This is a genomic window from Phyllobacterium sp. MT110 (genome assembly GCF_058792715.1).
The window spans coordinates 637588-692672 of record NZ_JBXAFE010000002.1; the positions used below are offsets into that span (position 1 = coordinate 637588).

The following is a 55085-nucleotide window of genomic DNA, read 5'->3' on the forward strand; positions in this document are numbered from 1 at the left end:
GCGCACCATCAGAAAGCGGTGATCGGACCGGGCAACCGTCACCGGCAGCCCGACCAGCTCGGAAACGCGCAAGCCCGTCGCATAGAGAATTTCCAGCAGCGCATGCAGGCGCAGGGCGCGCAGATGATCGCCCGCCAGGGCCGCCTCGTCCAGGGTTTCCAGTTCGGCCCGCGCCAGCAGCTTCTCGACATCCGCCTCGCTGAGGATTTTTGGCAGCGAACGGTCCTTTCTTGGGGCGTCCAGTGTGCCCGTCGGGTCATCGGTGCGGATATTTTCCGTATAGAGAAAGCGGAAGAACTGGCGCAGAGCCGAGAGCCGCCGTGCCTGCGATGTCGCGGCATAGCCGCGTCCGGCGATATCGTCGAGATAAGCGCGGATTGTTGCGGGCTCAGCCATGGTCAGCTGCACGCCGGCGACGCTGGCAAAACCCGCCGCATCCTCCAGGTCGCGGCGATAGGACTCGAGCGTGTTCTGCGCCGCGCCCCGTTCGGCGCTCATCATCTCAAGAAATGTCTCTATCGCTGCTGCTGCACGCATGGCTCTACTTTGGATTGCCGGGTTTGACATTGAGCTTTTCGGCGGGAATGCGGATGGTCAGTTCCGTCTGCGTCGGATGCACGAAGGTCACGAGCGCCAGCATTCCCGCATAGACGAGCCCGGCGAGAACCGCGAGGGTGATGATCAATCGGGTCAGTGTGGGCATCAAATCGACTTTGCAAGCTGGCTTTGCGTGTTCCATAATCCTGCAACGGAAACTCTTATGAATTGATGAAGGCCAGACATAAGGACAACCCCACACTTTGCTTGACGAAAGCCCGGTTTTCCTGTCGAAACGCATTTATGAACAGCATTGACGATATTCTTGGCACAGCCCAGGTTCCGGAGTTGGCCCGATCCATCCGGGAGCGCCTGGGGCACCGGTCTATTGTGCTCGTCGGTTTGATGGGCGCAGGCAAATCCACCGTGGGTAAAAAACTGGCTTCGCTGGTCGAACTGCCGTTTTTTGACGCCGACAACGAGATTGAAAAAGTCTCGACCATGACCATTCCCGAACTGTTCGAGGCCTATGGCGAAGCGGAATTCCGCGATCTGGAGCGCCGGGTTATCGCGCGCATGCTCGAAGACGGCCCCATCGTTCTGGCAACCGGCGGCGGCGCCTATATGAACGAGCAGACGCGCGGTGCCATCGCATCCGAAGGCATATCGATCTGGCTGAATGCGGAACTTGACGTGCTGATGAACCGCGTGGTGCGCAAGCAGAACCGGCCGCTCCTGAAAAGCGACAATCCGCGCGCCGTCATGGAACGGCTGATGAGCGAGCGCTATCCGGTCTACGCGCAGGCGGATCTGACCATTCTCTCACGCGAGGAAAAGAAAGAGATCATCGCGCTTGAAGCGATGCAGGCCGTATCGCAGCATCTGGACAACAAGGAATCCCCGCGATGAGCGCCCTGACGACAGTTCCGGTCAAACTTGGAGACCGTTCCTACGACATTCTCATCGGCGCTGGCCTGATCGAGCGCGCCGGGCAGGAGATTGCCGGGCGCACCGGCGCGGGGCGAGTGGCCATCGTCACGGACGAGAACGTTGCCGCGCTGCATCTGCAGCGCCTGGTGGACAGCCTGAAGGCTAGCGGCATCGAATCGACGCCGGTTCTTGTCGCGCCCGGTGAAAAGTCGAAAGGTTTTGCCACGCTCGAAACCGTCACCAATGCCATCCTGGCCGCTCGGCTGGAGCGGGGCGATATCGTCATCGCCTTCGGCGGCGGCGTGATCGGCGATCTCGCGGGCTTTGCTGCAAGCATCGCCCGGCGCGGCATGGGCTTCGTGCAGATACCGACCTCGCTGCTGGCCCAGGTGGATTCATCCGTTGGCGGCAAGACCGGTATCAACACGGCGCATGGCAAGAACCTCGTCGGCGCATTCTACCAGCCGCAACTGGTGCTGGCCGACACGGATGTGCTCGACACGTTGAGCCCGCGCGAATTTCGCGCCGGCTATGCGGAAGTCGCCAAATACGGGCTGATCGACCGGCCGGATTTCTTCGCATGGCTGGAGACGAACTGGCAGGGCATTTTTGCCGGCGGGCCGGAGCGGACCCATGCCATCGCTGTATCCTGCCAGTCAAAGGCCGATGTCGTGGCGCGCGACGAGCGCGAAACCGGCGACCGGGCGCTGCTCAATCTCGGCCACACATTCGGCCACGCGCTGGAGACAGCCACGCAATACGATTCCGCCCGTCTCGTGCATGGCGAAGGCGTTGCCATCGGCATGGTCCTCGCCCACCAGTTTTCGGTTAAGATGAATCTGGCGAGCGCCGACGATGCCCGGCGGGTCGAAGTGCATTTGCGGCAGGTCGGGCTGCCGGTTTCCATCGGCGACATTCCCGGTGCCTTGCCGCCGGCGGAGAGGCTGATGGAGTATATTGCCCAGGATAAGAAGGTGACGCGGGGCACACTGACCTTCATTCTCACCCGCGGTATCGGCCAGTCCTTTATCGCCCGGGATGTACCGCCATCGGCCGTTCTCAGCTTTTTGCAGGAGAAACACCCAAAATGAACCTGGAACTCTGGATCTTTTGCGGAATCATTTTCCTTCTGATCCTGATGTCTGGTCTTTTTTCAGGATCCGAAACCGCGCTGACCGCCGTGTCGCGCGCCCGGATGCACCGGCTCTCGAAGCGCGGCGATGACCGTGCAACGGTTGTCGAAGGTCTCATCGAAAAGCGCGACCGGCTGATCGGTGTCATGCTGATCGGCAACAATCTCATCAATATTCTTGCGTCATCCCTGACCACGAGCATGCTGCTCAACCTGTTCGGACAGGCGGGCGTTGCCTATGCCACCGCGATCATGACCGTGCTTCTGGTGATCTTCGCCGAGGTGCTGCCGAAATCCTGGGCGATTTCCAGCCCCGACCGCAATGCGCTGGCGCTGGTGCGGTTCGCACAGGTTGCCGTGTTCATCTTCGGCCCGCTGTCGGACCTCATCAACTGGATCGTGCGCCGTATCCTCGGCCTGTTCGGCATCGATCTCGGTTCGGTGAAATCGATGCTGTCGGCGCAGGAGGAACTGCGCGGCGCCGTCGATCTCCTGCACCGGGAGGGTTCGGTGGTGAAGCGCGACCGCGACCAGATCGGCGGTCTGCTCGATCTGCGCGAGCTCGAAGTCTATGACGTCATGATCCACCGGACGGATATGGATTCGATCAACGCCGATGATCCGATCGAGGAGATCATCGGCCAGATTCTGGCGAGCCACCATACCCGCATTCCGGTCTGGCGCGGCGACAACGACAATATTGTCGGTGTCGTGCATGCCAAGGACCTGGTGCGGGCCATCCGCGATTCCAACCGGGATTTCTCCAAGATCAACATCATGAAGGTGGCGACCAAGCCCTGGTTCGTGCCCGATACGACAACCCTGCAGGACCAGCTCAATGCCTTCCTGCGCCGCAAGGCTCATATCGCCATCGTCGTGGATGAATATGGCGACGTGCAGGGGCTGATCACGCTCGAAGACATCCTTGAGGAGATTGTCGGCGATATCGCCGACGAGCACGACATCGACGTTCAGGGCTGCCGCCCCCAGCCGGATGGGTCGGTGTTGGTTGATGGCTCGGTTCCGATCCGCGACCTCAACCGGGCGCTCGACTGGAACCTGCCGGACGCGGAGGCCACGACCATTGCCGGTCTCGTCATCCACGAAACCCAGAGCATCCCCACGGAAAAACAGGCATTCACCTTCCACGGCAAGCGCTTCACCGTGCTGAAGCGGGAAAAAAACCGCATTACCCGGCTTCGTATTCGACCTTTGGAGGATGACGAAAAGGGCAAAACCAGTTAAGCTGCCGCCACTGGTTCGATTATTTTAAGATATTGTTTTTTCAAACGCTTTCCTGCGCATAAGCTAGGGGCTGCATGCATATTGTTATTGCCATTTTAAGTGGAATTGCCGCGATTTTTTACTGGATGTTCCGGCTGCAATGGGCCGCTCGTTCCATTCGGGATCTGGACAGAAATACGCCTCGTCTGAGAAACAGGAGCAAGCGGGCATTCGACCGTCTCGTTGGTTCGCGCCATAGCCGGATCCGTGATCCACGGCTGGCGGCAACCGTGCTGATGATCCAGCTCGTGCGCACCGGTGCGCCGCTGACCCATGCTGAAAGACGGCAGATCATCGCGCTGGTGGCCGGTCCGCTGGGGATCGGCGATCCGGATGCGATGTTTCGCAAAGCCTGGCGCTATACCAGACGCCGGGGTTCGTTCCCCTCGATGGCTGACGATATGGTGCCGATGCTGCGGGCACGCCTGAGCGTGGACGAGCGTTTTCAGCTGATCGGCATGCTGCGGCAGACTGCCTCCGCCTATGGCGGGGAGAGCGAGTTGCAGGCGCAGATGATCGCCCGCCTGCAACGGCAACTGATGCAAAGCGAGGATGTTTAGGCAGGAAAGCCTCTAGCGGCGTGTCGCTTCGCCGGGAGCCGCGGGTTCCAGTGCGAGCGCGTGGACACTGCCGGCCAGTTCGTCCTTCAGCACCTCGTTGATCGCCCTGTGCCGCGCGACGCGTGACAGGCCGGCAAAAGCTTCTGCGACAATGCGCACGCGAAAATGCGTTTCACCCGAACCGTCGAATGTGGCATGATGCCCGCTGTCTTCATGATGGTGGCCGACATGAAGGTGGCTCTCGTTGATAACGGTCAATGAAACAGGATGAAAAGCCTGCGTCAGTTTGTTTTCGATCGCTGACTGAGTGGACATTTCGTTCTCCTGCGCCCATATGGTAGTTTCATTTGGCAAACCCGTACATGATCACAAATTTACCGCCATTTCAGGCGTTAGGTTGATCCATGGGCAATTGTCAATTCTTGTCTTGTAAACCAATCCGTTGATAATCGTACGCAATGACCTCAAATTCGAAATATTTTGACAGCATCCGCATCCGCCCGAAAAAGGTGGAAGAGGAGAAATCGCGCATTCCCGTGTGCCAGTGGGATGGCTGCGACAAGCCGGGTCCGCACCGTGCACCGGTTGGGCGCATGAAGGAAGGCGAGTTCTTTCATTTCTGCATCGATCATGTCCGTGAATACAACAAAGGCTACAACTATTTTTCCGGTCTCTCCGACGCGGAAGTCGCGCGTTATCAAAAGGAAGCCCTGACCGGCGACCGGCCGACCTGGACCGTCGCGGGCCTGCCGGGTAGCGGCGCTGGCGCCAGCGCGGCGGCTGCAGCGTCCGGCGGTGCCAAGACGTCGCCGGACTTTTCCAAGCTGCGTTCGGGCCGGGCCGCCTATCAGAACCGTTTCCGTGATCCGAACAGCGTGTTCGGTGATGCGCGGCCGAGTGCGCGCCTGCGCAAGGCCAAGCCTTTGGAGGCAAAAGCGCTGGATACTCTCGGTCTTGATGTAAAAGCCACTGGCGAAGACATCAAGTCGCGCTATAAAGAACTGGTGAAGCGCCATCATCCCGATGCAAACGGCGGTGATCGGGCTTCCGAGGATCGTTTCCGCGACGTTATCCAGGCTTATCAATTGCTCAAACAGGCTGGTTTTTGCTAAGGACCATGTTTGGCTGAATTCGAAGCCTCCCGTCGAGGCTTCATGGGTGTGACTATCTTATTGCGTCTGCGCGTGCAGTCGCGCTGGAGGCATGATGAATAAGGTTGATCGCGATATTGCGAATTTGCCGGATACTACGGTTTCTGCCGCAAAGCTTTTCGGATTTGATACCGACATGATGGTCCCTGCCTACAAGGCAGGCGATGCTTACGTGCCGGAGACCGATCCGGATTATCTGTTCGACAAGCAGACCACGCTGGCCATTCTGGCCGGGTTTGCCTTCAACCGGCGCGTCATGGTGTCCGGCTACCACGGAACAGGCAAGTCGACCCACATCGAACAGGTCGCTGCCCGCCTCAACTGGCCGTGCGTGCGCGTCAATCTCGACAGCCATGTCAGCCGTATCGATCTCGTCGGCAAGGATGCCATCGTCGTCAAGGACGGCATGCAGATCACCGAATTCCGCGACGGTATCCTGCCATGGGCCTATCAGCACAATGTGGCGCTGGTGTTCGACGAGTATGATGCCGGCCGACCGGACGTGATGTTCGTGATCCAGCGCGTGCTGGAATCGTCCGGCCGCCTGACTCTGCTCGACCAGAGCCGCGTGATCCGTCCGCATCCGGCGTTCCGCCTGTTCGCGACAGCCAATACCGTCGGTCTCGGCGATACAACCGGCCTCTACCACGGCACACAGCAGATCAACCAGGCGCAGATGGACCGCTGGTCCATCGTGACGACGCTCAACTACCTGCCGCATGACAACGAAGCCGCCATCGTTCTGGCCAAGGCCAAGCACTACCAGAACAAGGAAGGCAAGGAGATCGTCTCGAAGATGGTCCGCGTTGCCGACATGACCCGTGCCGCCTTCATCAATGGCGATCTCTCCACGGTGATGAGCCCGCGTACGGTCATCACCTGGGCTGAAAATGCCGATATCTTCAAGGATGTCGGCTTCGCCTTCCGCCTGACCTTCCTCAACAAGTGCGATGAACTGGAACGTCCGATCGTTGCCGAGTTCTATCAGCGTGCGTTCGGCAAGGAACTGCCGGAGTCGACGGCCAATGTGGTCATAGGCTGAGCGTCATCAGAGCATGGCGGGCCCGGGAGACAATTCACGCACAAATCCGAAAGGCCCGGTTGATTCCGAGCCTTTCAAGCGCGCGGTTACGGCCTGCATGCGGGCCATTGCCGGTGATCATGAAATGGAAGTCGGGTTTGGCAATGATCGCCCGGCCCTGACGGGGCATCGGGCGCGTCTGCCCGACCTGCCCAAGCGTCCGACAGCGAATGATATCGCGGTTACCCGCGGCATCGGCGATTCCATGGCGTTGCGCAAGGCGTGCCACAACGACCGCATTCATGCGACGCTGGCGCCGGAAGGCAAGCAGGCGCGTGCCATTTTCGATGCGGTCGAACAGGCTCGCGTCGAGGCAATCGGTGCCCTGCGCATGGACGGCATGGCCGAGAATCTCAGTTCGATGCTGTCGGACAAATATTCCCGCGCCAATTTTCCGGCCATCACCGACAAGGCCGAAGCGCCGCTGGAAGAAGCGATTGCGCTTGTGGTGCGCGAGAAGCTGACGGGCCGCAAGGCGCCTGAATCCGCTGGCAATGTCGTCGACCTCTGGCGCGACTGGATCGAGGAAAAGGCAGCGGCCGACCTCGAGCATCTCGGCGACAAGATCAACGACCAGAATGCTTTCGCCCGCGTCGTCCGCGAAATGCTGGCCTCCATGGAGATGGCCGAAGAGCTGTCGCAGGAAAGCGAGCAGGACGAGGACCAGGAAAACAACGAGGACACACCGGAGCCCGAAGAGAACAACGAGGGCGGTTCCGACGAAGACCAGGGCAGTGACGCATCCGAGGACGATGATTCGGAAAGCTCCAGCGACGACAGCCAGTCGGGCGAGACCGAGGCCGCGGATGCTTCCTCCGACGAGATTGACGACGATGCGGATACGGATGCGGAAATGCCCGGCGAGGCACGCCGTCCGAACCAGCCGTTTTCCAATCTCGGCAGCGAAAGCGGCTACAAGGTCTTTACCCAGGAATTCGACGAAACCACCGATGCGGAAGAACTGTGCGACGATGCGGAGCTGGAGCGCCTCCGGGCTTTCCTCGACAAGCAGCTCGCCAATCTTTCCGGTGTCGTGGGTCGTCTCGCCAACCGCCTGCAGCGGCGCCTGATGGCGCAGCAGAACCGTTCCTGGGATTTCGATCTGGAAGAGGGTTATCTCGATTCGGCGCGTCTCGTGCGCGTGGTCATCGATCCGACGCAGCCCCTGTCCTACAAGCAGGAACGCGATACGGATTTCCGCGATACGATCGTCACCCTGCTGATCGACAATTCCGGTTCCATGCGCGGCCGCCCCATTACCGTTGCGGCGACCTGTGCCGACATCCTGGCGCGCACGCTCGAGCGCTGCGGTGTGAAGGTCGAGATTCTCGGCTTCACCACCAAGGCGTGGAAGGGCGGGCAGGCGCGCGAGGCCTGGCTGGAACGCGGCAAGCCTGCCAATCCCGGCCGCCTCAACGATCTGCGCCACATCGTCTACAAGCGTGCCGATGCCCCGTGGCGCCGTTCCAGGCGCAATCTCGGGCTGATGATGCGCGAAGGGCTGCTGAAGGAAAACATCGACGGCGAAGCCCTGATCTGGGCGCATCAGCGTCTGTTGGGCCGGCCGGAGCAGCGCAAGATCCTGATGATGATTTCCGACGGCGCGCCGGTCGACGATTCCACCCTGTCGGTCAACCCCGGCAATTATCTCGAACGGCACCTGCGCGCCGTGATCGAAGAGATCGAGACGCGCTCGCCAGTGGAACTGATCGCCATCGGCATCGGCCATGACGTGACGCGCTATTACCGGCGCGCGGTGACCATCGTCGATGCGGAAGAGCTGGCGGGCGCGATGACCGAGCAGTTGGCATCGCTGTTTGAAGAACAGGAACAGCGCCGCGCCGCGGGCAAATCTGCCGCCCGCAAACATTGAGATGAACCGTATGGCGCTGCTTGCTCGGCGCATACGGTTCATCCTTCTTCTGATCCTGCCGCCTGCGGTCGTCGCGGCGGCCGATTCGATCCCGCAGAGAAATCTTTATCTGGAGTCCCGGTTGGCCGAATAGATCGCAGGCGCGAAGACGGCAAGAATGGCGCCATAGGGCACCAGCATCACCACGGCCATGACAATCTTCACCATCAGGTCGCCGAAGCCGAGCGACATCCACAGCGGGATATCCTTGCCGAGGAAAGGCACCAGCACGGCGAGCGATGAGTCGGCGCGTCCCGTCGCCAGATCGATCCAGGCGAACTGGGCGGCAAAGGCGATGGAGAAAAACAGCAGCGTATCGAGCAGCGAACCGAACACGGCAGACGCGAACGGCGCTTTCCACCAGGTCAGCTGGCGCAGCTTGCTGAAGACGGTGACATCCAGCAGCTGGGCGCAGAGAAACGCCGAGCCGGAGGCGATGGCGATGCGCGGCGTTGCCAGCCAGACCGACAGAATCACCGCGATGACGAAACCGGCATAGACGACCTTGCGGGCGAATTGCGGTCCGAAACGACGATTCGACAAGTCATTGACGAGGAAGGCAACGGGATAGGTGAAGGCGCCGTAGGTCAGGATTTCGCTCAATCCAAGATGATTGAACGGGTACTGCACCAGAATATTGGAAGCAGCCACGACCAGGCACATGGCGAGGACGGGGAAAATGAAATCCGACAGGGAATAGGCGCGCGAAAGCGGCATTTTTTTATCCTGGGTAATGGAACCAGCAACAATAAGGCCAGCATGCGCTGGCCTCAAGCGATTAGGATGTCAGAGCCGTGTTGGCCGATCAGGCAGCAACAGGCGCTTCAGCCGACTTCTTGGCAATCTGGCGCTTCAGGAGGCGGGCACGCTGTGACAGCTCCTTCTCGTCAGCCTTGTTCAAGAATGCATCCAGACCACCGCGATGTTCAACGGTGCGCAGGGCATGGGCCGAAACACGCAGACGGAAGCTCTGACCGAGAGCTTCGGAGATCAGCGTAACGTGGCAAAGGTTCGGCAGGAAGCGGCGGCGCGTTCTGTTGTTCGCGTGGCTCACATTGTTGCCGTACTGTACCGATTTAGCGGTCAATTCACATGTGCGGGACATTGGGTCTCACCTTCAAAATTCATTACCTATAGCCCGAATGTTCTTGTTACCATCACACGTCGCCGTGCAGCGGCGCGCATATCGGACAGGCGGCCTATTGGGAAGTCGCGTTTCTATAGTGATATGAGCCGCGCGCGTCAAGTGTGCTTCTGCTCCGGTTTTGTGTATTTAACGGACTTGTCGCAATGTTTAACACAACTTTGCCTGCTTTGTACGGTCTCACCACAGGCAATTCACACGTGCGTGATGCAATTTGAAGGAGCGGGACATGACTGGTCTCATTCGGCGGCCCGGCTGCGGATATACTGCGATTGCCGCAGGGATACTGCTCGTTGCGGGGGTGCTCCCGGCGCGCGCCGAGGAGGTCTACAAATCCGATTACCGGGTTTCGCTGCTCGGCCTGACGATTGCCAAGGCAAATTTTTCAACCAGCGTCTCGGGCGGCGCCTATACGGTATCGGGCGGACTGAGAAGCTCGGGCCTCGTGACCGTCTTCGACGACACCAAAGGCAATATCGATGTCAAAGGCCAGTTTGGCAAAACCGGCCCGTTGCCGAACTCCTATCTGGTCAAGTACCGGCACGGCAAGAAGGACAAGAGCACTTCGATTGCCTTCGCCAATGGCAATGTGACGGAAACAACCAATGTCCCGCCGGTCAGGAAGAAGGACAAATGGGTGGAGCTTGAGCCGGCGGCATTGCAGGGCGTGACCGATCCGATCTCCGGCGTCATGGTTGCCGCGGACAGCATCGGCCAGGTCTGCACCCAGACCCTGCATCTCTACGACGGACAAACGCGGGTGGACCTTCAGCTCGCGCCATCCGGGAGCCCGCAGCCGTTCTCCACCAAGGGTTTCAAAGGCGATACGATCACGTGCTCGGTCAAGTTCATTCCGGTCGGCGGCTACCAGGCTGGGCGCGACGCGATCGAATATCTGAAAAACAAAAGCAAGATCAGTCTCACCTTTGCATCCCTCGGCAAGTCCGGTATCTATTCGCCGGTGCAGGCGAAGATCGGCACGCAGATCGGAACGGTGACGGTTTACGCGACCCGTTTTGAAAAGATGCAATAGAAGCGGCAGGGGCGCCGCTCTTTCGAATGGGGGCGGCGCGTGGCTACATCTGTCGGGTTTCTTGCGGTTATCATGTGGGCCATGCTCGCGCTGTTTACCGATGTCTCCGGCAAGGTGCCCCCGTTTCAACTGACGGCCATGACCTTCGCCATCGGCGCCTGCCTTGGCCTGTTGTCCTGGCTCTGGCGGCCGGGTGCGGCGCAGCACCTGCGCCAGCCGGCAAAGGTCTGGCTTCTCGGCGTTGTCGGCCTGTTCGGCTATCACTTCCTGTATTTCACCGCCCTGCGCAATGCGCCGGCCGTTGATGCCAGCCTCATCGCCTATCTCTGGCCGCTATTCATCGTGGTCGGCTCGGCGCTGATGCCGGGCGAACGCCTGCGCTGGTTCCACGTACTGGGAACCCTTTTGGGACTGGCTGGCACGGTGCTGATCGTCACCAAGGGCGGCAGTGTCGGCTTCGAGGCGCAATATGCCTTCGGTTACGCCATGGCCGGGCTTTGCGCCCTGACCTGGTCCGCCTATTCGCTGCTGTCGCGGCGTTTTGCCAGCGTGCCGACCGATGCGGTGACCGGCTTTTGTGTCGCGACATCGGTTCTGTCGCTGATTTCGCATCTGGCGCTGGAGCAGACCGTCTGGCCCGAATCGCTGACACAATGGCTGGCCGTGCTGGGGCTCGGGCTTTTCCCTGTGGGCGCGGCCTTCTATGCCTGGGATTTCGGCGTCAAGCGCGGCAATATCCAGGTGCTGGGTGCATCGAGCTATGCGGCGCCGCTGCTGTCGACGCTTGTCCTGATCGCGGCGGGGGCCGCCGAACCGACGGTGCGCGTCCTGCTCGCCTGCCTGCTGATCACCCTTGGCGCCGTGCTGGCCGCCAAGGAAATGATTTTCCGGAAGAGGCCTGTTTAGGGCTTCCAGCCCGGTTCGGCCAGCTCGAACTGGGCGAAGTCGAAGCCCGGTGCAACCGTGCAGCCGACCAGCGTCCAGTCACCAAGCGATTTGGCTGTCTGCCAGTGTCCGGCGGGAACAATGCCCTGCGGCCGCTCGCCTGCCATGATATCCATGCCGAGCCGGTGGACCTCATGCGGCGCGCCTTCGGTTGCAATGGTCAGTTGCAGCGGTGCGCCGCCATACCAGTGCCAGACCTCGGCCGCGTCTTTCACCCGGTGCCAGGCGGAAACCTCGCCTTTTTCCAGGAGGAAGTAGATGGCGGTGGAATGGCCGCGCCCGCCCACCGGCCAACCGTTCTGGTTGTCGCGAAACATCTGGACATAGGCGCCGCCCTCGGGGTGCGGCTGCAGCCCCAGCTCCCTGCGGATATCATCTGCGGTCAATGTCATCAGAAATTGTCCTTGCGCTTGCGGATTTCGGTAAACACGGCCTCGTCGCTGGCGTTCTCCAGCTTCAGGTTGCGGCGGATCGCCGGGTCATGCCAGCGCAGGAACGGGTTGGTTGCCATTTCGCGCAACAAAGTGGTGGGCAATGTCGGCAGGCCAGCCTCGCGCAGGGCAAAGATTTCCCTGGCCCGTTCCTTCAGCGCCGAATTGTCCGGATCGATCGACAGGGCAAACCGCGCATTGCTTTCGGTATATTCGTGCCCGCAATAGATCTGCGTGTCGACCGGCAGCTTGATGAGGTGGTTGAGCGACCGGAACATGGTTGCCGGGGTTCCCTCGAACAGGCGCCCGCATCCGAGCGAGAACAGCGTGTCGCCGGTGAAAACAACCTTGGCTTCGGGGATATGATAGGAAATCTCGCCGGCGGTATGGCCGGGCGTGGAAATGACGAACACGTCGAAATTGCCGAAGCGGAAGCGGTCGCCGTGTTTCAGCGTGCGGTCGATGCCGGGTATATTGGCCTTTTCCGCGTCCGGACCGAGGATTTCAAGCTTGAACCGCTTTTTCAGCGCAAGGTTGGCGCCGACATGATCATTGTGGTGATGGGTCGAGAAGATATGGGTCAGCGTCCAGCCGCGGCGCTTGAGCGCGTCGAGCACGGGCTTTTCCTCCGGGGCATCGATGGAAGCGGTGAGATTGGCATCGGGGTCGTGGATCAGCACGCCGAAATTGTCGCTGAGCGCGGTGAACTGTTCTATCTGCAGATTTGACATGGGGCCTGTCCGGTTTGTGCGTTGCGATCAGGATAGCCAGCTGTCCGGCAGGCGCAACCCGTCTCCAAGCCATTTTCTTGATGTTATGATTTGCCGTGTTAGGTTGAATGCATGCATCTCGATATCATCGACCTCCGCGCCTTCTATGCTTCCACCCTCGGCCACCTGACCGAGCGGGCGATTACCATGGCCCTTGCGCCGATCTGGCCGAAACTGCCGGGCGAACGGCTTGTCGGTCTTGGCTATGTCGTGCCCTACCTCGACCGGTTTCGCGGCGATACGGAGCGGACATTCGCCTTCATGCCTGCCGGGCAGGGCGCGGCGAGCTGGCCGCCGGCGGAAGCGTCGTCGACGGCGCTGGTGTTCGAGGAAGACCTGCCGCTGCCCGACTCTGCCGTCGACCGTATTTTGATGGTGCATGCGCTGGAACATGCGGAAGACCCGCGCGAGACACTCAAGGAAATGTGGCGGGCGCTGGCCCCGAACGGGCGGCTCGTCATCGTCGTTCCCAACCGGCGCGGCCTGTGGGCCCGCTTCGAGCACACACCCTTCGGCAGCGGCCGGCCCTACAGCCGGGGGCAGTTGATCCGCCTTCTGCGGGAAACCAATTTCACGCCGGGTCCGTGGGCCGAGGCACTGTTCTTCCCGCCATCGTCGCGGCGCTGGATCATGCGCCCATCCAGCCTGTTCGAGCGCGTGGGACGGCGATTCTGGCCGGTGTTCTCCGGCGTTCTCATCGTGGAGGCGCAAAAGCGCATCTATCAGGGATTGCCGGTTGCCCAGCGATCATCGCGGCGTGTCTTCGTGCCGGTGCTCTCGCCGCAGGGCACGGCCATGCGGCGGGATGGCCCGGACGGGAATTGAGCCGCCGGCGGATTGGTGCGTGGTTCGACAAGCTCACCATGAGGGACGTTGTTGATGACGAAGCCAATCGGATATGTCGCAGAATATGACTCCCTGCAATCCAACCCCTCCCTCATGGTGAGCTTGTCGAACCACGCACTGTCTAACCATCTGCAATGAGAGGGTTCAGCGCCGCAGCAGGAACACCGCCTGCTGGCCGAAGAGATTCCAGAAACCCCAGGGCATGTTGAAGCCGATTCTCTGGCCGAAGGCATTGAGCGCGACTGCCGTTTCCACCTGCGCTCCGATCTCCCTCGTCATGTCGACAAAGTCGTTGATGGTGCAGAAATGGATGTTGGGCGTGTCGTACCAGCTGTAGGGCAGCTCTTCCGTCACCGGCATGCGGCCGTTGACGAGCAGCGAAGCGCGCATGCGCCAATGGCCGAAATTCGGGAAGGAGACGATGGCCTTCTCGCCGATGCGCAGCAGTTCGGTCAGGACATTCTTCGGGTTGCGCGTCGCCTGCAGCGTCTGCGACAGGATCACGTAATCGAAGCCCGCATCGGGATAATATTTCAGGTCGCTGTCCGCATCACCCTGGATGACCGAGAGACCGCGCGCCACGGATTCGTTGACGCCCTTCTGCGACAGCTCGACGCCGCGTCCGTCGACATTCTTGGTGTTCTGCAGGAGTTCCAGCAGTTCGCCGTCGCCGCAGCCGACGTCGAGCACCCGCGCGCCGGGGTTGACCAGCGAGGCGATGACGTCGAAGTCGACGCGCGAAGTGGTGTTCACGCTCATGGCTGCAGGAGCCCCCTGGCACGCGCGGCGGAGCGGATGAAACCGTTGATGGCCGAGAACATTTCCGGCTCGTCGAGCAGGAAGGCGTCATGGCCGCGGTCCGTTTCGATCTCGACGAAGGAGACGGAGGCGCCGGCGGCATTCAGCGCATGGGCAACGGTGCGGCTTTCGCTGGTCGGGAACAGCCAGTCGCTGGTGAAGGAGACAATGCAGAACCGTGTCTTCGATCCGGCGAAGGCGTCGGCCAGCCGTCCCTCATGCTCCGCCGCCAGGTCGAAATAATCCATGGCGCGGGTCATGTAGAGGTAGGAGTTTGGGTCGAAGCGCTCGACGAACGACATGCCCTGATGGCGCAGGTAGCTTTCGATCTGGAAATCCGCGTCGAAGCCGAAGGTCACGTTCTGCCGGTCCTGCAGGTTGCGTCCGAATTTGCGGTGCAGGGCGGTTTCCGAGAGATAGGTGATATGCGCCGCCATGCGGGCCACCGACAGGCCTTTGCGCGGAATGGTACCTTCTTCCAGATAACGGCCTTCCCGCCACTCCGGGTCCGCCATGACGGCCTGGCGGCCCACTTCATGGAAGGCGATGTTCTGCGAGGAGTGGCGCGCGCCCGTGGCAATGGCGACGGCGGCAAAAACCCGGTCGGAATGGCTCGATGCCCATTCCAGAACCTGCATGCCACCCATGGAGCCGCCGACCACGGCAAAAAGCTGTTTGATGCCGAAATGATCGACCAGCATGGCCTGCGCCCGCACCATGTCGGCGATGGTGATGATCGACAGGTCGAGCGCGTAGGGTTTGCCGGTTTCGGGATTGATCGATGCCGGGCCGGTCGAACCGAGGCAGCCGCCGAGCACATTGGAGCACAGAACGAAGAAGCGGTCCGTATCGATGGGCTTGCCCGGGCCAACGAGGGTTTCCCACCAGCCGTTCTTGCCGGTCACGGGATGCACGTTGGCAACGTGCTGGTCGCCGGTCAGCGCATGGCAGATCAGGATGGCGTTGGACTTGTCGGCATTGAGCGTGCCGTAGCTCTGATAGGCGATGCGGAACGGGGAAAGCACGACGCCGCTGTCGAGATGCAACGGCTTGTCGGCGCCAAACTCCACCACGGGGCTGTGGGGATTTGTCGCTTCCTGGCTTCTCTGATCGGGACTGGCGGACGGGCTGCTGAATTTCGTCATTTTCGCGCGATTTTAGCTTTGTGGGCGGTAGCTATGGTCGCGCAACCGGCAAAGTCAATGGTTTCTTTGATTTTCCGGACTTGGCGCCGCAAGTTTGGCTCGACATCGCGCCTGTTGGCGGCTATGCCCCGTGGCTTGAGCCATTGCCTGCGATGACCATCGATTTCAACGATGTTACGGATCTTGTGAATCATGACAACGACATTGAAAGACACGCGCCCCACACCAAAACCCGGTGTTCTCGACATTGCCGCCTACGTCCCCGGCAAGGAATCGGCCCCCGGCGTTGCCAAGGTCTACAAGCTCTCTTCGAATGAAACCCCTCTGGGCGCGAGCAAGCACGCGACCGAGGCCTATCACGCTGCTTCTGCGCGCCTTGAAATCTATCCCGACGGCCAGGCCACCCAGCTCAAGCAGGCGATTGCCGACGTGCATGGACTGAATGCCGACAACCTGCTGTGCGGCAACGGCTCGGACGAACTGCTCGGCCTGTTGTGCCAGACTTACCTCTCGCCCGGTGACGAGGCTGTTTACACCGAGCACGGTTTCATGGTGTACAAGATCTACATCATGGCGGCCGGTGCGACGCCCGTCGTGGCCAGGGAAAAGAATGAGCAGGCGGACGTCGATGCCATTCTCGCCGCTGTCACGCCGCAGACCAAGATCGTGTTTCTGGCTAACCCGAACAATCCGACCGGCACCTACATTCCCTTCGAGGAAGTACGCCGACTGCATGCGGGCCTGCCGAAGAACGTCCTGCTTGTTCTCGATGCGGCCTATGCGGAATATGTGCGCCGCAACGATTACGAAGCGGGTATCGAGCTCGTCTCGTCGTTCGAGAACGTCGTGATGACCCGCACCTTCTCGAAAATCCACGGCCTTGCCGCCCTGCGGATCGGCTGGATGTTCGCGCCGGCGCATGTCATTGACGCGGTCAACCGCATCCGCGGGCCGTTCAACCTGAATTCCGCGGCCATTGCGGCCGGTGCTGCCGCTGTCCGCGACCGTGCGCATGTCGACAAGGCTGTTGCTTTCAACGATACATGGCTGCCATGGCTGACCGAACAGCTGTCGGGGCTGGGCCTGCGCGTCACGCCGTCGGTCGGCAATTTCCTGCTCGTGCATTTCCCGGACGATGCGGCGAAATCGGCCGACAAGGCAGACGCCTATCTGACCAGCAGGGGCTATATTTTGCGCCGTGTTGCGGGCTACGGATTCCCCAACGCGTTGCGCCTTACCATTGGATCCGAGGAAGCCAATCGCGGCGTAGTCGCTGCACTCTCCGAATTCTTGAAGTAAACAATGTCCAAAATCCATTTCGATACCATTGCGCTGATCGGCATTGGCCTGATCGGTTCGTCGCTGGCGCGCGTCATCAAACGCGAGGGCCTGGCAGATCACATCGTCATCTCGACCCGCAGCGAAAGCACGCTGCAGCGCGCCGAAGCGCTGGGGCTGGGCGACAGCTATGTCCTCGACAGTGCGGAAGCGGTCAAAAACGCCGATCTGGTCATCATCTCCGTGCCCGTCGGCTCGTCCGGTGACGTTGCCAGGCACATTGCCGGATCGCTGAAAACCGGCGCCATCGTCACCGATGTCGGTTCGACCAAGGGATCGGTCATCGCGCAGATGCAGCCGGAACTGCCGGCCCATGTGCATTTCATCCCCGGCCATCCGCTCGCCGGTACGGAATATTCCGGGCCCGATGCGGGGTTCGCCGAGCTCTTTGCCAACCGCTGGTGCATCCTGACGCCGCTGGAAGGCACCGATCCGGTTGCCCTCGACCGGCTGACGAAATTCTGGGAAGCCTGCGGCTCGCGGCTCGATACGATGGACCCGGTGCATCATGACCGGGTGCTGGCCATCGTCTCGCACCTGCCGCACATCATCGCCTACAACATCGTCGGCACGGCGAGCGACCTGGAAGAAGTGACCAATTCGGAAGTGATCAAATACTCCGCCTCCGGTTTTCGCGATTTCACCCGCCTTGCAGCGTCTGATCCGACCATGTGGCGTGACGTCTGCCTGCACAACAAGGATGCGATCCTTGAAATGCTGGCGCGGTTTTCCGAGGATCTCGCCTCGCTGCAGCGGTCAATCCGTTGGGGCGATGGTGATGCACTGTTCGATCTCTTTACCCGCACCCGTGCCGTCCGGCGCGGGATCATCGATGCGGGTCAGGAAGTGGACGCCCCCGATTTCGGACGCCAGAAGGCGGGTGCCAAGAGTTCCTGATGAGAGCCTAAACCGCGGCGCCGCCGGGGTGCGTGGTTCGACAAGCTCACCATGAGGGGGATTGTCGATTGCAGGGAGCTATATTCTGCAGCGTTTCCTCGTAGCATTGCGGCCAAACCAACTCCCTCTTGGTGAGCTTGTCGAACCACGCACCATATCGTTTGCAATCCGATCTGCCCTCACAGCGAGGGCAGGCGGCCGATGCTGATGAAGCCGACCGACATCTTGCCGTTCTTGACCGAGACGGGAAGTGTCGGCGCGCCGCTTGCATCCTTCGGCACGAAGGCCATGGCCTGCAGCACGGATGAAATGATCTTGTCTTGACCGGGGAAGATGCTCTTTGCCGTATTGGCAACGCTTTCCGGGTTGCGCAGGGTGATCTTGAAATCGCCGCTGATACGTCCATCGTCCGCCACGGAGAAGGGCCCGGATATGGCGATGCCGCTGCCGTCGGGCAGGGCGAGATCCACATTGCGCAGCAGGCCGGACTGCCCGCGCAGGATGCTCAGATCACGTTCCGTCTTGCCGATCAGGGCAAAGCCGTTTGCCATCTGGATATCGGCGGCGCCGGTCAGTTCGGGCAGCGGCTTGTCGTAGACTGTGTTGTCGGCAACCTTCAGGCTGCTGAACGACAGGGCAATATCCATGACCGGCTCCATGGCGCGGAAATGCAGCTGGCCGTCCTTCAGGGTGGCAAACGGCGTGCCGGTACCGGACGGGTTGTGCTGGGTGACGACGATATTGCGGCCCTGCACTGACAGGCGTTGCGGAATGGGCTTGTCCAGCCGCACGCTGGATTTCAAATTGTCCCAGTTCAGATCCAGCGGTGGCATGCCGGGAGCGCTGACGGCAGCCGGGCCGTCGATCTCGCTGACGATGTGGAAGGGTGCATAGACCTGCGCGGCGGAGCGGAAGGCACCGGCACTGACGGAAACATTTTTCGCCTGGTCGACCCATGACACCTTGGAGCAGTTGAGGCCGAGGCGGAACGGATAGCCGCTGGCCGCCGCATTGTCGCAGGCGGCGTTGATGCCCTTGGCCTGCAGGCCGGCGATATTGGCGGCAACCCGCGTTTCCAGCATGTTGGCCACGTAGTACCACCCGCCCGTATAGAGCAGGCCGACGAGGACGATACCGGCGGCCAGGAAGCGGATACGCCGTCCGGCATTGTAGGGTTTGTCGGCAGTGCTTGACGTCATGGTCCGGGTCTCGCTATCGGTCAGGGAAGAAGCTTCGCAATGAAGTACAGCTATCAGGACGGATATGGGCGATTTTTGGGTCTTTGGCTACGGTTCTCTGATGTGGAAGCCAGGCTTTGCACATGTTGAAACCATGCATGCGCGCCTGCACGGCTACCGGCGGGCGCTGTGCGTGCATTCCTACGTGCACCGCGGCACGCCGGAACGGCCGGGGCTTGTGCTCGGTCTCGATCATGGCGGTTCCTGCCTCGGCCTGGCCTTCCGGGTTCCCGGCGAGCTTGAAGACGAGGTCGTCGCCTATCTGCGCGAGCGGGAACTGGTCACCAATGTCTATCTGGAAAAGCGGCTGGCCGTCCGTCTGAGGGATGGCCGCAGGGTCGAGGCGCTGACCTATGTAGTCGACCGCAGGCATGTGCAGTATGCGGGGGCGCTGACGGTTGAACAGGCTGCCGCCACCGTGCGCGGCTCGGTCGGCCAGTCTGGCCGCAATGAGGATTACGTGCACAATACGCTGGAGCACATGCGCAAGATGAATATCCGCGACCATTGGTTTGAAACCCTGGTCGCCGCCATCGACCGCAACCCCGGCTAGGGATCAGGTTGTAATTTTACCAGTTGCAGCAGCTGCCGTGCGTGGTTCGACAAGCTCACCATGAGGGAGGTGGTTTAGCTGCATTGCTAATCACAAACGTTGCAGAATGCAGCTCTCTGCAACCCCCACCCTCCCTCATGGTGAGCTTGTCGAACCACGCACCATGGGTGTTGCGGACCCCGGAAATCTCAGACCGTTACCCCGAGCTCCTTCAGCCGCTGCACTGCCGTCGGCGGCAGGGGCGGCGGGTTTTCGGAGCGGGCCGCCTCGATCAGCAGCTCATCGCATGCGGCTTCCGTCACTTCCTGCAATTTTTTCAGGAAGCTCTCGGCGTCGAGGCCCGGCTGGATCGGCGGCAGGATGCGGCAGCGGATCGTGCCGGGAAAGCGGCGGAACTTGCGGCGCGGCCAGTACAGACCGGCGACATGGGCGATCGGCAGGACCGGCACGCCAAGCTCGGTATAGATATGCGCCACGCCGTATTTGTAGGCGGGCGGTGCACCCGGTGCGGTGCGGGTGCCTTCCGGATAGATCATCAGCTGGCGGCCCTGGGAAACGGCATCCCGCGCCCCCCGAATCGCCGTCTTCATGGCGACCGAGCGTTTGCCCCGGTCGATCGGCACCATCTTCATCTTGAGGATGTACCAGCCGAACAGGGGAATCCACATCAGCTCGCGTTTGAGAATATAGACGGGATCGGCGATCTGCGGCAGGAAGGCATAGGCATCCCAGAACGATTGATGTTTGGGCGCGCAGATGTAGGGGCCATCGGGTATGTTCTCGATACCCTCGATCACGTGATCCGTGCCGGCCAGAACCTTCTGCAACCAATGGTTGGACCTTGCCCAGTTCTTCGGCACGCTCCAGGCATTCCTGCGGGAGCTGAGGAAGTAATAGGGCGTGAAGATGATCATCTGGATGATCAGGTTGAGATAGAAGGCGATATTGAAGACAATTGATCGGATGATCGTCATCGGGGTCCCGGTCATGGCGGTTGGTCAGGCCTTCGTTATACCAACTTGCCCGCGCCGTGAACTCCCAATCAGCCGCCCCTGATCCATCGAACAAAGGTTTGTGTCCCCGCCGACAGGCTGTCGGGCAGCGCCGAGCGTATGACAGCGCCGAGATATTTCACATATTCGACGACAAGCACGCGCACCACCTGACCGCGGGCCAGCCAGTCGCCGTTGCGCAGATCGCTGTTGACGATAGGGTAGGGGATGAACTCGATCTCCTGCGAGGCGCGCCGCAGCTCCACCAGTGTCCGGGGCATGTGGTAGTTGTTGGTGACGACAATGATGCGCGTGTAATGGTTGGCCTTGGCCCACTTGATGCTCTCGGATGCATTGCCGATGGTGTCGAGCGCTGAGCGGTCGATGTCGACACAGCATTCAAACAGCGTGGCATCGCCGCGTGTTACCCGCTGCAGCTCGCCGCGCTTGGTCGAGGGATGGACCCCGCTGATGAAAAGCCGCTTGCCACGCTTGTTCTTGAGCAGGTCGAGAGCGCCTTCAATGCGCGAATAGCCGCCCGTCAGGACGACGATGCCATCAGCCGGTTCAACCAGCTCAGGCGTCTGCATGGTGCTGACATGATCGCTGAAGACAATGAACCCGCCGAGGAACAGGCCGAGCGCCAGAACGCCGAGCAGGAAGAACGGGCGGGCAACACGCTTGCGCAATGCAGACGCAAGTCCGCGCGGGCGGGCTTCGGCGCCTGCCGGCGGTTGGTTGCTGCTGTCGTCCGTGCCGTCCATTTTCTGATCACGCGTTGCCTTGTTCGAGAGTCGTGCCGCCGGGAGTGTATAAGCCTTGCCGGCAAACCTCCCATGAATTTTATGTCGTCGAATTGAATCGAAATTGCTCAGGTATCGTGACTGTCGCCTGCGCGCCCGTCGACCTGGCGTAAATGCGCTATGACTGTCATTCGTGTTGTAATCATGGTCAAAACACTGACTGCGAGAATGATCAGCACGACGCCGGTATAGCCGCCTGACCCTATGGAAAAATTGCCGAACAGGGCTGTGGCCTGATCGGCTTCCGGCGTTGCCAGATTGCGGGACGACCACCAGCCGATGAGCAGAAAGATCAGGATGGCCAGCGCGCCGCCGCATAATGCGCCTTTCAGGGCGGTCCAGAAAAAGTGCCGCTCGAACTGCCGGGCGACAAATTTCTGTTCCGCGCCGATAAAATGCAGCACTTCGATGATGTGACCATTACCGGCCATGGCGCCGCGCGTGGCAAAAATCACCGTGAGAACCGTCGCGGCGATGACCAGCCCGAGCACCGTCATGCCGATCAGCACGGTGGACCGGGCCATGGACACGAGCCGGTCGACCCAGGTGCGGTGATCGTCGAAACTGGCACCCGGGATGTTCTTTACGAGTTCGCTGCGCAGCAAGGCGAAATCCGGCGGGGAGGCCTCGTCGAGCGTAACCACGACCAGCCGCGGAACGGGCAAATCATCGATGTTGAGCCCGGTGCCGAGCCATGGCTCCAGCAGACGGGCCGTGGCCGCCCGGTCGATGACGCGGGTGGATTTGACCCCGGAAAAGCCCTGTGCAAGCTTGCCGGCCTGAACGAGCAGGGCTTCCATGTCCTGGCCCTCGACCGGACGGATCTGGATGGTGGCTTCGGTCGAAATCTGGCTCTGCCATGTCGCCGCGGTCGACTGGACGAGACTGACCGCCCCGATGGTCAGGCAGGCGAGGAACGTCATGATGGCGATCACGATCATCAGGGCATGGCCGACGACATTGCCGGCGGGCACGATGGGCGCCTGGCCGTTCTTGCCGCGCACAAGCTGGATGGCGCGACTAGTCAGATCTGCGGCCAGCTCCCTGAGGCGGGCGGCGTCAATCATAGATATCGAGCCTCCCCTGATCGAGAATCATGCGGCGCGCATTGACCTGATCCATCAGGGTAAGATCGTGGGTGGCGATGACCACGGCGGTACCGGAACGGTTCAGCTCGCCGAACAGGCGCAGCAAGCGCCGGGCAAGGGGCGGATCGACATTGCCGGTCGGCTCGTCGGCCAGCAGGATCTCCGGCTGGTCAATCAGGGCGCGGGCAATCGCTGCACGCTGCTTCTCGCCGCCTGACAGCACCGGCGGCAGCACGTGCATGCGTTCGCCCAGGCCAACCCAGTGCAGCAATTCCTCAACTTCCGCGCGATAGGTGGCTTCCTCCTTGCCGCGCACCCGCAGCGGCAGGGCGACATTCTGGTAGGTCGTCATGTGATCAAGCAGGCGGAAATCCTGGAACACCACGCCGATACGACGGCGCAACAAAGGCATTTCCTTGGAGGAGATGGTCGCGATGTCCTTGCCAAAGACGGTGATGAGACCGCGCGTCGGCTTCAGCGTCATGAACAGCAGGCGCAGCAGCGATGTCTTGCCCGCGCCCGACGGGCCGGTCAAAAACTGAAACGAGCGGGGTGAAATATGGAGGCTGACGTCACGCAGAACCTCCGGGCCCATCCCGTATCGCAAACCGACATTCTCAAAACGAATCAAGCTGACTTTCCAAGTTTCTTGTCCACGCGTGTTTTATTCAGCGCGGACGGATTTGACCACCCATCAATCGCTGCATCCGTTCGGCGAAACATTAATTATTGGGCGATAGGCTGCCACAATGATTCGGAGGATCATGACTGCAACATGGCAGAACGACCGGAAAACACGTGATTGCACGGTTTAAAACGATGAGCGGCGAAACTGTTTCGCATATTGTCCCCGCGCTCCACTTCGACAAGGGCGGGGCGGAAGACGCAATCTATGAATCCATGTCACCTCCTTCCTCCCGGCAAAGCCTGGACGCACACTTCCCCGTAAACGCGCGCATGACAATTCTCCAAAAGTCGCAGGAGGCACAGGCGCGCATGCCCGGCTTCGCCTATTGGCTGCTGGTGCTTCTGGTTGCGGCGTCGACGTTCTGGATCTGCGGCGGGCATGTGCTTTTCAGCCAGCGGCATGCCGCCGGTCCCCACATGCCGGGCACGAGCGTGTCCGCGCCTGCAGGCAACACGATCCGTTGACCGCGCCGATTGACCAGCCGGGAAAACGCTGAGGTTTTGCTTTTCCGGCCGATATCGGGCTATAGAGCCTTTCAAACAGGAAAGGCTCAAGGAGCCTTGCTTATCGGAAAATCAGGAAGAGTTGCATGCCGAAAGTTGGCGAGAAGAATATCGATGTTCTGTTCAGTGCGCAGGAGATCGCCACGCGCAATCTGGAACTGGCGCAAGACATTGTGGCAAAACGGTTCGACAACCTGCTGGTGATCTCGATCCTCAAGGGATCGTTCATCTTCGCGGCGGACCTGATCCGCGCCATGCACGATGCGGGCGCCGAGCCGGATGTCGAGTTCATCACCGTGTCCAGCTATGGCAAGGGCACCGAGAGCAAGGAAGTGCGGCTGCTGCGCGATATCGACAGCGATGTGCACGGCCGCGACGTGCTGTTGATCGACGATATCCTGGAATCGGGCAGGACGCTGAAATTCACCCGCGAACTGATGCTGGAGCGCGGTGCGCGCAGCGTCTCCATCGCCGTATTGCTGGACAAGAGCGTGAAGCGGAAAACCGATATCGAAGCGGATTTCAAGGGCTTCGAATGTCCCGACTATTTCGTCGTCGGCTATGGCATGGATGTCGGGCATTCCTTCCGGCAGCTGCCCTATGTCGGTGTCGTCCGGGACTGAGGCTCTAGTGGAACGAATTTCACATCACGCGCAGCATGCGAATGTCAGAATCGGGCCACTAGCCTCAGTTGAATTTCAGCAGGCGTTCCAGATAATCCTTTTCCATCTGCGGGCTCAGCGCATTGCCGAGCCGTTCGCGGATGGCATCGAGGATTTGCCGGGCGCGCTGGATATCGGCCTGTCCGGGCAGCATGTTCCGGTCCAGCCCGAAATCGGTGCCGCTGTCGGATTTGGACGGCCGTCCCAAGGGGTCGCGGTCACTCTGCTGCGGACCGCCCGGCTTGCCCGCCCGGCCCATGGCCTGCATCTGCTTCATCATGTCCTGTCCGCCCTTGCGCAGGGAATCCAGCGCATTGCTCTGCTGGTCGAGCGCCTGTCCGCCATCAGCCTCCCCGAGGGATTTCTGGGCATCTCCCATGGATTTTCCGGCGTCGCCGAAATCCTTGTTGGGCGTGACGCCCTGGCCGTTCAGATCGTCCATCAGCTGCTGCAGGTCGGATTGCAGCTTGCCCTGGCCGTCCTGCAGGCCCTTCAGCGCCTTGGCGATATCTTCCTCTGACATCTGGCCCTGCTGGCCGTCCTGTCCCATCTGGCCGCCGAACTGGCCATTGTCCTGCATCATGCCATTCTGGCGCTGCTGTTCCAGCCTGTGGGTCTCGTTCATCATTTTCTGCTGGCGCCGCATCAGGTCGCCGAGCTTGTCCATCTGCTGTTTCATCTGGTCGCCCTGGCCGTTCTTGCCCTGGGCCTGGCGCATCTGCAGATTGTTCAGCATGTCGTTGAGTTGCGAGAGCAACTGCTGGGCCTGCTCCTTCGAGCCCTGCTTGGCCAGTTCCTCGATCTGCTTGAGGATGCGGTCGATATCCTCCTGCCGCAATTCGCGGGCATTGGGATCGGGCGCCTGCGCCATGTTGGGATTGCGCTGGGCCTGCTGGGCAAGCTCACGCATATATTTGTTCATGGCCTTGCGCAGGTCGGCCATGCGCTTGTCGATTTCTTCGGGGCTGGCATTCTGCTCGATCGCCTGCCGCAGCGCCTCCTGGGCTTCGCGCAGGCTGCGCTCGGCGTCGGACAGGGCGCCGTCTTCGATGCCGCGCGCCACCTGCCACATATAGGCGACGACATCGCGCAGCTGGTCATCGCTCCTGGCAAGGTTGAGCCGGGAACGGATGCTGCGCAGACCCAGATAACGGGCGGGATTCCGGATGGTCTCCTCCGGCCACAGGGTAATGGCATCCAGCATGTTCAGCACATCCGGCTTGGCATTGGCGTTCAGCGCCAGCATGCGCCGCTGTTCCACCACCGCGCGCGCCAGCGGATTGGCAAAGGGGCGTTCCGGCATGACAAGGGTCTTGGTCTCGCTCCTGCCTTCCTGCCCGGCATCGTCAACCGCGACAAGCGTCATGCGGATTTCCGACCCGGCCCAGACATGTTCGGTCAGGTCCCGCGTCGTTTTGGTCTCGCCGCCGTCCGCGCCGCGCTTCGGCAGGCTGAGGGGGATTTCCGGGGCCTCGAACAGCGGCCTTGCATCCTTTGCCGGCGGCTGGACCTGCTCGACCTTCGCCTGCGCGCTGGCCGCACCGTAATCGTCCCTGATTTCATAGGTCAGTTCCATCGTGCCATTGACGGCGCTCGATGGTTCCCTGGTGAAGCGGATGGTGGGCGGCTGGTCCGGCAACACGGCGAACGCCCACTCGGAATGCACGGTGCCGTTGTTGATCAGTCCGACAGTGGCATTGGTATCAAGGGTCAGCTCGAAATTGCGCGGCTGGTCTTTCGCGGAGGCAGCGTCGGCCGTCTTCGCGTCCTGCTTGACCGGAATGTCGGCGGGCTTGCCGTCCGGCAGGGTCTGCGTCACCCGTTCGGTTCCGTTGCCGCCGATGATGCGGATGGTCAACGTACTGTTCTGCGGGACGGTAAACTGCTTTTCCTGGTCATTGGCCGCCGAGGTGAGGAAGACCGGCGGGCGGCCCGTATAGCGCGGCGGGGTGACCCAGGCGTCGATGCGGGGCGGCAGCGCATTGCTGCTGCTGTGACTCTGGAATGCATCGCCGAGACGTCCGCCGAGCGGACTGCCGGAAAAGGCGAAGGCGATGACAAGAAGCAGCCCGATCACGGCCCGCAGGCCCCAGGGGTCGATTTCCGGGATGTTTGTCCGGGGCAGGCCGGTTTTCAGGCCTCTGATGCGTTCGGCCATGCGCTTGCGGTGCTCGTCCCACAGGGCCTGGGCAAAAGGATCGTCCGTGCTGGTCGCCAAGATTTCCGACTGGACGGCAATCGGCTGGTGATCGAGCGTATTGACGTCTTCGATGCGGCGGCTGACATCGGCATGGTCCGGCAGGCGGAATCTCAGCAGGGTGTAGAGGCACACCGGAAGCGACAGAACAAACAGCGTCAGGAGGCCGAGACGGACCAGATCCGGCATCATGCGGAACAGGCCGAACCAGGCGACGATCACGAACAGTGCAGCGACAAGCAGCAGCGGCAGGACCCGCGGCCATAACCGCTCGAAGGCCAGGGTCAGCCACGCGGACAAGCGGAGCCGATCGATACTCTTGAAAATATCGAACCTGACCCTTTCAGCGTCCCGCCCATCGGGGTGTTGACCGGTCATCCCTGCTCCATCTCGTCACCCTGCGATTCCATCATGACCGCATTGACGCTGGTCAAGAATACCACTCATCGTGGCAAAGGCGAGGCCTTGGCGCAAAAAGCCGTTCACCGTTCTGTGTGCCGGCTGGTTTCAGAGCCAGTCCGGTATGGAATCGAGACCGATGAGTTCCTCATAGGTCGTCCGCGGGCGCACCACGTGGAAGCGGTCGCCGCTGACAAGCACTTCCGGCACGAGCAGGCGGGTGTTGTAGGTCCCCGACTGAACCGCGCCATAGGCACCGGCCGTGCCGATGGCGATCAGGTCGCCGGGGGCAGGACGCGGCAGGTCGCGGTCAAGACCGAGATAGTCGCCGGTTTCGCAGACCGGGCCGACGACGTCGCCGCGAATGCGCGGATGCGAGGCGGTTGGCTCCTTGACCGGACGGATCGTGTGGAACGCGTCATAGAGCGTCGGGCGGATGAGGTCATTCATCGCCGCGTCGACGATGATGAAATTGCGCGCGTCGCCTTCCTTGACGAAGATGACTTCGCTGACCAGGATGCCGGCATTGCCGACGATCAGGCGGCCCGGCTCGAAAATGGTCTTGAGCCCGAGCGGCTTGATATGCCGGGCGACGATGGCCGCATAGGCGTCGGGCAGGGGCGGCGGATTGTTGTCGAAGTGATAGGGAATGCCGAGACCGCCGCCGAGATCGACATGCTTGATATCGTGGCCGTCGGCCTTGAGGTCGCCGACGAGCTGGGCAAGCAGGGCAAAGGCATCGTCAAACGGCTCCAGATCGGTGATCTGGCTGCCGATATGCATGTCGATGCCGGATACCTTCAGGCCGGGCAGCCGCGCCGCATTGGCGTAGACGGACCGTGCCTTGGCCAGCGGAATGCCGAACTTGTTTTCGGACTTGCCCGTGGAAATCTTCTTGTGGGTCTTGGCATCGACATCGGGATTGATGCGCAGGGACACCGGCGCAATCTTGCCCGCCGCCACGGCGCGGCTGGACAGGAGTTCCAGCTCCGGCTCGGATTCAACATTGAAGCAATGAATGCCCGCTGCCAGGGCAAAGTCCATTTCGCCCGGCTTCTTGCCCACGCCGGAAAAGACGATCCTGCTTGCGGGAATTCCCGCGGCCAGGGCACGGCGCATCTCACCTTCCGATACCACGTCGGCACCGGAGCCGAGGCGCGCCAGGGTCTTCAGGACGGCCTGATTGGAATTGGCTTTCAAGGCGTAGCAGACCAGCGCATCCATTTCGGCAAAGGCCGCGGCAAAGACCTTGTAGTGCCGTTCGATGGTGGCCGTCGAATAGCAGTAGAAGGGGGTGCCGACCGCGCTGGCGATATCGGGAATGCTGACGTCCTCGGCATGGAGAACGCCGTCCTTGTAATCGAAATGATTCACGAAAAATCTGCCTAGATGATGGAGTCGAGGAAAAAGCGCTTGTCTTGAACGGGTGGCCTGGCCGGCTTCGGCTCGCCCGGTGCCGGTGCGGTCACCGATGCGGGCGGCAATTCGAGCGGGCCCTTGCGGCCGCAGGCCGACACCGCGCTGACGATTGCAACCGCCATCAGAATTGTCGTGAGGTAAGAACGGCTTGTCATCGATTTAGATCCTGTCGTCCGAAAGTATGTTGTCCTGTCTAACGCATGGAGGAACGCTTTGCATCCCCCATCGTCGGACTTACGATTTCGTGATGCGTTTTTGCCAGAACCTGATCTGCTTGCGCACCTGCTCCGGCGCCGTGCCGCCATAGGATTTGCGGCTGCGCACGGATTTGTCCACGGTGAGGTAGCCGAACACGGCCTCGGTGATGCCGGGGTGAATGCCCTTGAGGTCATCCAGCGTCAGCTTGCCGAGTTCGCTCTTCTTCTCTTCCGCCAGCGCGACGGCGCGGCCGGTGACATGGTGGGCCTCGCGGAAGGGTAGGCCAAGCTCGCGCACCAGCCAGTCCGCCAGGTCGGTGGCAGTGGAATAGCCGGAACCGGCGGCCTTCTTCATGGCCGCGGTGTTGATCGTCATGTCGCCGACCATGCCGGTCATGGCGGCCAGGGCGAGCTCAAGGGTTTCGGCCGCGTCAAACACGGCTTCCTTGTCTTCCTGCATGTCCTTCGAATAGGTCAGCGGCAGGCCCTTCATGACGGTCAGCAGGCCGACGAGCGAGCCGGTGATGCGGCCGGTCTTGGCGCGCACCAGCTCGGCGGCATCGGGGTTCTTCTTCTGCGGCATGATCGAAGAACCGGTGGAGAAGGAATCGGACAGGCGCACAAAACCGAACTGCGGCGTCGACCAGATGACGATTTCCTCGGCCAGCCGGGAGAGATGCGTGGCGGCAATGGCGGCCATCGACAGAAATTCCAGGGCGTAGTCGCGGTCGGAAACACTGTCGAGCGAGTTGCGGGTGGGTTCGCGGAAGCCGAGTTCCTTCGCCGTCATGTGCCGGTCGATGGGAAAGCCGGTTCCCGCCAGCGCGGCGGCGCCGAGCGGCGATTCATCCATGCGCTCGATGGCGTCCGTCACCCGGCTGAGATCGCGGCCGAACATTTCCACATAGGCCATGCAGTGATGGCCGAAGGTGACGGGCTGCGCGGTCTGCAGATGGGTAAAGCCGGGCATGAGGGTTGCCGCATGTTCCTCGGCGCGCTTCAGGAAAGCCTCGATCAGCTTTTTCAGCGCGGTTGCCGTGCGCTGGAATTCTTCCTTGACCCACAGGCGGAAATCGACGGCAACCTGATCATTGCGCGACCGCGCCGTGTGCAGTCGGCCGGCCGGCGCGCCGATCAGTTCGGCAAGCCGCGACTCGACATTCATGTGAATGTCTTCAAGTTTGCGTGAGAAAACGAACTTTCCGCTTTCGATCTCTGACAATATCGTGTTCAGGCCCTTTGCGATCTTGTCGTGGTCGTCCGCCGCGATTATGCCGGTTTTCGCAAGCATGGCTGCATGGGCAAGTGAACCGCGAATGTCCTGGGCATAGAGTTTCTGGTCAAACCCGATGGAAGCGTTGATTTCTTCCATGATGGCGGCCGGACCTGAGGCGAAACGGCCTCCCCACATTTCGTTGCTGTTTTTCTTGTCGGACATTGTAAGCCTTGGGTAAACCGGGGTGGATAGACGGAAAGTGTAAGATATGGACAACGGCAACGAAACACAGAAAACCACTTCAGGCGGCAGCAGGAAAATTATTGTTCTTGCCGCGCTCGCAGGCATAGTCGCCGGTGCGGTTGGGGTATACGTGATGGAGCGGCCTTCTGGCAATATTGTTGCCGGAACAAACACGACCGATCAATGCACCGCCAAGACCGATACGGCGAGGAAGATCGACGCGGCAGCAACGGGTGCCGTCGCGGCCATGCGCGGGGCCGAGAAGCCGCAATCCATGTCCGCACTGTCCTTCACCGGACCCGACGGCAAGCCGATGCGGCTGGCGGACTTCAAGGGCAAGACCGTCCTTGTCAATCTCTGGGCCACCTGGTGCGCGCCCTGCCGCGAAGAGATGCCGGCGCTCGATGCGCTGCAGACCAAGAAGGGCGGCGACAATTTTCAGGTCGTGACCATCAATATCGATACGGGCGACGACCAGAAGCCGAAAGGTTTCCTGGCTGATATCGGCGTGAAATCACTGGCGCTCTACCGCGATCCGACCATGGGCGTGTTCAATGAGCTCAAGCGCAAGAACCTGGCATTTGGCCTGCCGGTGACGATGATCGTCGACAAGGAGGGCTGCCAGATTGCCGCCATGAATGGTCCGGCGCCGTGGGAAAGCGATGACGCCGTGCGTCTGATCGATGCGGCCATGGCCGCGCAGTAATTGTTCCGGATAGAGCGGGCCGTTGCCACGCCCGCTGTCGCGTCTGGCTGTTGAAAGGTGGGGCAGAGCTGCGGTGCGTGGTTCGACAAGCTCACCATGAGGGGACTGGGTGGGCTGCAATCCCCGGCCTCCCTCATGGTGAGCTTGTCGAACCACGCACAATATTCTTGCCAAAAAACAAAACCCGCCGGGATTTTCATCCGCGGCGGGTTCATTGTTCATTCAATCCGAAGATCTGATTATTCCGGCTGACCGGCAGCTGCCTTGCGGGCCTTCTTGGCCTTGTACTTGTCGAAGCCGGAGGGATCGCCGGGCTTGCGCTCCTTGGGCTTCTTCACCTTTTCGGGTTTTTCCGCGGTCCAGCCTTCCGGCTTGGCCTTGGCGGGCTTGGCTGCCCAGTCGGCTTTCGGCTTGTCGTCACGCGGGCGGTCATCGCGGGCGCGGGGCGGCTTGCGGTCATCCCACTCGCGCTTTTCGCCAAAGCTCTTCTTCGGCTTGAAATCGCTGCGCGGGGAGGAGAAGCCTGCGGCCTCGCTGCGGGTGATGTTCACGCCTTTTTCGCCGGTGCCGTACTGCTTGATGCGGGCAAGAAACGCGTCGGCCTTGCTTGCGGTGATTTCGAAGCGGGTTTCGGTCTCGAGAATCTTGATCGAACCGACGTCGGTCTTGGTGATGTCGCCGGCCTTGCAGATCAGCGGCAGCAGCCAGCGCGGCTCGGCGCGCTGCTTGCGGCCGACGCTGAGCGAGAACCAGGCACCGCTCTCGAACTGTTCGAAACGGTCCGAACGCGGCGCGCGCTCGGCGCGGTCACCCCGGTCGCCACGGCCGGGCCGGTCATCATAGCTGCCCTTGCGGATCGGCTCGAGAACGTGGGCTGGCGTGTTCGACAGTTCTTCGGGTGCAGGACGCGCGGCCATCTGCTGGCGCAGATAGGCGGCGGCAATCTGCTCGGCGGAATGCAGGCCGAGAAGCTCGCGGACATATTCGCCTTCCTCGTCGGTCATGACTTCGGTCAGTGACGGATCGTTGAGGATGCGGTCATGATTGCGCTTGTTGATGGCAGCGGCATCCGGCGGCGGCACCATCGTGGTGCTGAGCTTTGCCATCTGCAGCAGCCGCTCGGCCGAACGGCGGCGCGAGGCCGGCACGATCAGCACGCAGATGCCCTTGCGGCCTGCGCGGCCGGTACGGCCACTGCGGTGCAGCAGCGTGTCCGGGTTGGTCGGCAGGTCGGCATGGATCACGAGATCCAGATTGGGCAGGTCGATGCCGCGTGCGGCCACGTCGGTGGCCACGCAAACGCGGGCACGGCCGTCGCGCATGGCCTGCAGCGCATTGGTGCGCTCGGCCTGGCTGAGTTCGCCGGAGAGCGAAACAACGGAAAAGCCGCGATTGGACAGGCGGCTGGTCAGATGCTTGACCGCTTCGCGGGTCGCACCGAACACGATGGTGTTCTGGGCATCGTAAAACAGCAGCGCATTGATGATCGCATTTTCGCGCTCACGCGGCGCCACCGGCATGATGTGGTATTCGATGTCGCTGTGCTGTGACTTTTCGCTGGTCGCGGTGATGCGCACCGCATCGTTCTGGAACTGTTTTGCCAGCTGGGCAATCGGTTTCGGCACCGTGGCTGAGAACATCAGCGTGCGGCGGTCCTTCGGCGCTTCGCCGAGGATGAATTCGAGGTCTTCGCGGAAACCGAGGTCGAGCATTTCATCGGCTTCGTCGAGCACCACGGCGCGCAGTTCGGTCATGTCGAGCGAGCCGCGGGTGATGTGGTCGCGCAGACGGCCGGGCGTGCCGACAACGATATGGGCACCGCCCTGCAATGCGCGGCGTTCCTTGGTCATGTCCATGCCGCCGACGCAGGAAGCGATGCGGGCACCGGTCTTCTCGTAGAGCCATTCCAGCTCGCGGCGAACCTGCAGGGCAAGCTCGCGGGTCGGGGCAATCACCAGCGCATAGGGTGCGCCGATGGAGGTGAAGCGGTCTTCGCCTTCGAGCAGTGTCGGTGCGATGGCAATGCCGAACGCGACGGTCTTGCCGGAACCGGTCTGGGCGGAGACGAGAAGGTCCGCACCGTCCGCTTCCGGAGCAAGCACAGCTGTCTGCACCGGCGTCAGGGTCTCGTAACCACGGGCTGCCAATGCACCGGACAGCGCCGGGGCGATAGAATCGAAAATAGTCATTAATGAACTTTCAAGTACGTGTTTGGGCTGGTGTTTTCGGCTCGGCATATGTTGGGGCACGAGCGGCACGCATATAGCTTTGTTGCGCTCTCGTAGAGGTTATCGCTCATTTCGTCAATGGCAGGGCATGGTGAGCCGATGCAGGGGAGCCGTGCAAATTCGTTGTGGGTGGTGGTTCGACAGGCTCACCATGAGGGAGGGTGAGGATTGCAGGGAGCCATATTCTGCAACATTTGCAATTGGCCTTGCAGTCAGACCACATCCCTCATGGTGAGCCTGTCGAACCACGCATATTACTGATGCCAGAAACCTCAGACAGCAAATCCGGCCCGTTTCAGGCGGACAATGGCCAGATCCAGAGCGGAGAGAAAGCTGGAGCGGTCCTTGGGCGAAAACGGGCGCGGACCGCCGGTGATCTGGCCGGCCGAGCGCAGTTCGTCCATCAGGTTGCGCGTGGCCAGCGTGTTGCCGATGGAGGCCTCGGTGAAAGCGCGGCCGGTCGGCGAGATGGCATCGGCCCCGGCCTTCACGCAGCGGCTGGCCAGCGGAATGTCGGCGGTCACCACCACATCGCCGCGCGATACCCGTTCGGCGATCCAGTCATCGGCCGCATCGAAACCGTCGCTGACGATGACGCGTTCGATCATCGGATCGCGCGGAATGCTCATGAAGGAATTGGAAACAACATAGACCTTGACGCCGTAGCGCTCGGCAACGCGGTAAATCTCGGCTTTCACCGGACAGGCATCGGCGTCGACATAGATGGCGATGGTTTTCTGCTCGTTCATGCTCAACCGAAGATGTGGAGGGCGGCCAGGCCGACGGAGGCGGCCAGCCCGATGGCGAAGCCGATGGCGAGCGCCGCCACCAGAAAGCCGGTGCCGAGCCATGCGCCATCCTGTTCACCAAGGCCAATGCTGAGCAGGATGATGCTGAGCGCCGGCAGCTGATTGATGAGCGGAACAGGCAGCACAACGATGAGCGCCATGACCAGCGCTGCAAGGCTGACGATCCGCTCCATGATGACCTGCGGCAGCAGCCAGTAGCGCGGGCGGGCCAGCCGTTCGAAACGGATGAGCAGCGGTTCAAGCTTGCCGACAAAACGGCGATAGGTCTCCGTGCGCAGGGATTTCTTCCGCAGGAAGGCCGGGAACCACGGATTTTCCAGGCCGATCAGCATCTGCAGCGAAAGAAGGATCAGGGGAATGCCGAAGATCGTCGACGACCCCGGCGGCAGCGGCACCAGATTGAGTGCGGCAAAGAGGATCAGCAGCGCGCCGAAGCTGCGTTCGGAAAGCGCGGACAGGATATCGTCAAACGAAACCCTGTCCGCGTCTGTTTCACCGATCTTGACCAGAATGCTGGACAGACGCCGTTCCGCAGGGTCACCCAAGAGGTCCCAATGATACGGTTTTCCGTCAGCGTTCATTCGTCTTCTCCATCGATGCAATTATGCTTTCGTCGTTGTCTCGGCGATAGAGGGTGTCGAGGCAGGTTTTGCATCTATCGTTAATTCGGGTTCCGGCGCGTCGTTGCGTGTCTTCCAGAGCGAACTGAAAATGCCGGCGGCAAGGATGCCGAGCGTGATCGAGAGTGACCACATCGGCGGTATCTTTGCCAGCCCCAAAGCGTCAGCCACGAAAATCTTTCCGCCGATGAACACCAGCACGAGAGACAGTGCGTATTTCAGATAGACGAAGCGATGGATAAGGCTTGCAAGGGCGAAATACAGCGCACGCAGGCCAAGGATCGCGAAGATGTTCGAGGTGAAGACGATATAGGGATCGGTGGTGATGGCAAAAATGGCCGGGATGGAATCCACCGCGAAGATCACATCCGCCAGTTCCACCATGACGAGTGCCAGAAGCAGCGGGGTAATCCATGTCTTCGACTTGCCCGTATGCGGGTCGGTGCGCCGGATCATGAATTTCTGCCCGTGCAGCTCGTCGGTGACGCGGAAACGCTTGCGCATGAACTTGAAGACCGGATTGGCCGAGACGTCGAACTCGTCGTCGCCAGCCATGAGCATGCGGATGCCGGTGATGATCAGGAACGCGGCAAAGAGATAGAGGACCCACTCATATTGTTCGACAATGGCCGCACCCGCCGCGATCATGATGCCGCGAAGGATGACAACACCGAGAATGCCGTAGACGAGCACCCGGTGCTGATATTGCTTGGGAATGGCGAAATAGCCGAAAATCATGGCGATGACGAAAATATTGTCCATCGCCAGGCTTTTCTCGACGACGAAGCCGGTGAGGTACTGCATGCCGGACTCGCTGCCCAGCTCCCACCAGATGAAGCCGCCGAAGGCGACGCCGAGACTGATGTAGAACGCCGAGAGCAAAAGGCTCTGGCGCATGCCTATATCGTGATTTTTTCGGTTGAGAACGCCCAGATCGAGGACGAGAAGAACAAGAACGAGGGCAAAAAAGCCAAGCCACATCCATAGGGGCTTGCCCATGGCATCAACAAACAGAAGCTCCATGTGAAAAATGATCCGCCGGCATCGGTTCCAGATTACAGCTCCGACATCACGAGAGAGCCGGTAACTCTCGCCAGAGGGGCCCGGTGCTGCAATTCTGCCTGAATTGGGGAGCGGCAGGGGTCAATGCAAGGGTTTGAATGAAATAAATAATCCGCGGCCGCCGGATTGAACGGCGCTTGGCGCCCTCAGCGGGTGGGAACGGGGTTCTCGCCGCGATAGTCGTAGAAGCCGCGCCCGGCCTTGCGTCCCAGCCAGCCGGCTTCGACATATTTGACCAGCAGCGGGCAAGGACGGTATTTCGAATCCGCGAGGCCGTCATGCAGCACCTGCATGATCGACAAGCAGGTGTCGAGGCCGATAAAATCAGCAAGCTGCAGCGGGCCCATCGGGTGATTGGCGCCCAGTTTCATCGCCGTATCGATGGCTTCGACCGAGCCCACGCCCTCGTAGAGCACGTAGATGGCTTCGTTGATCATCGGCAGCAGGATGCGGTTGACGATGAAGGCCGGGAAATCTTCGGAGACCGTCAACGTCTTGTCGAGGCTGGTAACGAATTCGCGCGCGATCTCGAACGTGACGTTTTCCGTGGCAATGCCGCGAATCAGCTCGACCAGCTTCATCACCGGAACGGGATTCATGAAGTGGATGCCGATGAAGCGCTCCGGACGGTCCGTGGTGGCGGCAAGCCGCGTGATCGAAATGGAGGAGGTGTTGGTTGCGAGGATCGCTTCCGGATTGAGGTTGGGGCAGAGCTGGGCAAAAATCTTGCGCTTGACCGTCTCGTCTTCCGTCGCGGCCTCGATGGCCAGATCGACACCGGCGAGGTCTTCAATGCGCAGGGCCGGGCGGATGCGCGACATGCCCTTGACGCGCTCGGCTTCCTCGAGCTTGCCGTGGGAAACCTGCCGGGCCATGTTGCCGTTGACGGTGGCGATGGCCTTTTCCAGCTGGTCGGCGGACTGGTCATGGATCAAAACATCATATCCGGCCAGTGCACAGACATGAGCGATTCCTCCGCCCATTTGTCCCGCGCCAACAATGCCTACAGTTTTGATCGAGCCAGCCATGTTTCCATCCGTTTCTTTTCTTTGTAGCACCAAACTAAATGGCCGGGGTAGCGTTCGTCTACCCCGGCCATGCAGATTCATTTCAATCTTGCGATGAAATTCAAAGCGCTTTTTCGAGTTCCGGCAGAATGACGAAAAGATCGCCGACCAGGCCGTAATCGGCGACCTGGAAAATCGGTGCTTCCTCGTCCTTGTTGATGGCAACGATGACCTTGGAATCCTTCATGCCGGCCAGATGCTGGATCGCGCCCGAAATGCCGACGGCGATGTAGAGATCAGGCGCAACCACCTTGCCCGTCTGGCCGACCTGCCAGTCGTTGGGGGCGTAACCGGCATCGACGGCGGCGCGCGAGGCACCGACGGCCGCGCCGAGCTTGTCGGCCACGGGCAGGATGACTTCCTTGAACTTCTCGTTGGAGCCGAGGGCGCGGCCGCCGGAGATGATGATCTTGGCCGAGGTCAGTTCCGGACGGTCGCCGCCGGACAGCTTGGCTTCGATGAAGGTGGACAGGCCCGGATTGGCAGCGGCCGCGACAGTCTCGACCGGAGCCGAACCGCCTTCGCCGGCCGCCGCAAAGGTGGCGGTGCGCACGGTGATGACGCGCTTGGCATCGGTCGCCTGGACGGTTTGCAGGGCATTGCCCGCATAGATCGGGCGCTTGAACGTATCGGGCGCGATGACCTCGATGATGTCCGAGATCTGCATGACGTCGAGCAGGGCGGCAACGCGCGGCAGGATGTTCTTGCCGTTGGTGGTTGCGGCGGCAATGATCGTGTCATAATTGCCGGCGATCGAAACGATCAGCGCCGCGGTGGCTTCCGCCAGGCGGTTGGCCAGATCGTCGCTGTCGGCGAGCAGGACCTTCTTGACGCCGGCAAGCTTGGCGGCCTGATCGGCAACGCCCTTGGCGCCCTTGCCGGCAACCAGGACATGCACGTCGGAACCGATGGCGAGCGCTGCGGTCAATGCCTTGGCGGTCTGGTCGGAAAGGGTCTCGTTGTCGTGTTCGGCAAAAAGAAGAATAGCCATGGTAAATTCCTTTCCTGATCCTTAGAGAACGCCGGCTTCGTTCTTCAGCTTGCTGAGGAGCTCTGCAACGTCCTTGACCTTGACGCCTGCCTTGCGGCCGCCCGGTTCTTCGGTCTTCAGCACCTTGAGGCGCGGCTTGGTGTCGACGCCGTAATCGGCTGCGGTCTTTTCATCCAGCGGCTTCTTCTTCGCCTTCATGATGTTCGGCAGCGAAGCATAGCGCGGCTGGTTGAGGCGCAGGTCCGTCGTGACGATGGCCGGCAGCTTGATCTCGATGGTCTGCAGGCCGCCATCGACTTCGCGGGTAACCTTGGCGGTATCGCCGCCGAGTTCGACCTTGGAGGCAAAGGTGCCCTGGCTCCAGCCAAGCAGAGCGGACAGCATCTGGCCGGTCTGGTTGGCATCGTCGTCGATGGCCTGCTTGCCGAGAATGACCAGCTGCGGCTGTTCGGCTTCGACAATGCCCTTGAGGATCTTGGCAACGGCAAGCGGCTCGACGATGTCGTCGACCTTGACCAGAATGCCGCGGTCGGCACCCATGGCAAGCGCGGTGCGGATGGTTTCCTGCGCCTGTGCAGGTCCGATGGAGACAACGACCACTTCCTCGACCTTGCCGGCCTCTTTCAGGCGCAGCGCTTCCTCGACCGCGATTTCGTCGAACGGGTTCATCGACATCTTCACGTTGGCAAGCTCAACGCCCGAACCGTCGCCCTTAACCCTGATCTTCACATTGTAATCGACTACCCGCTTTACCGGTACGAGGACTTTCATGGGGACTCCCTCTCATAAGAACTGCAGACAGATTTAACTGCCGGGCAATGGCACCCGCTTGCCGGATGCCGACATTGAGGTGAAAAAAACGACATGCTGACGTCGTGCGGGACCGTAAATATGACTAACGTAAAGGTCAATCATCGAGATTGGGCTTATCCGACTTAAACGATTGAAACTTGCGGGATCAACGGCCCCACCGGGGTGAAGGCGGTTCGGGTGGCGTTTGCGGCGGCTGCTTGTCGGCGATAACGGCGCGCGGCGAGATAATCGCCCGGTCAAACAGCGGCACGCTGCGGCGTTTGAACGGGATGAGGAGCAGGGCGCCGGCAATGATGCCGCCGACATGACCGGACCAGGAAATGCGGTCTTCGCCATGGGTGACGAGCATCACGAACTGGAGCCCGATCCAGAGGACGAGCGGATAGAGCGCGGGGATGCGCAGGGGTATCCGGCCGAAAGCCCGCACCCAGATCCGCACACGCGGATGCAGCATCAGATAGGCGGTGATCACGCCGGCAATGGCGGCCGATGCTCCGATCAGCGGCCCCTCGGAAGACGGGTCGAGCGTACCGTGCAGGAAGGCGCCGGCGGCAGCGCAGAGCAGGTAGAAAATCAGGAATCTGATATGGCCCATGGCATCTTCGACATTGTCGCCGAAGACCCAGAGGAACAGCATGTTGCCGCCCAAGTGGAAGATATCGGCATGGGGAAAGGATAGGTGACATAGGTGAAAGCGGGCGGCACGAAATCATATCGCGGCGGCAGTACCGTCATATGGTGCACCACCGACGGGATGTAGCCAAAGCCGATGGAGGCTGTCTTTGAATCTGCCCCGGCGAGGCTCGTCAGGCCGAAGATGATGACATTGAGGGCAATCAGCGCCAGGGTGACATATTGCAACTTGATGTATTTGAGGCTGTTGGCGTCGTAGAGTGGAATGAACATCGGCGCCGTTCCCCCGTTCAGCGGTTCTTACCGGGCACCCATAACACGTCCTTCGCGCCATTGTCATTGACGGCCCGCGCGGCGACGAAGAGAAAATCCGAAACGCGGTTGATGTATTTGAGCGCGGCTGGTGTGACGGCCTCATCAGGCCTTTGTGCCAGCGCCACCATGTGCCGTTCGGCACGCCTCGCCACCGTGCGGGCCAGATGCAGGGCAGTGGAGGCAGCCGATCCGCCCGGCAGGACGAAGGAGCGCAGCGGTGCCAGCTTTTCATTCAACAGATCGATATCCGCCTCGATGCGCGCGACCTGGGTGTCGATAATGCGCAATGGTTCGTATGCGAGCTTTTCCCCGGTATCGGGTGTGGCCAGATCGGCGCCGAGATCGAAAAGATCGTTCTGGATGCGGGCGAGCATGGCGTCGATTTCCGGAAACTGCTCCGTCGTATGCAGCCGCGCCAGCCCCACGCAGGCATTGGCTTCATCCACCGTGCCATAGGCTTCGACGCGCAGATCGTGCTTCAAACGGCGCTCGCCGCTGCCGAGCCCGGTGGTGCCGTCATCGCCGGTCCTGGTGTAGATCCTGTTGAGCTTGACCATGGCCTGTCCCGCGGTCAGCTGGCGGCGCGGTGGAAGTAAATCGCGCCGACGATGAGAATGATCGCCACCAGCTGCAGGAAAATGCGCAGCTGCATCATCTTGTTGGAAAAGTTGGCATCGCCGCCCTTCATCATGTTGCGCAGACCGATCAGAAGCACGACGGTAACGGCGGCAATGGCAACGACGGCCAGAAACTTGAAGATGATATCCATGGGTTTTCCTTTTCAGGCCGGGGCGCTTTCAGGACTGGCCGGCAAGCATGCGGTATAGCGCACGCGACGACAGAAATCTGCGGGCAAGAACCGCAAATTTCGCGGGGCGCGTGACGAGATAATGCGGTTTGGGACGCGGATTTTCCAGCGCGTCCTTCAGCACCGCGTAGACCGCTTCCGGGCCAAGCTTGGAGCGGGACTTGGTGCCGCCCTGCGACAGGCGGGCGATCTGCTTCTGATAATCGGCGCGATGCACCGAATTCTCGACATCGATGTATTTCTCGATCTGCTGCAGCGCATTGTAGGTGAAGCGCGAGGCAATTGGTCCCGGCTCGATCAGGGAGACATGGATGCCGGAGCCTTCAAGTTCCATGCGCTGGACCAGCATCAGGCCTTCCAGCGCGAATTTCGACGCGACATAGGCCCCGCGCCACTTCATCGGCACGAGCCCGAGAATCGACGAGCAATGCACGATCCGCCCATGGCCCTGACGGCGCATCACCGGGACGATGTGCCGGGTCAGCTCATGCCAGCCGAAGAAATTGGCATCGAACTGTTCGCGCAAGCCTTCGATCGGCAGGTCTTCCACGGCGCCCGGCAACGCATAGGCGCCATTGTTGTAAAGCGCATCGAGTGTGCCGCCGGTCGCGGCGAGCACATCGTCCACGAGCGCCCTGATGGAATCCGGCTCGCGATAATCGAGATAATGGGCCGAAAGGCCGTCGGCTTGAAGCGCTGCGATATCCTCGTTTCGCCGCGCCGTTGCAAAGACCTGCCAGCCATCCGCCTTGAGGGCGCGGGCGCAGTGGGCGCCGATGCCGCTGGAACATCCTGTGATCAAAATCGTTCTGGAACTGGTCATTCTTTTCCGATTGCTGCAAACCGAATGGTAAAATCAAAAAAAGACTTCACATATTCGCCCGCGCCTTGCAATGTCACGAGGGGCCGGACCCGCACTAAAGGGACAAACCATTTTCAATGCGTAGAGTATATGTTTTTCTCCGGCGGGTGACCTTCGACACATTGAGGCATTTCAGCACGGATGACGGCTGGGCTCTGGCCAGCCACGTGGCGCTGTCGGGTATCCTGGCGCTGTTTCCGTTTCTGATTTTCGCCACCTCGCTTGCCAGCTTTCTCGGCGCCAGCGCCTTTACCGATACGGCGGTGCATGTGGTGTTCGACACCTGGCCCGAGGTGATCGCCCGGCCGATTGCACAGGAGGTGCGCAATGTTCTCAACGTCCAGCGCGGCGGGCTTCTGACCATCAGCGTGATCGCCGCCGCCTATTTTGCCTCCAACGGCATCGAAGCGCTGCGCATCGCACTCAATCGCGCCTACCGGGTGGTCGATACACGCTCGATCATCTATTGCCGCCTGCAAAGCCTGGGCTATGTGATCGTAGCCACCGTCGGCATCATGGCCATCAGCTTCCTCCTGGTGCTGGCGCCGCTGGCGGTGCGCATCGCCAGCAAATGGATTCCCGAGCTTGACGTTCTGTCCGGCACCATCGGTTTCTGGCGCTACTGCATTGCCTCTGCCGTGCTGATCGTCGGGCTGCTGGTGGCGCATCTGTGGCTGCCGGCGGGGCGGCGCAAGCTCATCGATATCCTGCCGGGCATCCTTGTGACCCTGCTGGCGTGGATCGTCGGCGCATCGATTTTCGCGAGCTATCTCGAGACGTTCGCATCCTACGTGTCGACCTATGCGGGGCTGGCCTCGATCATGGCGGCCATCGTCTTCCTCTATATCATCGCCGCGATTTTCATCATCGGCGCCGAGGTCAATGCCGCCATCATCCACTATCGCGAGGGCAGGGTCGCCAAGCGCTTCTGACCGGTCGACAGCGCGACACCGAGGGTTGCCACCACCATGCCGCACAGCTGGAACAGCGTCAGTGTTTCGCCGAAAAGCACATAGGCCATCAGGGCGGTCACGCCGGGTACCAGATAGAACAGCGAAGCGACCTTCGACACGGCGCCCTGATTGATCAGGACCATCAGCAGCAGCACCGCGCCGATCGACAGCACGAAGACCAGCCAGAACAGCGCAAAGCCGAGAGGCGCGGCCCAGATCACCGCATGGGTTTCGAACAGCAGCGAAAAGATGCCGGTCAGCACGGCCGCGCCGAGATATTGCAGTGTCGTGCCCGCCTTCAGGTCGATGGTGCCGACAAAGCGTTTCTGCCAGACTGTTCCGGCACTGATGGCCAGCACGGACAGGATGGATGCGCCGACGGTTGCCGGCGTGATGCCATCGGCGGAAATCGACAGTTTCGGCCAGAGCACCATGGCGACACCGACAAAGCCGACCGCCAGCCCGGCCCAATGACGCGGCTGGATTTTCTCCCCGAGAACAGCCCCGGCAATCAGCGCCGTGATCAGCGGCTGCAGCCCGACCACCAGCGCCGACATGCCCGCGGGCAGGCCGCGGTGGATCGCCCAGAATACGGCGCCGAGATAGACGCCGTGGATCAGGCAGCCGGCGATGATCGCGTGCATGGCGCCGCGCCCGCTCGGCCAACGGTTGCCGGCCATGACGACCCACGTGCCGAGAATGGCCCCGGCAATAACAAACCGGATCGTCAGGAACAGGAACGGTTCCATGTAGGGCATGGCATAGCGGGCACCGATGAAGCCGGTGGCCCACAGGAGGACGAACAGGGCGGGAAAATAACGGACGGGCATGATGGGGACCGGATCACGGGATGAGTTGTGATGCAGGTTTATACGAACGCCGGTCCTGCAGCCAGATGTTGTTTTACGGGCCAGGTCCTAAGGCTGCGGTGTCAATCCGGCCAGGCCGATGATGTCTTCCCGTGTCACCCCTGCCGCGCGCAAGGAGCGCAGCGAGGTATCCCTGCGGCTCTTGGACAGCTTTTGGCCGTCGTGATCGAGGATCAACCTGTGATGGTGATAGATCGGTGGCTGCAGTCCGAGGATGGTCTGCAGCAGGCGGTGGATACCGGTGGCCTGGAACAGGTCCCTGCCGCGCACCACATGGCTGACGCCCTGCAGCGCATCGTCGATGACGACGGAGAGGTGATAGCTGGTCGGCATGTCCTTGCGGGCGATGATGACATCGCCCCAATCCTGCGGCCGGGCTGCGATATCGGATCCGCCATCCGCCGTTTCATGCCAGAACAAAGGCAGCCCCACGTGCGCAAGCGCGCGGTCCATGTGGAGCCGCCATGAAAACGGCTGCCCCTCATCCATGCGCCGCTGGCGCTCCCGTTTGGAAATCGTGCGGTCGATTGCGGGATAAAGCGCCGCGCCGTCCGGATCGTGCGGCCATACCAGCCCCTTGGCCGTGGCTTTCTGCATTTCCCGTTTGATGTCGCCCCGGCTGAGGAAGGCGGGGTATACCAGGTCCATGCGGATGAGGCGGTCGAGCACATCCCGGTAGACGCCGAAATGCTCCGACTGTCGGCGCACCGGCGTTTCCCAGTCAAGCCCCAGCCAGTGCAGATCCTCCTGCATGGCGGCTTCGAGTTCGGGCGTGCAGCGTTCGCGGTCGATATCCTCCATGCGCAGCAGAAGCCGCCCGCCGGCCGCCTGCGCCATCTGCCGGTTGAGCAGGGCGGAATAGGCATGGCCGAGATGCAGGTGGCCATTGGGACTGGGAGCAAAGCGGAAAACCGGGACAGTCATGAACTGGGATTCTTGCGTGAGGACCTTGTCGATTGATACGGTGTTTGTTCCGAGATGAAAAGTGAACGGTTCCATGCGCAGAATAGACACGCTTGACGATGTTGCGGAAGGGCTGACGGCCCTCCTGGCGGCACACCCCGAACTGGCGGCGATTGCCGAGCGGGCAGGGCCGTTGCCGCTGCGGCGGCGGGCACCGGGTTTCGAGAGCCTTGCCTCGGTCATCGTCTCACAGCAGGTATCAAAGGCCAGTGCCGATTCGATCTGGAAACGGCTGATCCAATTTGTCGATCCGCTGACCCCGGAAAACTACATCAGGGCGGGAGAGGAGGCCTGGCGCCTGGCGGGTCTTTCGCGCGCCAAGCAGGCGACGCTCGCCCGGATCAGCGAAGCGATCACGGCCGGAGAGCTTGATCTGTTCGACCTGTGTGACCGCCCCATCGACGAAGCCATGAGCGTCATGACCAATGTGAAGGGCATCGGGCCGTGGACGGCGGAAGTCTATCTCCTGTTTTCGGCCGGGCATGCGGATGTTTTCCCGTCCGGCGACGTTGCCCTGCAGCACGCCTATGCCCATGCCTATGCCGAATCAGTGAAACCTGATTCGAAATCCCTGCGTCTTTTGGCGGAGCGCTGGTCGCCGTGGAGGGGTGTCGCAGCCCGGCTTTTCTGGGCTTATTACGCCGCAACCCGTGGCCGGGATGGCACACCGGTTGGATGAAGTTGAAATAACGGGGTTTTTCGCAGCCTGCGATGCAATGGCGCTTCACATTCCTGTCACCTCGAGCTTACAATAATGGGGCCTGATGGTTGGACTGGGAGGTGATTCCTTGACAATAGCCGTCTCGCCGGACGGGTTACCGGCCCTGGTACTCAATGCGGACTACCGTCCGCTCAGTTATTATCCCTTGTCGCTGTGGTCCTGGCAGGACGCGATCAAGGCGGTCTTCCTTGACCGTGTGAATATCGTTGCCGAATACGAGCATGAGGTTTCCTCCCCCTCGTTCGCAATGCGGGTACCGAGCGTCGTTTCCCTCAAAACCTATATCAAGCCGTCGCGCACGCCTGCCTTTACGCGATTCAATGTTTTCCTGCGCGACCGGTTCGAATGCCAGTATTGCGGGTCGGAGGATGATCTGACCTTCGATCACGTGACGCCCCGTTGCGCCGGTGGTGCCACGATCTGGGAAAATGTCGTTGCGGCCTGTTCGCCCTGCAATCTGCGCAAGGGCGGCTTGATGCCGGATAAAGCCAAGATGTGGCCGCGGCAGAAGCCCTATGCCCCGACGGTGCATGACCTGCACAACAATGGCCGGCTGTTCCCGCCGAACCATCTGCATGAAAGCTGGATGGATTATCTCTACTGGGATGTCGAACTGGAGCCATAGGACCCCAGTTCCATTGTATCCGGCAAAGGCGGCGTCAGGCCGCCTTTTTTGTACCGCGAAAGGCGATGAGCGCGAGGATCAGGCTGGCAATCGCATTCCAGCCGGCAAAGGACAGGCCAAGCACACGCAGGGCCGCCGTATCGCATGCGGGCGGATGGATCGCATTCATGTCATTCAGGAGGTTGCCGGCATTGGTGGTGATCGACATGCTGACCGCCGTGCAATCGGTCGGTCCCGGCCAGAACTTCCATTCGACACCGGAGTGGAACACCGCAAGGCCGAGCCCGATCAGCATCAGGATGCCGCCGAGCGCCAGAAGCGTGCGCGTGAGGGCCGCAGGCCAGCGAAAGGCCGCCGCAAGCACGGCGAGTGCCATCAGCGGAATGCCCGCATAGTAGGGAAAGCGCTGCTCAAGGCACAATTTGCAGGGGAGATAACCGCCGATATACTGGAAGCCAAGCGCCGAGCCCACGGTGACGATCATGGCAAGGAGCAGGAAAACCGCTGTCTTGAGATGCGGCGAAGAGCGGGTCGTCGTCATGATGGGTCTGACATCCTCATTCAGGTTGGATCGTTCAGGAGCTGTAATAGTGCAGTATGGCGTAAAGCAGGATCAGCACGGCCGCCGCCGCCGCCGCGATCAGGCCCAGGCGCTTTTCGATGAAATGGCGGATCGGTTCGCCGTAACGGCGCAAAAGCCAGGCGAGAAAGAAGAAGCGGGCGCCGCGCGTGATCACTGCGGAAACGATGAACAGCCAGATGTTGACGTTGGCCGCACCGGACAGGATCGTCACGATCTTCATCGGCGGCAAATGGGCAAGGCCGGATGTGATCAGCAGCAGGAGGATCATGTCGGCGCTGGTCGATCCGCGCATCTGCTCGAAGGCATCGAGCTTGCCGTAGAATTCGAGCACGGGCTTGGCCAGGGCTTCATAGGCGTAATGGCCGAGGAACCATCCGGCGATACCGCCGAGCACCGAGAAGATCGTGGCAACAAGCGCGTAGCGGTAGGCGCGTTCAGGCCGTGCCAGCGCCATGGGCAGGTAGAGCACGTCGGCAGGAACGACGAAGACCGAGCTTTCGACAAAGGCAATGAATGCGAGCCAGACCTCAGCCGATTTGCGCGCGGCCAGTGACATTGTCCAATCATAAAGTCTGCGCAGCATGGCGTGATTCCTGTGGGTGTCGGTTCGATAAAGCTGGCGATCCTTACCCCATGCCCGGGGAAAACGGAATCGTTTCTATGGAAATTGTGTGCGGTTGACGATCTGGCATGCTGCGGCCGAGCTTTCCAGGCTGCAAATCGGCTGTAGCGGGCGGTGTTCGCCTTCGCAACACACAGAGATGTTATCCCGCCAGAAAACGTTGGAATGGTGTTGACCGGCGTGGGGTCTGCCTGTATTTGGCTTTGACGGCTGTGGTTCGCCCGCGGCCGGTGCACATTGCGGCCCCCTTGGCGGAATTGGTAGACGCGCCTGACTCAAAATCAGGTTCCGAGAGGAGTGCTGGTTCGATTCCGGCAGGGGGCACCATTCGTTTCCTGATAAATACAAAGCGAAGCGTCACAGAATTGTTGTTCCCGGCGGAATATGGTTAGTTCTGGAGGCGTCGACCAGACGTTGAACTTTGGCTCGGCGTGCCATTTTTGATTGCTTTTTGAATCAAGGGAGAACGCTGATGACACAGACTCCGACAATCATTCTCGTGCATGGATTTTGGGGTGGGGCCGCCCACTGGAGCAAAGTCATTGTAGAACTGAAGCGGCTTGGCCATACATCGCTGAAAGCCGTTGAATTGCCATTGACGTCCCTGGCGGATGATGCCGAGCGCACCCGCAAGATGATCGCGCAGGAAAGCGGTCCGGTGCTGCTGGTGGGCCATTCCTATGGCGGGGCCGTCATCACGGAAGCCGGCAACCATCCCAATGTGGCGGGCCTGGTCTATATCGCCGCCTTTGCGCCGGATGCCGGTGAGAGTCCGGGCGGGATCACCCAGAAGAATCCGCCGCTTGGCGCCGCCAATCTCGCACCCGACAGCGACGGCTATCTCTGGGTAAAGCAGGACAAATTCCACGAGAGCTTCTGCCAGGACCTGACGGCGGATGAGGGGCTGGTGATGGGTGTAACCCAGAAGGCGCCGCTCGCCAGCACCTTCGGCGATGAAATCACCAATCCGGCATGGAAGTCGAAGCACAGCTGGTACCAGATTTCGAGTGACGATCACATGATCCATCCCGCCAATCAGGCGTGGATGTCCGGCCGTCTCGGGGCGAAGAAGGTGATCACGCTGAAGGCAAGCCACGCATCGCTGGCCTCGAAGCCGGTCGAGGTCGCGGCCCTCATCGATGAGGCTGCAACGTATCAATAGCCTGAACTGTCGCGCGTGCCAGCCTCCGCATCCCCGTCGGAATGCGGAGGCTTTTGCATTCTATGCACGGCGCTTGCAACCCCTTATAATCCAACCCCTTATAATCGAAGCAAGGACCAACCACATAAGCCTTGGCGTTCCGATCTGGCGGCCGTGCCGTGGTGTCGTCATTCCAGGTCGTGTGCAGACGTGATCATGACGGGGTATTGCAATGCAATCTTTGGTGAATTTGAAGGTGACCTCGCCCGGTACGGGCGGCGGCACCTGGCCGGCTCAACGCAGTGAACTGCTCGACTGGCTGATGATCGAGACGCGCAATCAGCGCTTCATCGACAACATCCTGGTCGAGATGGGCGAACGGCTCGTGGATGCGGGCGTGCCCGTTGCCCGGATGTCGCTGCATCTGAGGATACAGCATCCGCAATGGCGTGGTGCCCGCATCCTGTGGAGGCGCGGTGCCGCAGAGGCGGAAATCCGCACATTCGAATATGGGGCCGAGCAGACTGCCGAATATCTGAACAGCCCGCTCAACGACATTTCCGAGGGAGCCGATGAGGTCCGGCTGCACTTTGACGCGGCCGGTGACACCGGGCAGGAATATTCGGTAGTGGGCGAACTGCGCGCCGAGGGGCTGACGGACTACGTGGCCTGGCCGCTGGAGCACACCCTTGGCAAGCGGCATGTGGTGACCTTCGCCACGGACCGGCCGGGCGGCTTCGGCGATGATCATATGGCTGTTCTGGCAGACCTGCTTCCCGCCCTGGCGCTGGTCAGCGAGATCCGGCTCAAGAACCGCTTCGCCCGCACGCTGCTCGAAACCTATGTCGGGCCGCATGCCAGCGAGCAGATTCTTGCCGGCGCCACCACCCGCGGCAGCGGCGTGACCGTGGGCGCGGCGATCCTGATCTGCGACCTGCGCGATTTCACCGCGATCTCGGACGCCTGGCCCCGCGACAATGTCATCGAGCTGCTCAACGGCTATTTCGATGCGATGTCGGAGCCCATCGAAAAATATGGCGGAGAAATCCTCAAATTCATGGGCGATGGCCTGCTGGCCATCTTTCCGCTGAGCAATCCGAAGGCCTGTACCGATCTGCTGCATGCGATCGCCGAAGCGCAGGCGGCCATGACCGCGTTGAATGCCGACCATGTCAGGGAAGGGCGCAAACCGCTGGGTTACGGCATCGGCGTTCACGTCGGGGATGTCATGTACGGCAACATAGGCTCGCGCAAGCGGCTGGATTTTACCGTCATCGGACCCGCAGTGAACATTGCCTCGCGCCTGGAAAGCCTGACCAAGCAGGTCAAACGCCCGGTTCTGCTGTCGAAAGCCTTTGTCGATTTGGCCGGGGTCGAATGCAACATGGAGAATCTGGGCTCCTACGCGCTCCGCGGGCTTGATGAACCCATTGATGTCTTTGCGTTCTCCGGCGATTGCCTTACTGTGGCAGAGATTCCAGCCTGATGTGGTGATTGGACATAACGAGGAGAATTCACATGGCCAATCCCCCGCGCCGGCCGGTAAACCCGATGGCAGCCGCCGAAGCACTGTTCAAGCCGGTTGCCAAGAAAATTGTTCTCCCTGTGCGTGAGACACCGGCGGTGCCCCATGCCAAGGAGCTCGTTTCGATCCGGATCGATCGCGCCGTGCTGGAGCACTTCCAGGCGGATGGTGCGGGATGGCAGGATCGCATCAATGATGTCTTGCGGGCTGCCGTTCAAAAGAAGACCTGAAGCCGGCACGCGGTACGCGCCAAACTGCCAAACCGGATATGCCAAGGTGAGATGATGAATGACTTTTATATTGGCCAGAAGGTCGTTTGCATCGATGACAAGTTCAAGAATGTCAGCATCGATCAACTGATCCGCAAAGGCCAGATTTACACGGTGCGCTGGGTCGGCATGTACAAGCACTATGTCGATGGCGAGTTTGTCGGCATCAAGGTCGAGGAAATCCATCGCGGCAATGACGATGGCCCGGAGGGCTATGGCGCGGCCGACATGCCCTATCGCGCGACGCGCTTCCGTCCGCTGGTCAAGGACAAGATCGGTTCCCTGCGCAAGCTTCTGGCGCCCAAGCCGGATGCACCGGTCGAGCCGGAAAAGCCTGCGCCCGTGAAAAAGAAGGAAAAGGTGTAGGCCTTACGCAGGCCTGCATCATTTCCGGCCGGTCAGTCCGCGCAACCGTTCGCGGACGATACGGGCAATGTTCTGGGTGCGCCGGTAGAGATGGATCTGCGAGGCGGCCTGGCGGGCCGCGCGATCCGATGCCGGGGTCAGGCCGATCACCAGCGTGCCGATGCTTTCGCGTTCCTGAAACAGGCGGGATGCGACGGGATGATCGGGAACGGCGCAGGAATCGGTGCGATCGATGTTCGGATCGTCCAGGTGGTTCTTCAGCATCTCGATCATCAGGAGAACGCCGGGCGAATAGGCGGCAAGGCTTTCGTCATAGGCCGTTTTCCAGGTCCACGCCTGTCCGGCCTCGACGAAGACCACCAGAACGGCAATCGTCCGGCCATCCAGCTCGAGTGTGTGGATGCGGGCGAGATCGCGGCCCGCGAGATTGTTGACGGCTTCGCGGGCAAATGCCGCGCGGAACCGGTCGACCGCCATAGCCGAGCCGCGCTGGCCTTTCCAGCCGCTGGCTTCCACCGCGAGGAAATCCTCGAGCCGCGCGCGGATATCGTCTTCCGTGCGGCTGACCGTATAGGTCAGCTTGCCCTGTTCCGCCAGACGCCGCCACAACCGCCTGTATTCCTTGGCGTGCCGTGTTCCCAGCGCTTCGCGCAGATAGGCGTCGCCCTCCTGCGTGCTTTCCAGGAATGGCCGCTCCACGGTGCCAATGGTGGTCGTGGGCAGGTTGCGATCAAGCGCGACCGAACGGAAAAGCTGGGCGACGGGACGGTTGAGGAGAAGATCGGGCAGCACCAGAACTTCCGGAAACTTGAGATGCTTGCGCGCAAGCATATCGAAGAGGTCGTTGAGGACGCCGACGGGATCGTCGCGATCGATCAGCGGGGTGCCCTGCGGCCCGAACGGCGTAGCCCAGGCCCGCAGGATCGATGCGGAAAAGGTAAAGCCGGGGCGCTCGATCGTATAGGGCATCAGGAAGCGCAGGCGGCTCTTCACGTCATTCTCGTCGCGCACGACCATGAAGCGCACCTGACGGTCATCGAGGCGGGGCATGGCAGGCGCCAGGAAACGCGGATTGAAGAAGACGTTCGGTTCGATGGTCCGGTAGGCGAGGTGTTCCAGCTCCTCCGAAAGATCGAATCCGGCGGAAGCGGAATAGACGGACAATTTGCGCGGCACGCCGCGGCTTCCCAGGGTTTCCTCGATCTGCTTGGCCGCATCACGCGATTCAAAGCCGGCCAACTGCGAAATGATCTGCGAGGACGGGCCGCCGGCCAGTTCTTCGAGAAGCGGTATTGCAGCCATCAGATCTCTTCCTTGGCAGGATTCCTGCCGGCGAAAACAAACATTGTGATGTTGAGACGGTTGTAAACGGTCAACGCCAGAACAAGCGCTTCAAACACCATCGAGGCGGCCGTGGCGCAGGCTGCGCCTGCAAGGCCGTATCGTGGTATCATAAAAATGCTGAGGCAAATATTAACGACCAGAGTAATCGCGTAAACGATGGCGCAGATTTTCTGCTTTCCCGCCATGTTCAAAAGACTTTCGGCCGGTCCGACCGAAGCGCGCGCCACCACGCCGATCACCATGATGAACAGCAGCGGATAACCTTCGGTGAACTGTGCACCGAAAAGCCACAGCAACGGCTCGCCCAGAACCAGCAGGACGATGGCCATGGCCAGCGACGGCCAGAACGTCCAGCGCGCCGTGTCGCGGGCGAACTGTTCGAGCCGGGTATGGTCGAAATTCTGCATCAACTCCGAGTAGCGCTGGGCCGCGCCCGCCTTCACCGAGAAGTAGACGAAATGCACCAGGGCAAGCAGCTTGACGGTGGCATAATAGGTGGCGACCTTGTCGGGATCCATGTATCGCCCGACCATCAGGACGTCGGCATTGGTCAAAAGAAAAAAGAACCCCTCGACCAGAAAGATCGGCAAGGATACGGCGAGCCAGTCGCGGAAATGGATGGCGCGGGGGCCGGGCGGCACGACGCCGCCGAAGCGCTTGCGCACCGCAAAGAACTGCAGAACCGATGTCACATAGGTCGCAATAACGGCGGAGCCGAGAGCCGTCATGGCCGTCGGCGCCAGACCGCTGATATGGGCGATGCTCATGACCACGAGGGTCAGGACGGGACGGATGATATAGGTCGGGGTCAGGGCAACCAGCACCCACGAGCGCGAACGCGCCGTTCCATCAAGCGTATCGCCAAGGGCAATCATGGGCAGGCATATCAGTCCGACGAGGAACGGCGCGATGTAGTAGGTCTCGATCAGGTCGCGCAAGGTGTAGATGAGAACGGCACCGGCCAGGGCAATGCCGGTGGTCATGCTGACCGCAAATGTCTTGCTGGTGAACAAAATCCCGCGCAGGAGGTCATATTGCCTGCGCTCCAGATATTCCGGTACGAAGCGGATGACGGTGGTCTGGAAGCCGAGGCAGGACAGGTTCCCAAGGATGACGACCGTCACCCACACGAGAACGAAGATGCCGTATTCGAACGGGCCCATCCAGCGGGCAAAGATCACCTGGGAAATCAGGGCAATGCCCGCGCTGATCACGCGGACGAGGAAGGCAATCAGGGAGACGCGCTGGGCAACGGCGTGCTCGTTCGAGCCGTCAAGCAACTGATCCAGGCGCGATAACCAGGGACGAAGACGCAGTGACAGCTTTTCCGGTAAAAATCGGTCTGCAGTCGTTACCGCAGAAAATCGCACGCGCAGCTCCACCTGTTGGCATTCCAAGGAGATATAGTCCGTAAACGTTTAAAAAACGTTCGGCCAGACCGACAGTCGCAACGGGTTCGAAAAAAGCAAAAGGCCGCGTCGTTGGACGCGGCCTTCTGTGGGCGTGTCAGGCGAACGAGCCGTGACAATGCTTGTATTTCTTACCCGATCCGCAGGGGCAGGCCTCGTTGCGGCCGATCTTGCCCCAGGTCTTCGGGTTGTTCGGATCGCGTTCTTCCGGGCTCACGACGCGCAGGTCTTCGAGCACGGCCGTATCGCCGAAATCATCCTCGCCGGTCAGGCCGTCAAAATGGTGGACTTCCATGGGCGGCAGTTCCGGCGACGGCGCTTCGGCGGCCTCGCGCACGATCTCGACGCGCATCAGCTGCGTCGTCACGTTCTGGCGAAGATTGGTCAGCATCGTCTGGAAGAGTTCAAAACCTTCGGTCTTGTACTCGTTGAGCGGATCGCGCTGCGCATAGCCGCGGAAACCGACGACCGAGCGCAGGTGGTCGAGATTGACCAGATGTTCGCGCCACAGCGCATCCATCGTCTGCAGGATGACCGATTTCTCGACATAGGCCATGATTTCCGGGCCGAAACGTTCGGCACGGTCGCCAGCAGCCTTTTCGACGGCTTCAAACAGCCGTTCGCGCAGGTCTTCCGGGGCAATATTGTCTTCGTTCGCCCAGTCGGTGATCGGCAGGTCGAGATTGAGGATGGTACGGACATCCTCGTCCAGCTGCTTCACGGTCCACTGTTCGGCATAGGCGCCTTCAGGGGCATGACGCTGGATCAGGTCATCAACCACGTCTTCGCGCATTTCCGCGGTGGTCTGGCTCAGATCCGTGCCGTCCATCAGTTCGAGACGCTGTTCGAAGATCACCTTGCGCTGATCATTCATCACGTCATCGTATTTCAGGAGGTTCTTGCGGATGTCGAAGTTGCGGGCTTCGACCTTCTTCTGCGCCTTTTCCAGGGCCTTGTTGATCCAGGGATGGACGATGGCCTCGTCTTCCTTCAGGCCCAGCTTCTGCAGCATGCCGTCCATGCGCTCGGAACCGAAAATGCGCATGAGATCGTCCTGCAGCGACAGGAAGAACTTTGACCGGCCCGGATCGCCCTGACGGCCGGAACGGCCGCGCAGCTGATTGTCGATACGGCGGCTTTCATGGCGCTCGGTGGCCAACACGTAGAGACCGCCGGCGGCAAGCGCCTTCTCCTTCAGACGGGCGATATCATCGCGGATGGCGGCTTCCTTGGACTTGCGCTCTTCGCCCTCGGCCATATCCGCGAGCTCGTGCTTGACGCGCATCTCGAAATTGCCGCCGAGCTGAATGTCGGTACCGCGGCCAGCCATGTTGGTAGCAATGGTGATGGCGCCGGGGACACCGGCCTGGGCGACGATATAGGCTTCCTGCTCGTGATAGCGGGCGTTCAGGACCTGGAAGTCCTTGAAGCCTTCCTTGCGCAGGCGCTCGGCCAGCTGTTCCGATTTCTCGATCGACGTGGTGCCGACGAGAACCGGCTGGCCCTTGGCGCGCGCTTCGTGGATGTCGCGAACGATCGCCTTGTATTTTTCCTCGACCGTCCGGTAGACCTCGTCATCCTCGTCAATGCGCTTGACCGGATTGTTGGTCGGGATTTCCGTGACTTCCAGGCCGTAAATGTTGCCGAATTCTTCCGCTTCCGTCGATGCAGTACCGGTCATGCCGGCCAGCTTGTTGTACATGCGGAAGTAGTTCTGGAAGGTGATCGAGGCCAGGGTTTGGTTTTCCGGCTGGATCGTCACATGTTCCTTGGCTTCCAGCGCCTGGTGCAGGCCTTCCGAGAAACGACGGCCCGGCATCATGCGGCCGGTGAACTCGTCGATGATGACGATTTCGTCGTTGCGGACGATATAGTCCTTGTCGCGCTGGAACAGCTTGTGGGCGCGCAGGGCATTGTTGACGTGATGGACCACGGCAACGTTCTCGATGTCGTAGAGACCTTCGCCCTTCAGATGGCCGGCGGCCTTCAAAAGGTTTTCCAGCTTTTCCGTGCCTTCTTCGGTGAAGATCGCGGTCTTCTGCTTCTCGTCGATTTCGTAGTCGACCGGCTCAAGCGGCAGAATGAACGTGTCGATGAGATTGTAGAAATCCGAGCGGTCATCGAGCGGGCCGGAAATGATCAGCGGCGTGCGGGCTTCGTCGACCAGGATCGAATCCACTTCGTCGACGATCGCGTAGTTGTGACCGCGTTGCACCATCTGCGCACGCTCATATTTCATGTTGTCGCGCAGATAGTCGAAGCCGAGTTCGTTGTTGGTGGCGTAGGTGATGTCGGCGGCGTAGGCGGTGCTGCGTTCCTCGTCATCGAGGCCATGCACGATGATGCCGTAGCTGAGCCCGAGGAAGTTGTAGAGCTGGCCCATCCACTGCGCGTCGCGGCTGGCGAGATAGTCGTTGACCGTGACGACGTGAACGCCCTTGCCTTCCAGCGCATTGAGGTAGACCGGCAGGGTCGCAACCAGCGTCTTGCCTTCACCGGTGCGCATTTCCGAGATGCCGCCGCCGTGCAGGACCATGCCGCCGATGAGCTGCACGTCGAAGGGGCGCATGCCGAGAACACGCTTGGCCGCTTCACGCACAACGGCAAAGGCCGGCACGAGCAGATCGTCAAGCTTGGTTCCGCTGGCAA

58 protein-coding genes, 1 tRNA gene and 1 pseudogene (2 of these 60 only partly in view) are annotated in these 55085 nt (G+C 60.9%); 24 read left to right on the forward strand and 36 right to left on the reverse strand.

The window, feature by feature from the left end:
- Both xerD and AC1Q5O_RS14735 read right to left on the reverse strand, forming a co-directional pair.
- A protein-coding gene (gene xerD / locus AC1Q5O_RS14730) for a site-specific tyrosine recombinase XerD (protein ID WP_492563851.1) crosses the window boundary here: on the reverse strand, positions 1–537 show its 5' portion. 390 nt of this gene lie to the left of the window's left edge; 537 of the gene's 927 nt are visible here — the first part of the coding sequence; the start codon lies at positions 535–537; its stop codon lies off the left edge, out of view.
- A 4-nt stretch (positions 538–541) separates the two neighbouring features.
- Entirely contained in the window at positions 542–703 is a 162-nt protein-coding gene (locus AC1Q5O_RS14735; RefSeq protein ID WP_223613573.1) for a histidine kinase, read from the reverse strand.
- Positions 704–840: 137 nt separating this feature from the next.
- On the opposite strand from AC1Q5O_RS14735, the gene AC1Q5O_RS14740 reads away from it, so the two are divergent.
- From AC1Q5O_RS14740 to AC1Q5O_RS14755, 4 genes are all read left to right on the forward strand, one after another.
- Positions 841–1446, forward strand: a complete 606-nt coding sequence (locus AC1Q5O_RS14740) for a shikimate kinase (RefSeq protein WP_464661544.1) — start codon at positions 841–843, stop codon at positions 1444–1446.
- Positions 1443–2558 carry a 3-dehydroquinate synthase gene (aroB, locus tag AC1Q5O_RS14745; protein WP_492563854.1) on the forward strand — a complete coding sequence of 372 codons (1116 nt, stop codon included), beginning with the start codon at positions 1443–1445 and terminating at the stop codon, positions 2556–2558. The genes AC1Q5O_RS14740 and aroB overlap by 4 nt, the downstream gene beginning before the upstream one ends.
- Complete coding sequence (locus AC1Q5O_RS14750; protein WP_223613570.1) at positions 2555–3844, forward strand: HlyC/CorC family transporter; 1290 nt, start codon at positions 2555–2557, stop codon at positions 3842–3844. The genes aroB and AC1Q5O_RS14750 overlap by 4 nt, the downstream gene beginning before the upstream one ends.
- A 74-nt stretch (positions 3845–3918) precedes the next feature.
- A complete protein-coding gene (locus AC1Q5O_RS14755) occupies positions 3919–4443 on the forward strand; it encodes a TerB family tellurite resistance protein (RefSeq protein WP_492563857.1) in 525 nt (174 codons plus the stop codon).
- Positions 4444–4455: 12 nt separating this feature from the next.
- Here the strand turns inward: AC1Q5O_RS14755 and AC1Q5O_RS14760 are convergent, their stop codons facing one another.
- Positions 4456–4758: a BolA family protein gene (locus tag AC1Q5O_RS14760; protein ID WP_492563859.1), complete on the reverse strand. Its 303-nt coding sequence runs from the start codon at positions 4756–4758 to the stop codon at positions 4456–4458.
- A gap of 143 nt (positions 4759–4901) precedes the next feature.
- Here AC1Q5O_RS14760 and AC1Q5O_RS14765 point away from each other — a divergent pair, with 143 nt between their 5' ends.
- The 3 genes from AC1Q5O_RS14765 to cobT all read left to right on the forward strand — a co-directional run bounded on the left by AC1Q5O_RS14765 (position 4902) and on the right by cobT (position 8548).
- A complete protein-coding gene (locus AC1Q5O_RS14765) occupies positions 4902–5555 on the forward strand; it encodes a J domain-containing protein (protein WP_105734507.1) in 654 nt (217 codons plus the stop codon).
- Positions 5556–5649: 94 nt separating this feature from the next.
- On the forward strand, positions 5650–6636 hold the full coding sequence (cobS, locus tag AC1Q5O_RS14770; protein ID WP_223613566.1) for a cobaltochelatase subunit CobS: 987 nt from the start codon (positions 5650–5652) through the stop codon (positions 6634–6636).
- Positions 6637–6649: 13 nt separating this feature from the next.
- Positions 6650–8548 (forward strand): cobaltochelatase subunit CobT, encoded by a 1899-nt coding sequence (cobT, locus tag AC1Q5O_RS14775; protein WP_464661541.1) that lies wholly within the window; start codon positions 6650–6652, stop codon positions 8546–8548.
- A 105-nt stretch (positions 8549–8653) separates the two neighbouring features.
- On the opposite strand, the gene AC1Q5O_RS14780 is transcribed toward cobT, so the two are convergent.
- Together AC1Q5O_RS14780 and rpmB are read right to left on the reverse strand one after the other, a co-directional pair.
- Positions 8654–9304, reverse strand: coding sequence for a VUT family protein (locus tag AC1Q5O_RS14780; protein WP_464661540.1), 651 nt, complete (start codon positions 9302–9304; stop codon positions 8654–8656).
- Between the two features lie 88 nt (positions 9305–9392).
- Positions 9393–9692 (reverse strand): 50S ribosomal protein L28, encoded by a 300-nt coding sequence (gene rpmB, locus AC1Q5O_RS14785; RefSeq protein WP_091879976.1) that lies wholly within the window; start codon positions 9690–9692, stop codon positions 9393–9395.
- Positions 9693–9960: 268 nt separating this feature from the next.
- On the opposite strand from rpmB, the gene AC1Q5O_RS14790 reads away from it, so the two are divergent.
- Positions 9961–10764 (forward strand): DUF3108 domain-containing protein, encoded by an 804-nt coding sequence (locus AC1Q5O_RS14790; protein ID WP_492563861.1) that lies wholly within the window; start codon positions 9961–9963, stop codon positions 10762–10764.
- A 72-nt stretch (positions 10765–10836) separates the two neighbouring features.
- Positions 10837–11670, forward strand: coding sequence for an aromatic amino acid exporter YddG (yddG, locus tag AC1Q5O_RS14795; RefSeq protein ID WP_492563958.1), 834 nt, complete (start codon positions 10837–10839; stop codon positions 11668–11670).
- On the opposite strand, the gene AC1Q5O_RS14800 is transcribed toward yddG, so the two are convergent.
- Entirely contained in the window at positions 11667–12101 is a 435-nt protein-coding gene (locus AC1Q5O_RS14800; protein WP_492563863.1) for a cupin domain-containing protein, read from the reverse strand. The genes yddG and AC1Q5O_RS14800 overlap by 4 nt on opposite strands.
- On the reverse strand, positions 12101–12871 hold the full coding sequence (gloB, locus tag AC1Q5O_RS14805; protein WP_472462410.1) for a hydroxyacylglutathione hydrolase: 771 nt from the start codon (positions 12869–12871) through the stop codon (positions 12101–12103). The genes AC1Q5O_RS14800 and gloB overlap by 1 nt, the downstream gene beginning before the upstream one ends.
- 111 nt (positions 12872–12982) lie before the next feature.
- Between gloB and AC1Q5O_RS14810 the strand changes: the two genes are divergently transcribed.
- Complete coding sequence (locus tag AC1Q5O_RS14810) at positions 12983–13735, forward strand: class I SAM-dependent methyltransferase (RefSeq protein ID WP_492563865.1); 753 nt, start codon at positions 12983–12985, stop codon at positions 13733–13735.
- A gap of 165 nt (positions 13736–13900) precedes the next feature.
- Here AC1Q5O_RS14810 and metW read toward each other — a convergent pair whose 3' ends face one another.
- Both metW and metX read right to left on the reverse strand, forming a co-directional pair.
- The gene (gene metW / locus AC1Q5O_RS14815; protein ID WP_223613559.1) at positions 13901–14515 is read right to left on the reverse strand and encodes a methionine biosynthesis protein MetW; all 615 of its coding nucleotides are present in this window, start codon (positions 14513–14515) and stop codon (positions 13901–13903) included.
- Positions 14512–15699 carry a homoserine O-acetyltransferase MetX gene (metX, locus tag AC1Q5O_RS14820; RefSeq protein ID WP_464661535.1) on the reverse strand — a complete coding sequence of 396 codons (1188 nt, stop codon included), beginning with the start codon at positions 15697–15699 and terminating at the stop codon, positions 14512–14514. The genes metW and metX overlap by 4 nt, the downstream gene beginning before the upstream one ends.
- Positions 15700–15891: 192 nt before the next feature.
- On the opposite strand from metX, the gene hisC reads away from it, so the two are divergent.
- Positions 15892–16998 carry a histidinol-phosphate transaminase gene (hisC, locus tag AC1Q5O_RS14825; protein WP_464661534.1) on the forward strand — a complete coding sequence of 369 codons (1107 nt, stop codon included), beginning with the start codon at positions 15892–15894 and terminating at the stop codon, positions 16996–16998.
- 3 nt (positions 16999–17001) lie between these two features.
- Positions 17002–17934 carry a prephenate/arogenate dehydrogenase family protein gene (locus AC1Q5O_RS14830; RefSeq protein ID WP_492563868.1) on the forward strand — a complete coding sequence of 311 codons (933 nt, stop codon included), beginning with the start codon at positions 17002–17004 and terminating at the stop codon, positions 17932–17934.
- Between the two features lie 179 nt (positions 17935–18113).
- Here AC1Q5O_RS14830 and AC1Q5O_RS14835 read toward each other — a convergent pair whose 3' ends face one another.
- Positions 18114–19133, reverse strand: a complete 1020-nt coding sequence (locus tag AC1Q5O_RS14835; protein ID WP_492563869.1) for a DUF2125 domain-containing protein — start codon at positions 19131–19133, stop codon at positions 18114–18116.
- 64 nt (positions 19134–19197) lie between these two features.
- Between AC1Q5O_RS14835 and AC1Q5O_RS14840 the strand changes: the two genes are divergently transcribed.
- Positions 19198–19725 carry a gamma-glutamylcyclotransferase gene (locus AC1Q5O_RS14840; protein ID WP_492563870.1) on the forward strand — a complete coding sequence of 176 codons (528 nt, stop codon included), beginning with the start codon at positions 19198–19200 and terminating at the stop codon, positions 19723–19725.
- Positions 19726–19913: 188 nt separating this feature from the next.
- On the opposite strand, the gene AC1Q5O_RS14845 is transcribed toward AC1Q5O_RS14840, so the two are convergent.
- The 4 genes from AC1Q5O_RS14845 to ftsE form a co-directional block, all read right to left on the reverse strand.
- Positions 19914–20699: a lysophospholipid acyltransferase family protein gene (locus AC1Q5O_RS14845; protein WP_346305833.1), complete on the reverse strand. Its 786-nt coding sequence runs from the start codon at positions 20697–20699 to the stop codon at positions 19914–19916.
- Between the two features lie 68 nt (positions 20700–20767).
- Complete coding sequence (locus tag AC1Q5O_RS14850) at positions 20768–21481, reverse strand: YdcF family protein (RefSeq protein WP_426136453.1); 714 nt, start codon at positions 21479–21481, stop codon at positions 20768–20770.
- 107 nt (positions 21482–21588) lie between these two features.
- Positions 21589–22587, reverse strand: a complete 999-nt coding sequence (locus tag AC1Q5O_RS14855; RefSeq protein WP_464661530.1) for a cell division protein FtsX — start codon at positions 22585–22587, stop codon at positions 21589–21591.
- The gene (gene ftsE, locus AC1Q5O_RS14860) at positions 22580–23203 is read right to left on the reverse strand and encodes a cell division ATP-binding protein FtsE (RefSeq protein ID WP_245421113.1); all 624 of its coding nucleotides are present in this window, start codon (positions 23201–23203) and stop codon (positions 22580–22582) included. The genes AC1Q5O_RS14855 and ftsE overlap by 8 nt, the downstream gene beginning before the upstream one ends.
- A gap of 362 nt (positions 23204–23565) precedes the next feature.
- Here ftsE and AC1Q5O_RS14865 point away from each other — a divergent pair, with 362 nt between their 5' ends.
- Together AC1Q5O_RS14865 and hpt are read left to right on the forward strand one after the other, a co-directional pair.
- Complete coding sequence (locus AC1Q5O_RS14865) at positions 23566–23760, forward strand: hypothetical protein (protein ID WP_492563871.1); 195 nt, start codon at positions 23566–23568, stop codon at positions 23758–23760.
- A gap of 125 nt (positions 23761–23885) precedes the next feature.
- Positions 23886–24422 carry a hypoxanthine phosphoribosyltransferase gene (gene hpt / locus AC1Q5O_RS14870; protein WP_223613550.1) on the forward strand — a complete coding sequence of 179 codons (537 nt, stop codon included), beginning with the start codon at positions 23886–23888 and terminating at the stop codon, positions 24420–24422.
- Positions 24423–24486: 64 nt separating this feature from the next.
- Here the strand turns inward: hpt and AC1Q5O_RS14875 are convergent, their stop codons facing one another.
- From AC1Q5O_RS14875 to argH, 4 genes are all read right to left on the reverse strand, one after another.
- Positions 24487–27036 (reverse strand): TIGR02302 family protein, encoded by a 2550-nt coding sequence (locus AC1Q5O_RS14875; RefSeq protein ID WP_492563872.1) that lies wholly within the window; start codon positions 27034–27036, stop codon positions 24487–24489.
- Between the two features lie 129 nt (positions 27037–27165).
- Positions 27166–28431 (reverse strand): diaminopimelate decarboxylase, encoded by a 1266-nt coding sequence (lysA, locus tag AC1Q5O_RS14880; RefSeq protein ID WP_492563874.1) that lies wholly within the window; start codon positions 28429–28431, stop codon positions 27166–27168.
- 11 nt (positions 28432–28442) lie between these two features.
- Positions 28443–28631 carry an LPS translocon maturation chaperone LptM gene (lptM, locus tag AC1Q5O_RS14885; protein WP_223613547.1) on the reverse strand — a complete coding sequence of 63 codons (189 nt, stop codon included), beginning with the start codon at positions 28629–28631 and terminating at the stop codon, positions 28443–28445.
- A 79-nt stretch (positions 28632–28710) separates the two neighbouring features.
- On the reverse strand, positions 28711–30111 hold the full coding sequence (gene argH, locus AC1Q5O_RS14890) for an argininosuccinate lyase (protein WP_492563875.1): 1401 nt from the start codon (positions 30109–30111) through the stop codon (positions 28711–28713).
- Positions 30112–30157: 46 nt separating this feature from the next.
- Here argH and tlpA point away from each other — a divergent pair, with 46 nt between their 5' ends.
- The gene (gene tlpA / locus AC1Q5O_RS14895; protein WP_492563877.1) at positions 30158–30838 is read left to right on the forward strand and encodes a thiol:disulfide interchange protein TlpA; all 681 of its coding nucleotides are present in this window, start codon (positions 30158–30160) and stop codon (positions 30836–30838) included.
- Positions 30839–31077: 239 nt separating this feature from the next.
- Here tlpA and AC1Q5O_RS14900 read toward each other — a convergent pair whose 3' ends face one another.
- The 11 genes and pseudogenes from AC1Q5O_RS14900 to AC1Q5O_RS14950 all read right to left on the reverse strand — a co-directional run bounded on the left by AC1Q5O_RS14900 (position 31078) and on the right by AC1Q5O_RS14950 (position 41007).
- A complete protein-coding gene (locus AC1Q5O_RS14900; protein WP_492563878.1) occupies positions 31078–33027 on the reverse strand; it encodes a DEAD/DEAH box helicase in 1950 nt (649 codons plus the stop codon).
- Between the two features lie 311 nt (positions 33028–33338).
- Positions 33339–33815, reverse strand: coding sequence for a YaiI/YqxD family protein (locus tag AC1Q5O_RS14905; RefSeq protein ID WP_492563879.1), 477 nt, complete (start codon positions 33813–33815; stop codon positions 33339–33341).
- Positions 33816–33817: 2 nt separating this feature from the next.
- Complete coding sequence (locus AC1Q5O_RS14910) at positions 33818–34456, reverse strand: exopolysaccharide biosynthesis protein (RefSeq protein WP_492563880.1); 639 nt, start codon at positions 34454–34456, stop codon at positions 33818–33820.
- A 21-nt stretch (positions 34457–34477) separates the two neighbouring features.
- The gene (locus tag AC1Q5O_RS14915; RefSeq protein WP_464661523.1) at positions 34478–35518 is read right to left on the reverse strand and encodes a TerC family protein; all 1041 of its coding nucleotides are present in this window, start codon (positions 35516–35518) and stop codon (positions 34478–34480) included.
- Positions 35519–35703: 185 nt separating this feature from the next.
- Positions 35704–36585 (reverse strand): 3-hydroxybutyryl-CoA dehydrogenase, encoded by an 882-nt coding sequence (locus tag AC1Q5O_RS14920; RefSeq protein ID WP_223613540.1) that lies wholly within the window; start codon positions 36583–36585, stop codon positions 35704–35706.
- Positions 36586–36685: 100 nt separating this feature from the next.
- Entirely contained in the window at positions 36686–37615 is a 930-nt protein-coding gene (locus AC1Q5O_RS14925) for an electron transfer flavoprotein subunit alpha/FixB family protein (protein WP_463013763.1), read from the reverse strand.
- A gap of 21 nt (positions 37616–37636) precedes the next feature.
- Complete coding sequence (locus tag AC1Q5O_RS14930; protein ID WP_464661522.1) at positions 37637–38386, reverse strand: electron transfer flavoprotein subunit beta/FixA family protein; 750 nt, start codon at positions 38384–38386, stop codon at positions 37637–37639.
- A gap of 187 nt (positions 38387–38573) precedes the next feature.
- Positions 38574–39334 (reverse strand): annotated as a pseudogene (locus AC1Q5O_RS14935) (rhomboid family intramembrane serine protease).
- 17 nt (positions 39335–39351) lie between these two features.
- The gene (locus AC1Q5O_RS14940; RefSeq protein ID WP_492563883.1) at positions 39352–39933 is read right to left on the reverse strand and encodes a cob(I)yrinic acid a,c-diamide adenosyltransferase; all 582 of its coding nucleotides are present in this window, start codon (positions 39931–39933) and stop codon (positions 39352–39354) included.
- Positions 39934–39947: 14 nt separating this feature from the next.
- Positions 39948–40145: a twin transmembrane helix small protein gene (locus AC1Q5O_RS14945; RefSeq protein WP_105734544.1), complete on the reverse strand. Its 198-nt coding sequence runs from the start codon at positions 40143–40145 to the stop codon at positions 39948–39950.
- Positions 40146–40173: 28 nt separating this feature from the next.
- The gene (locus tag AC1Q5O_RS14950) at positions 40174–41007 is read right to left on the reverse strand and encodes an SDR family oxidoreductase (protein WP_288194189.1); all 834 of its coding nucleotides are present in this window, start codon (positions 41005–41007) and stop codon (positions 40174–40176) included.
- A gap of 116 nt (positions 41008–41123) precedes the next feature.
- Between AC1Q5O_RS14950 and AC1Q5O_RS14955 the strand changes: the two genes are divergently transcribed.
- Positions 41124–41978 (forward strand): YihY/virulence factor BrkB family protein, encoded by an 855-nt coding sequence (locus tag AC1Q5O_RS14955; protein ID WP_472462423.1) that lies wholly within the window; start codon positions 41124–41126, stop codon positions 41976–41978.
- On the opposite strand, the gene AC1Q5O_RS14960 is transcribed toward AC1Q5O_RS14955, so the two are convergent.
- Both AC1Q5O_RS14960 and gluQRS read right to left on the reverse strand, forming a co-directional pair.
- Positions 41945–42829 carry a DMT family transporter gene (locus AC1Q5O_RS14960; protein WP_472462424.1) on the reverse strand — a complete coding sequence of 295 codons (885 nt, stop codon included), beginning with the start codon at positions 42827–42829 and terminating at the stop codon, positions 41945–41947. The genes AC1Q5O_RS14955 and AC1Q5O_RS14960 overlap by 34 nt on opposite strands.
- A gap of 87 nt (positions 42830–42916) precedes the next feature.
- A complete protein-coding gene (gluQRS, locus tag AC1Q5O_RS14965) occupies positions 42917–43792 on the reverse strand; it encodes a tRNA glutamyl-Q(34) synthetase GluQRS (protein ID WP_492563886.1) in 876 nt (291 codons plus the stop codon).
- A gap of 73 nt (positions 43793–43865) precedes the next feature.
- Between gluQRS and AC1Q5O_RS14970 the strand changes: the two genes are divergently transcribed.
- Complete coding sequence (locus tag AC1Q5O_RS14970) at positions 43866–44510, forward strand: DNA-3-methyladenine glycosylase family protein (protein ID WP_492563888.1); 645 nt, start codon at positions 43866–43868, stop codon at positions 44508–44510.
- Between the two features lie 109 nt (positions 44511–44619).
- Positions 44620–45177, forward strand: a complete 558-nt coding sequence (locus tag AC1Q5O_RS14975) for an HNH endonuclease (RefSeq protein WP_403180878.1) — start codon at positions 44620–44622, stop codon at positions 45175–45177.
- Positions 45178–45211: 34 nt separating this feature from the next.
- Here the strand turns inward: AC1Q5O_RS14975 and AC1Q5O_RS14980 are convergent, their stop codons facing one another.
- Positions 45212–45718, reverse strand: coding sequence for a disulfide bond formation protein B (locus AC1Q5O_RS14980; protein ID WP_492563890.1), 507 nt, complete (start codon positions 45716–45718; stop codon positions 45212–45214).
- Positions 45719–45752: 34 nt separating this feature from the next.
- On the reverse strand, positions 45753–46343 hold the full coding sequence (locus AC1Q5O_RS14985; protein ID WP_105734551.1) for a YqaA family protein: 591 nt from the start codon (positions 46341–46343) through the stop codon (positions 45753–45755).
- Positions 46344–46624: 281 nt separating this feature from the next.
- Between AC1Q5O_RS14985 and AC1Q5O_RS14990 the strand changes: the two genes are divergently transcribed.
- From AC1Q5O_RS14990 to AC1Q5O_RS15010, 5 genes are all read left to right on the forward strand, one after another.
- Positions 46625–46709 (forward strand) — tRNA-Leu (locus AC1Q5O_RS14990).
- 145 nt (positions 46710–46854) lie between these two features.
- The gene (locus tag AC1Q5O_RS14995) at positions 46855–47544 is read left to right on the forward strand and encodes an alpha/beta hydrolase (RefSeq protein WP_403180884.1); all 690 of its coding nucleotides are present in this window, start codon (positions 46855–46857) and stop codon (positions 47542–47544) included.
- A gap of 211 nt (positions 47545–47755) precedes the next feature.
- Positions 47756–49009: an adenylate/guanylate cyclase domain-containing protein gene (locus tag AC1Q5O_RS15000; RefSeq protein ID WP_492563892.1), complete on the forward strand. Its 1254-nt coding sequence runs from the start codon at positions 47756–47758 to the stop codon at positions 49007–49009.
- A 32-nt stretch (positions 49010–49041) separates the two neighbouring features.
- A complete protein-coding gene (locus AC1Q5O_RS15005; RefSeq protein WP_492563894.1) occupies positions 49042–49278 on the forward strand; it encodes a BrnA antitoxin family protein in 237 nt (78 codons plus the stop codon).
- A gap of 51 nt (positions 49279–49329) precedes the next feature.
- Entirely contained in the window at positions 49330–49683 is a 354-nt protein-coding gene (locus AC1Q5O_RS15010; RefSeq protein ID WP_105734556.1) for a CAP-Gly domain protein, read from the forward strand.
- A gap of 18 nt (positions 49684–49701) precedes the next feature.
- Here AC1Q5O_RS15010 and bspF read toward each other — a convergent pair whose 3' ends face one another.
- From bspF to secA, 3 genes are all read right to left on the reverse strand, one after another.
- Positions 49702–50985 carry a type IV secretion system effector crotonyl transferase BspF gene (bspF, locus tag AC1Q5O_RS15015; RefSeq protein WP_492563897.1) on the reverse strand — a complete coding sequence of 428 codons (1284 nt, stop codon included), beginning with the start codon at positions 50983–50985 and terminating at the stop codon, positions 49702–49704.
- A complete protein-coding gene (locus AC1Q5O_RS15020) occupies positions 50985–52397 on the reverse strand; it encodes a lipopolysaccharide biosynthesis protein (protein ID WP_403180898.1) in 1413 nt (470 codons plus the stop codon). The genes bspF and AC1Q5O_RS15020 overlap by 1 nt, the downstream gene beginning before the upstream one ends.
- A gap of 136 nt (positions 52398–52533) precedes the next feature.
- On the reverse strand, positions 52534–55085 hold the 3' portion of the coding sequence (gene secA, locus AC1Q5O_RS15025; protein WP_223613522.1) for a preprotein translocase subunit SecA. Its footprint extends 166 nt past the window's final position; 2552 of the gene's 2718 nt are visible here — the last part of the coding sequence; its start codon lies beyond the right edge, outside the window; it ends in the stop codon at positions 52534–52536.

Coding starts and splice junctions, on each gene's coding strand:
- AC1Q5O_RS14760 (WP_492563859.1), bottom strand. CDS start 4,758: ATGTCCACTCAGTCAGCGATCGAAAACAAACTGACGCAGGCTTTTCAT.
- AC1Q5O_RS14900 (WP_492563878.1), bottom strand. CDS start 33,027: ATGACTATTTTCGATTCTATCGCCCCGGCGCTGTCCGGTGCATTGGCA.
- AC1Q5O_RS14845 (WP_346305833.1), bottom strand. CDS start 20,699: ATGACGATCATCCGATCAATTGTCTTCAATATCGCCTTCTATCTCAAC.
- AC1Q5O_RS14780 (WP_464661540.1), bottom strand. CDS start 9,304: ATGCCGCTTTCGCGCGCCTATTCCCTGTCGGATTTCATTTTCCCCGTC.
- AC1Q5O_RS14800 (WP_492563863.1), bottom strand. CDS start 12,101: ATGACATTGACCGCAGATGATATCCGCAGGGAGCTGGGGCTGCAGCCG.
- yddG (WP_492563958.1), top strand. CDS start 10,837: ATGTGGGCCATGCTCGCGCTGTTTACCGATGTCTCCGGCAAGGTGCCC.
- AC1Q5O_RS14995 (WP_403180884.1), top strand. CDS start 46,855: ATGACACAGACTCCGACAATCATTCTCGTGCATGGATTTTGGGGTGGG.
- AC1Q5O_RS15010 (WP_105734556.1), top strand. CDS start 49,330: ATGATGAATGACTTTTATATTGGCCAGAAGGTCGTTTGCATCGATGAC.
- hpt (WP_223613550.1), top strand. CDS start 23,886: ATGCCGAAAGTTGGCGAGAAGAATATCGATGTTCTGTTCAGTGCGCAG.
- hisC (WP_464661534.1), top strand. CDS start 15,892: ATGACAACGACATTGAAAGACACGCGCCCCACACCAAAACCCGGTGTT.
- AC1Q5O_RS14980 (WP_492563890.1), bottom strand. CDS start 45,718: ATGACGACGACCCGCTCTTCGCCGCATCTCAAGACAGCGGTTTTCCTG.
- AC1Q5O_RS14855 (WP_464661530.1), bottom strand. CDS start 22,587: ATGATTGACGCCGCCCGCCTCAGGGAGCTGGCCGCAGATCTGACTAGT.
- AC1Q5O_RS14915 (WP_464661523.1), bottom strand. CDS start 35,518: ATGGAGCTTCTGTTTGTTGATGCCATGGGCAAGCCCCTATGGATGTGG.
- AC1Q5O_RS14905 (WP_492563879.1), bottom strand. CDS start 33,815: ATGAACGAGCAGAAAACCATCGCCATCTATGTCGACGCCGATGCCTGT.
- AC1Q5O_RS14755 (WP_492563857.1), top strand. CDS start 3,919: ATGCATATTGTTATTGCCATTTTAAGTGGAATTGCCGCGATTTTTTAC.
- AC1Q5O_RS14810 (WP_492563865.1), top strand. CDS start 12,983: ATGCATCTCGATATCATCGACCTCCGCGCCTTCTATGCTTCCACCCTC.
- AC1Q5O_RS14740 (WP_464661544.1), top strand. CDS start 841: ATGAACAGCATTGACGATATTCTTGGCACAGCCCAGGTTCCGGAGTTG.
- AC1Q5O_RS14850 (WP_426136453.1), bottom strand. CDS start 21,481: ATGGACGGCACGGACGACAGCAGCAACCAACCGCCGGCAGGCGCCGAA.
- AC1Q5O_RS14950 (WP_288194189.1), bottom strand. CDS start 41,007: ATGACCAGTTCCAGAACGATTTTGATCACAGGATGTTCCAGCGGCATC.
- AC1Q5O_RS14940 (WP_492563883.1), bottom strand. CDS start 39,933: ATGGTCAAGCTCAACAGGATCTACACCAGGACCGGCGATGACGGCACC.
- AC1Q5O_RS14735 (WP_223613573.1), bottom strand. CDS start 703: ATGCCCACACTGACCCGATTGATCATCACCCTCGCGGTTCTCGCCGGG.
- AC1Q5O_RS14865 (WP_492563871.1), top strand. CDS start 23,566: ATGACAATTCTCCAAAAGTCGCAGGAGGCACAGGCGCGCATGCCCGGC.
- metW (WP_223613559.1), bottom strand. CDS start 14,515: ATGAGCGTGAACACCACTTCGCGCGTCGACTTCGACGTCATCGCCTCG.
- lptM (WP_223613547.1), bottom strand. CDS start 28,631: ATGACAAGCCGTTCTTACCTCACGACAATTCTGATGGCGGTTGCAATC.
- AC1Q5O_RS15005 (WP_492563894.1), top strand. CDS start 49,042: ATGGCCAATCCCCCGCGCCGGCCGGTAAACCCGATGGCAGCCGCCGAA.
- bspF (WP_492563897.1), bottom strand. CDS start 50,985: ATGGCTGCAATACCGCTTCTCGAAGAACTGGCCGGCGGCCCGTCCTCG.
- AC1Q5O_RS14750 (WP_223613570.1), top strand. CDS start 2,555: ATGAACCTGGAACTCTGGATCTTTTGCGGAATCATTTTCCTTCTGATC.
- AC1Q5O_RS15000 (WP_492563892.1), top strand. CDS start 47,756: ATGCAATCTTTGGTGAATTTGAAGGTGACCTCGCCCGGTACGGGCGGC.
- AC1Q5O_RS14930 (WP_464661522.1), bottom strand. CDS start 38,386: ATGAAAGTCCTCGTACCGGTAAAGCGGGTAGTCGATTACAATGTGAAG.
- AC1Q5O_RS14920 (WP_223613540.1), bottom strand. CDS start 36,585: ATGGCTGGCTCGATCAAAACTGTAGGCATTGTTGGCGCGGGACAAATG.
- AC1Q5O_RS14765 (WP_105734507.1), top strand. CDS start 4,902: ATGACCTCAAATTCGAAATATTTTGACAGCATCCGCATCCGCCCGAAA.
- AC1Q5O_RS14830 (WP_492563868.1), top strand. CDS start 17,002: ATGTCCAAAATCCATTTCGATACCATTGCGCTGATCGGCATTGGCCTG.
- AC1Q5O_RS14840 (WP_492563870.1), top strand. CDS start 19,198: ATGGGCGATTTTTGGGTCTTTGGCTACGGTTCTCTGATGTGGAAGCCA.
- argH (WP_492563875.1), bottom strand. CDS start 30,111: ATGTCCGACAAGAAAAACAGCAACGAAATGTGGGGAGGCCGTTTCGCC.
- AC1Q5O_RS14945 (WP_105734544.1), bottom strand. CDS start 40,145: ATGGATATCATCTTCAAGTTTCTGGCCGTCGTTGCCATTGCCGCCGTT.
- AC1Q5O_RS14790 (WP_492563861.1), top strand. CDS start 9,961: ATGACTGGTCTCATTCGGCGGCCCGGCTGCGGATATACTGCGATTGCC.
- metX (WP_464661535.1), bottom strand. CDS start 15,699: ATGACGAAATTCAGCAGCCCGTCCGCCAGTCCCGATCAGAGAAGCCAG.
- cobS (WP_223613566.1), top strand. CDS start 5,650: ATGAATAAGGTTGATCGCGATATTGCGAATTTGCCGGATACTACGGTT.
- AC1Q5O_RS14960 (WP_472462424.1), bottom strand. CDS start 42,829: ATGCCCGTCCGTTATTTTCCCGCCCTGTTCGTCCTCCTGTGGGCCACC.
- gloB (WP_472462410.1), bottom strand. CDS start 12,871: ATGTCAAATCTGCAGATAGAACAGTTCACCGCGCTCAGCGACAATTTC.
- AC1Q5O_RS14970 (WP_492563888.1), top strand. CDS start 43,866: ATGCGCAGAATAGACACGCTTGACGATGTTGCGGAAGGGCTGACGGCC.
- AC1Q5O_RS14835 (WP_492563869.1), bottom strand. CDS start 19,133: ATGACGTCAAGCACTGCCGACAAACCCTACAATGCCGGACGGCGTATC.
- AC1Q5O_RS14925 (WP_463013763.1), bottom strand. CDS start 37,615: ATGGCTATTCTTCTTTTTGCCGAACACGACAACGAGACCCTTTCCGAC.
- ftsE (WP_245421113.1), bottom strand. CDS start 23,203: ATGGGCCCGGAGGTTCTGCGTGACGTCAGCCTCCATATTTCACCCCGC.
- aroB (WP_492563854.1), top strand. CDS start 1,443: ATGAGCGCCCTGACGACAGTTCCGGTCAAACTTGGAGACCGTTCCTAC.
- gluQRS (WP_492563886.1), bottom strand. CDS start 43,792: ATGACTGTCCCGGTTTTCCGCTTTGCTCCCAGTCCCAATGGCCACCTG.
- tlpA (WP_492563877.1), top strand. CDS start 30,158: ATGGACAACGGCAACGAAACACAGAAAACCACTTCAGGCGGCAGCAGG.
- AC1Q5O_RS14875 (WP_492563872.1), bottom strand. CDS start 27,036: ATGACCGGTCAACACCCCGATGGGCGGGACGCTGAAAGGGTCAGGTTC.
- AC1Q5O_RS14985 (WP_105734551.1), bottom strand. CDS start 46,343: ATGCTGCGCAGACTTTATGATTGGACAATGTCACTGGCCGCGCGCAAA.
- rpmB (WP_091879976.1), bottom strand. CDS start 9,692: ATGTCCCGCACATGTGAATTGACCGCTAAATCGGTACAGTACGGCAAC.
- AC1Q5O_RS14910 (WP_492563880.1), bottom strand. CDS start 34,456: ATGAACGCTGACGGAAAACCGTATCATTGGGACCTCTTGGGTGACCCT.
- cobT (WP_464661541.1), top strand. CDS start 6,650: ATGGCGGGCCCGGGAGACAATTCACGCACAAATCCGAAAGGCCCGGTT.
- AC1Q5O_RS14955 (WP_472462423.1), top strand. CDS start 41,124: ATGCGTAGAGTATATGTTTTTCTCCGGCGGGTGACCTTCGACACATTG.